This window comes from Actinotignum sanguinis (genome assembly GCF_003957255.1).
GTDB classification, from domain to species: Bacteria; Actinomycetota; Actinomycetes; order Actinomycetales; family Actinomycetaceae; genus Actinotignum; species Actinotignum sanguinis.
Genome location: NZ_QDIE01000004.1, coordinates 1 through 57,671, shown reverse-complemented (window position 1 = coordinate 57,671; position 57,671 = coordinate 1). Strand labels below are relative to the sequence as shown.

Annotated in this window: 48 protein-coding genes and 1 other RNA gene (1 of these 49 running past the window's edge); 22 read left to right on the top strand and 27 right to left on the bottom strand. The window is 61.5% G+C overall.

Features of this window, described 5'->3' with window-relative positions:
• Positions 1–127 carry the beginning of a lipid II:glycine glycyltransferase FemX gene (locus tag DDD64_RS02130; protein ID WP_126134815.1) on the bottom strand. 953 nt of this gene lie to the left of the window's left edge, so only the first 127 of its 1,080 coding nucleotides appear in the window; its start codon is at positions 125–127; its stop codon lies beyond the left edge, outside the window.
• A 66-nt stretch (positions 128–193) separates the two neighbouring features.
• Here DDD64_RS02130 and DDD64_RS02125 point away from each other — a divergent pair, with 66 nt between their 5' ends.
• Positions 194–760, top strand: coding sequence for a DUF3000 domain-containing protein (locus tag DDD64_RS02125; protein ID WP_126134814.1), 567 nt, complete (start codon positions 194–196; stop codon positions 758–760).
• Between the two features lie 99 nt (positions 761–859).
• A complete protein-coding gene (locus DDD64_RS02120; protein ID WP_126134813.1) occupies positions 860–2,077 on the top strand; it encodes an HRDC domain-containing protein in 1,218 nt (405 codons plus the stop codon).
• Here DDD64_RS02120 and DDD64_RS02115 read toward each other — a convergent pair.
• Both DDD64_RS02115 and DDD64_RS02110 read right to left on the bottom strand, forming a co-directional pair.
• Positions 2,074–3,342 (bottom strand): class I SAM-dependent RNA methyltransferase, encoded by a 1,269-nt coding sequence (locus DDD64_RS02115; RefSeq protein ID WP_126134812.1) that lies wholly within the window; start codon positions 3,340–3,342, stop codon positions 2,074–2,076. The genes DDD64_RS02120 and DDD64_RS02115 overlap by 4 nt on opposite strands.
• The gene (locus DDD64_RS02110) at positions 3,339–5,123 is read right to left on the bottom strand and encodes a hypothetical protein (protein ID WP_126134811.1); all 1,785 of its coding nucleotides are present in this window, start codon (positions 5,121–5,123) and stop codon (positions 3,339–3,341) included. The genes DDD64_RS02115 and DDD64_RS02110 overlap by 4 nt, the downstream gene beginning before the upstream one ends.
• Positions 5,124–5,177: 54 nt before the next feature.
• Here DDD64_RS02110 and DDD64_RS02105 point away from each other — a divergent pair, with 54 nt between their 5' ends.
• Together DDD64_RS02105 and DDD64_RS02100 are read left to right on the top strand one after the other, a co-directional pair.
• Positions 5,178–5,825 carry a potassium channel family protein gene (locus tag DDD64_RS02105; protein WP_126134846.1) on the top strand — a complete coding sequence of 216 codons (648 nt, stop codon included), beginning with the start codon at positions 5,178–5,180 and terminating at the stop codon, positions 5,823–5,825.
• On the top strand, positions 5,822–6,544 hold the full coding sequence (locus DDD64_RS02100) for a potassium channel family protein (RefSeq protein WP_126134810.1): 723 nt from the start codon (positions 5,822–5,824) through the stop codon (positions 6,542–6,544). The genes DDD64_RS02105 and DDD64_RS02100 overlap by 4 nt, the downstream gene beginning before the upstream one ends.
• Here the strand turns inward: DDD64_RS02100 and DDD64_RS02095 are convergent.
• The 4 genes from DDD64_RS02095 to DDD64_RS02080 form a co-directional block, all read right to left on the bottom strand.
• The gene (locus DDD64_RS02095; protein ID WP_126134809.1) at positions 6,469–7,194 is read right to left on the bottom strand and encodes a DUF3159 domain-containing protein; all 726 of its coding nucleotides are present in this window, start codon (positions 7,192–7,194) and stop codon (positions 6,469–6,471) included. The two genes, DDD64_RS02100 and DDD64_RS02095, sit on opposite strands and share 76 nt — an antisense overlap.
• A 29-nt stretch (positions 7,195–7,223) precedes the next feature.
• Complete coding sequence (locus DDD64_RS02090) at positions 7,224–7,475, bottom strand: hypothetical protein (protein WP_126134808.1); 252 nt, start codon at positions 7,473–7,475, stop codon at positions 7,224–7,226.
• A gap of 6 nt (positions 7,476–7,481) precedes the next feature.
• On the bottom strand, positions 7,482–8,219 hold the full coding sequence (locus DDD64_RS02085) for a DUF3710 domain-containing protein (RefSeq protein WP_126134807.1): 738 nt from the start codon (positions 8,217–8,219) through the stop codon (positions 7,482–7,484).
• 123 nt (positions 8,220–8,342) lie between these two features.
• Positions 8,343–8,642 (bottom strand): DUF4193 domain-containing protein, encoded by a 300-nt coding sequence (locus DDD64_RS02080; protein WP_126134806.1) that lies wholly within the window; start codon positions 8,640–8,642, stop codon positions 8,343–8,345.
• Between the two features lie 225 nt (positions 8,643–8,867).
• On the opposite strand from DDD64_RS02080, the gene sepH reads away from it, so the two are divergent.
• On the top strand, positions 8,868–10,073 hold the full coding sequence (sepH, locus tag DDD64_RS02075; RefSeq protein ID WP_126134805.1) for a septation protein SepH: 1,206 nt from the start codon (positions 8,868–8,870) through the stop codon (positions 10,071–10,073).
• A gap of 92 nt (positions 10,074–10,165) precedes the next feature.
• Here sepH and DDD64_RS02070 read toward each other — a convergent pair whose 3' ends face one another.
• Complete coding sequence (locus DDD64_RS02070; RefSeq protein WP_126134804.1) at positions 10,166–11,317, bottom strand: alkaline phosphatase family protein; 1,152 nt, start codon at positions 11,315–11,317, stop codon at positions 10,166–10,168.
• Positions 11,318–11,396: 79 nt separating this feature from the next.
• Here DDD64_RS02070 and DDD64_RS02065 point away from each other — a divergent pair, with 79 nt between their 5' ends.
• Positions 11,397–13,829 (top strand): DNA gyrase/topoisomerase IV subunit A, encoded by a 2,433-nt coding sequence (locus DDD64_RS02065; protein ID WP_126134803.1) that lies wholly within the window; start codon positions 11,397–11,399, stop codon positions 13,827–13,829.
• Here DDD64_RS02065 and DDD64_RS02060 read toward each other — a convergent pair.
• The 5 genes from DDD64_RS02060 to DDD64_RS02045 form a co-directional block, all read right to left on the bottom strand.
• Positions 13,826–14,860 carry an N-acetyltransferase gene (locus DDD64_RS02060; RefSeq protein WP_126134802.1) on the bottom strand — a complete coding sequence of 345 codons (1,035 nt, stop codon included), beginning with the start codon at positions 14,858–14,860 and terminating at the stop codon, positions 13,826–13,828. The genes DDD64_RS02065 and DDD64_RS02060 overlap by 4 nt on opposite strands.
• A gap of 55 nt (positions 14,861–14,915) precedes the next feature.
• Entirely contained in the window at positions 14,916–17,039 is a 2,124-nt protein-coding gene (locus DDD64_RS02055) for a DNA gyrase/topoisomerase IV subunit B (protein ID WP_126134801.1), read from the bottom strand.
• A gap of 75 nt (positions 17,040–17,114) precedes the next feature.
• The gene (locus DDD64_RS09085; protein ID WP_276330021.1) at positions 17,115–21,128 is read right to left on the bottom strand and encodes a type ISP restriction/modification enzyme; all 4,014 of its coding nucleotides are present in this window, start codon (positions 21,126–21,128) and stop codon (positions 17,115–17,117) included.
• Between the two features lie 22 nt (positions 21,129–21,150).
• Complete coding sequence (locus tag DDD64_RS09080; RefSeq protein ID WP_276330020.1) at positions 21,151–22,248, bottom strand: restriction endonuclease; 1,098 nt, start codon at positions 22,246–22,248, stop codon at positions 21,151–21,153.
• 161 nt (positions 22,249–22,409) lie between these two features.
• Positions 22,410–22,604 carry a DUF7455 domain-containing protein gene (locus DDD64_RS02045; RefSeq protein ID WP_026428827.1) on the bottom strand — a complete coding sequence of 65 codons (195 nt, stop codon included), beginning with the start codon at positions 22,602–22,604 and terminating at the stop codon, positions 22,410–22,412.
• An 81-nt stretch (positions 22,605–22,685) separates the two neighbouring features.
• Between DDD64_RS02045 and DDD64_RS02040 the strand changes: the two genes are divergently transcribed.
• Positions 22,686–23,459 carry a 3'-5' exonuclease gene (locus DDD64_RS02040; protein WP_126134800.1) on the top strand — a complete coding sequence of 258 codons (774 nt, stop codon included), beginning with the start codon at positions 22,686–22,688 and terminating at the stop codon, positions 23,457–23,459.
• Here DDD64_RS02040 and DDD64_RS02035 read toward each other — a convergent pair.
• Positions 23,407–25,176, bottom strand: a complete 1,770-nt coding sequence (locus DDD64_RS02035) for an RNA polymerase sigma factor (RefSeq protein ID WP_126134799.1) — start codon at positions 25,174–25,176, stop codon at positions 23,407–23,409. The genes DDD64_RS02040 and DDD64_RS02035 overlap by 53 nt on opposite strands.
• 222 nt (positions 25,177–25,398) lie before the next feature.
• The gene (locus DDD64_RS02030) at positions 25,399–26,685 is read right to left on the bottom strand and encodes a DUF4192 family protein (RefSeq protein WP_126134798.1); all 1,287 of its coding nucleotides are present in this window, start codon (positions 26,683–26,685) and stop codon (positions 25,399–25,401) included.
• Between the two features lie 106 nt (positions 26,686–26,791).
• Between DDD64_RS02030 and DDD64_RS02025 the strand changes: the two genes are divergently transcribed.
• Positions 26,792–27,832: a polyprenyl synthetase family protein gene (locus DDD64_RS02025; protein WP_126134797.1), complete on the top strand. Its 1,041-nt coding sequence runs from the start codon at positions 26,792–26,794 to the stop codon at positions 27,830–27,832.
• 59 nt (positions 27,833–27,891) lie between these two features.
• On the opposite strand, the gene DDD64_RS02020 is transcribed toward DDD64_RS02025, so the two are convergent.
• Positions 27,892–28,254 carry an Rv2175c family DNA-binding protein gene (locus DDD64_RS02020; RefSeq protein ID WP_126134796.1) on the bottom strand — a complete coding sequence of 121 codons (363 nt, stop codon included), beginning with the start codon at positions 28,252–28,254 and terminating at the stop codon, positions 27,892–27,894.
• Between the two features lie 176 nt (positions 28,255–28,430).
• Between DDD64_RS02020 and DDD64_RS02015 the strand changes: the two genes are divergently transcribed.
• Together DDD64_RS02015 and DDD64_RS02010 are read left to right on the top strand one after the other, a co-directional pair.
• Entirely contained in the window at positions 28,431–28,928 is a 498-nt protein-coding gene (locus DDD64_RS02015; protein ID WP_126134795.1) for a lytic transglycosylase domain-containing protein, read from the top strand.
• A 36-nt stretch (positions 28,929–28,964) separates the two neighbouring features.
• Positions 28,965–30,593, top strand: a complete 1,629-nt coding sequence (locus DDD64_RS02010; RefSeq protein ID WP_126134794.1) for a protein kinase domain-containing protein — start codon at positions 28,965–28,967, stop codon at positions 30,591–30,593.
• Between the two features lie 33 nt (positions 30,594–30,626).
• On the opposite strand, the gene DDD64_RS02005 is transcribed toward DDD64_RS02010, so the two are convergent.
• Positions 30,627–31,985, bottom strand: coding sequence for a class II 3-deoxy-7-phosphoheptulonate synthase (locus tag DDD64_RS02005; protein WP_126134793.1), 1,359 nt, complete (start codon positions 31,983–31,985; stop codon positions 30,627–30,629).
• 232 nt (positions 31,986–32,217) lie between these two features.
• Entirely contained in the window at positions 32,218–33,432 is a 1,215-nt protein-coding gene (locus DDD64_RS02000) for a pyrophosphate--fructose-6-phosphate 1-phosphotransferase (RefSeq protein ID WP_126134792.1), read from the bottom strand.
• A 69-nt stretch (positions 33,433–33,501) separates the two neighbouring features.
• Here DDD64_RS02000 and DDD64_RS01995 point away from each other — a divergent pair, with 69 nt between their 5' ends.
• The 4 genes from DDD64_RS01995 to DDD64_RS01980 all read left to right on the top strand — a co-directional run bounded on the left by DDD64_RS01995 (position 33,502) and on the right by DDD64_RS01980 (position 37,499).
• Positions 33,502–34,011, top strand: coding sequence for an SdpI family protein (locus DDD64_RS01995; RefSeq protein WP_126134791.1), 510 nt, complete (start codon positions 33,502–33,504; stop codon positions 34,009–34,011).
• A gap of 285 nt (positions 34,012–34,296) precedes the next feature.
• A complete protein-coding gene (locus DDD64_RS01990) occupies positions 34,297–35,349 on the top strand; it encodes a hypothetical protein (RefSeq protein ID WP_126134790.1) in 1,053 nt (350 codons plus the stop codon).
• Positions 35,350–35,358: 9 nt separating this feature from the next.
• A complete protein-coding gene (locus tag DDD64_RS01985; RefSeq protein WP_126134789.1) occupies positions 35,359–37,149 on the top strand; it encodes a DEDD exonuclease domain-containing protein in 1,791 nt (596 codons plus the stop codon).
• A 134-nt stretch (positions 37,150–37,283) separates the two neighbouring features.
• Positions 37,284–37,499: a Fe-Mn family superoxide dismutase gene (locus DDD64_RS01980; protein WP_126134845.1), complete on the top strand. Its 216-nt coding sequence runs from the start codon at positions 37,284–37,286 to the stop codon at positions 37,497–37,499.
• A 164-nt stretch (positions 37,500–37,663) separates the two neighbouring features.
• On the opposite strand, the gene DDD64_RS01975 is transcribed toward DDD64_RS01980, so the two are convergent.
• Both DDD64_RS01975 and DDD64_RS01970 read right to left on the bottom strand, forming a co-directional pair.
• A complete protein-coding gene (locus tag DDD64_RS01975; protein WP_126134788.1) occupies positions 37,664–38,665 on the bottom strand; it encodes an FKBP-type peptidyl-prolyl cis-trans isomerase in 1,002 nt (333 codons plus the stop codon).
• Positions 38,666–38,729: 64 nt separating this feature from the next.
• Entirely contained in the window at positions 38,730–40,085 is a 1,356-nt protein-coding gene (locus tag DDD64_RS01970) for a dipeptidase (protein ID WP_126134787.1), read from the bottom strand.
• A gap of 192 nt (positions 40,086–40,277) precedes the next feature.
• Between DDD64_RS01970 and DDD64_RS01965 the strand changes: the two genes are divergently transcribed.
• On the top strand, positions 40,278–40,973 hold the full coding sequence (locus DDD64_RS01965) for a DUF3043 domain-containing protein (RefSeq protein ID WP_126134786.1): 696 nt from the start codon (positions 40,278–40,280) through the stop codon (positions 40,971–40,973).
• 93 nt (positions 40,974–41,066) lie between these two features.
• Here the strand turns inward: DDD64_RS01965 and DDD64_RS01960 are convergent, their stop codons facing one another.
• Together DDD64_RS01960 and DDD64_RS01955 are read right to left on the bottom strand one after the other, a co-directional pair.
• Complete coding sequence (locus tag DDD64_RS01960) at positions 41,067–41,492, bottom strand: hypothetical protein (RefSeq protein ID WP_126134785.1); 426 nt, start codon at positions 41,490–41,492, stop codon at positions 41,067–41,069.
• 81 nt (positions 41,493–41,573) lie between these two features.
• On the bottom strand, positions 41,574–41,888 hold the full coding sequence (locus tag DDD64_RS01955; protein WP_126134784.1) for a P-loop NTPase family protein: 315 nt from the start codon (positions 41,886–41,888) through the stop codon (positions 41,574–41,576).
• A gap of 125 nt (positions 41,889–42,013) precedes the next feature.
• On the opposite strand from DDD64_RS01955, the gene lpdA reads away from it, so the two are divergent.
• Together lpdA and sucB are read left to right on the top strand one after the other, a co-directional pair.
• Positions 42,014–43,387: a dihydrolipoyl dehydrogenase gene (gene lpdA, locus DDD64_RS01950; RefSeq protein WP_126134783.1), complete on the top strand. Its 1,374-nt coding sequence runs from the start codon at positions 42,014–42,016 to the stop codon at positions 43,385–43,387.
• Positions 43,388–43,405: 18 nt separating this feature from the next.
• Entirely contained in the window at positions 43,406–45,175 is a 1,770-nt protein-coding gene (gene sucB / locus DDD64_RS01945; RefSeq protein WP_126134782.1) for a 2-oxoglutarate dehydrogenase, E2 component, dihydrolipoamide succinyltransferase, read from the top strand.
• A gap of 1,042 nt (positions 45,176–46,217) precedes the next feature.
• Here the strand turns inward: sucB and DDD64_RS01940 are convergent.
• Positions 46,218–46,733, bottom strand: coding sequence for a hypothetical protein (locus DDD64_RS01940; RefSeq protein ID WP_126134781.1), 516 nt, complete (start codon positions 46,731–46,733; stop codon positions 46,218–46,220).
• A 204-nt stretch (positions 46,734–46,937) separates the two neighbouring features.
• On the opposite strand from DDD64_RS01940, the gene DDD64_RS01935 reads away from it, so the two are divergent.
• Both DDD64_RS01935 and glnA read left to right on the top strand, forming a co-directional pair.
• A complete protein-coding gene (locus tag DDD64_RS01935) occupies positions 46,938–47,639 on the top strand; it encodes a DUF4191 domain-containing protein (RefSeq protein WP_126134780.1) in 702 nt (233 codons plus the stop codon).
• Positions 47,640–47,812: 173 nt separating this feature from the next.
• Complete coding sequence (glnA, locus tag DDD64_RS01930) at positions 47,813–49,237, top strand: type I glutamate--ammonia ligase (RefSeq protein ID WP_126134779.1); 1,425 nt, start codon at positions 47,813–47,815, stop codon at positions 49,235–49,237.
• 55 nt (positions 49,238–49,292) lie between these two features.
• Here glnA and DDD64_RS01925 read toward each other — a convergent pair whose 3' ends face one another.
• The 3 genes from DDD64_RS01925 to DDD64_RS01915 are packed head-to-tail and all read right to left on the bottom strand — an operon-like array spanning position 49,293 to position 54,841.
• Positions 49,293–52,235: a bifunctional [glutamine synthetase] adenylyltransferase/[glutamine synthetase]-adenylyl-L-tyrosine phosphorylase gene (locus DDD64_RS01925; protein WP_126134778.1), complete on the bottom strand. Its 2,943-nt coding sequence runs from the start codon at positions 52,233–52,235 to the stop codon at positions 49,293–49,295.
• A gap of 17 nt (positions 52,236–52,252) precedes the next feature.
• Positions 52,253–53,590 (bottom strand): glutamine synthetase family protein, encoded by a 1,338-nt coding sequence (locus tag DDD64_RS01920; RefSeq protein ID WP_126134777.1) that lies wholly within the window; start codon positions 53,588–53,590, stop codon positions 52,253–52,255.
• A gap of 51 nt (positions 53,591–53,641) precedes the next feature.
• Complete coding sequence (locus tag DDD64_RS01915) at positions 53,642–54,841, bottom strand: DUF2207 family protein (RefSeq protein WP_126134776.1); 1,200 nt, start codon at positions 54,839–54,841, stop codon at positions 53,642–53,644.
• A gap of 90 nt (positions 54,842–54,931) precedes the next feature.
• Between DDD64_RS01915 and panB the strand changes: the two genes are divergently transcribed.
• Both panB and map read left to right on the top strand, forming a co-directional pair.
• Entirely contained in the window at positions 54,932–55,738 is an 807-nt protein-coding gene (gene panB, locus DDD64_RS01910) for a 3-methyl-2-oxobutanoate hydroxymethyltransferase (RefSeq protein ID WP_126134775.1), read from the top strand.
• A 9-nt stretch (positions 55,739–55,747) separates the two neighbouring features.
• Positions 55,748–56,659, top strand: a complete 912-nt coding sequence (gene map, locus DDD64_RS01905) for a type I methionyl aminopeptidase (protein WP_126134774.1) — start codon at positions 55,748–55,750, stop codon at positions 56,657–56,659.
• Positions 56,660–56,718: 59 nt separating this feature from the next.
• Here the strand turns inward: map and rnpB are convergent.
• Positions 56,719–57,063: RNase P RNA component class A (rnpB, locus tag DDD64_RS01900), an RNA gene on the bottom strand.
• Positions 57,064–57,439: 376 nt separating this feature from the next.
• Here rnpB and DDD64_RS08890 point away from each other — a divergent pair.
• Positions 57,440–57,671: IS1/IS1595 family N-terminal zinc-binding domain-containing protein (locus tag DDD64_RS08890; protein ID WP_206435364.1), on the top strand; the 232-nt coding region annotated here is incomplete at its 3' end.

Here is a 57,671-nt window from a genome sequence, read left to right as displayed (position 1 = left end):
GTGCGTGGCCGGGCAGGGCATCCTCATAGCGATCCCAGGCGGGCAGCTGCTCAAGGGGCAGCCCGTGGCCGGCAGCCAGGTCCAGGTAGGTGGTGTCATCGATCCGCGACAGCGAGAGTGTAGACATGCCGCCATCCTACCCGCGCGGCGCGCCTGGCTAAAACCCGCGCACTGGCGCATTACGGTAACTAGCGTGTCTCAGATTCATGCACCCGAGGACTTCCTCACCGCGCTCGATAGCCTGCGCGGGCACGAGTTTCGTCCCGAGCTGCACATCGTGCAGATACCTCCGCCCAAGCGCATCGCCCCGTGGGCGGTTGCGCTTCAGGCTGAGATTAACGATTCGCGGGCGATGGATCCGGATAACTATCGCGGCGGGGCCCGCTTCGTGGTGCTCCACGACCCGGCCGGCCAGGAAGCCTGGCACGGAACTTTCCGAATCGTGTGCCATATGGGTGCGCCGATGGATACCGCAATGGCCGGTGATCCGCTACTCGGCGAAGTTGCCTGGGCGTGGCTGGCCGATACCCTGGATGCGCACGGCGCTGACTACCACCACCTGGTCGGCACCGTGACTCGCATGTATAACGAAACTTTCGGTGGGCTGGAGCTTTCCTCCTCCCTGACCGAGCTGGAATTACGGGCCTCCTGGACGCCGAGCAGCCCCGATCTTTATCACCACGTGCGCGCCTGGGCGGATTTTATTGCGCTGGCCTGCGGCCTCGCACCGGAAGGAACGACGGCGCTGCCAGCCCGCTAGGTGCGCCCCCGGGAGGTAGCATCCTGCGCGTGGCGACCCCGGGCGTGCGCAAGCCCGCTAGTATTAATCGCGGCCCCTAGTCTGTGCAGTTGTGAGGTTATGACGTCTTCTTCTATTCGCTGGAGCGAAGATCCCACCCTGATCCATGTAGATACCCCGCGCGAAGGTATCCCGCCGCTCACCACCGGTCCCGCCTATCGCCCCGCTCTCACACGGTTGCGGCGCGGCAGCGGCCCCGTCGCGGTGGATGTGGAGCGCGCCATGGGGATCCGCTATTCGGCCCGGGCCTACCTGATTCAGCTGCGCCGCGAGGGTTCGGGAACGCTGCTGTGCGATCCGGTGGGAAATGAGGAATATTACCCGGAGCTGGCAACGATTCTTGGCGATGCCGTGTGGATTTTGCACGCCGCCGACCAGGATCTGCCTTCCCTGGGAGACCTGGGTTTACGCCCGGGGCCAGGCAAGCTTTTTGATACCGAGGTAGCGGCATTGCTCTTGGGCGATGAGCGTATTTCTCTCCAGGCGCAGCTCGCGGAAAATTTAGGGTTGCTCCTCGCCAAAGAACATTCCCAAGCGGATTGGTCCGAGCGCCCGCTCGCGGATGAGCTGCGTTCCTATGCCGCGCTCGACGTGGAATTGCTCGCTCCCCTGCGCCAGGTGCAGCTCGAGCGCCTGGAGCGGGCCGGGCGCCTGGAGTGGGCGGCCCAAGAATTTGAAGAGATCCGCACCCGGCCTCCCAAAGCGGCTCCCGCAGAACCGTGGCGGCGCGCCACCCACCGCCAGGATTTTTCCTCCCGGCGCGATCTCGCCCTGGTGCGAGCCCTGTGGCAGGCTCGGGATCGCATCGCCCAGACCACTGATACCGCCCCGGATCTGGTACTTTCCCGCGCCGATATCGCGGCCCTGGCGCGGCGCCGCCCGCGCTCCCTGGCCGATGTGCGCACCGCCCGGCCCTTGCGTACCGGAGGCAAACAGTATTTGGCGCCGGCGCTGTGGCAGGCGGTGGCCCAGGCCTGGGCACTGCCGAGCTCCGAACTTCCCGAACCCGCCCCGGCCCGTCCCGCCCGGCGCGCCGAACGTGGAATCCCGCACCTCCTTGACCACGTGCGCGGCGCCGTTCAGGAACGCGCAACGGAGCTGGGAATCCGCCACGATGTGCTTCTCAAGCCGGCCGTGCAGCGCGAGCTGGCGCGCCTTTTGCGCCGCCGGGTGGCGCGTACCGCCCCCGCCATTGGTGATGCACTGGCCGAGCTGGGGGCACGCCCCTGGCAGGTGGAGAATACCGCCACCTGGATCGCCGCAGCGGTGCGCTCTTAGCGCAGCGCTGTCACCACTTCAAAGTGGTGGGTATTGGGGAAGAGATCGGCACCACGCATGAATTCCACGCTCCGCCCGGCCTCCACCATCGCGGTCACATCACGGGCCAACGCCGCCGGATCGCAAGAAACGAGGACTATCCGGCGGGCCTTGCTCGCTGCGGCCGCCCGGGCCGCCGCGATTCCCAAACCGCTCCGGGGAGGATCGGCGAGGAGAATATCTGCGTCGTCGATATCACGCGCGGAAATAGCAGCGGTACGGGCACGCGCCCACGGGTAGGGGCGCAGATTCGCCCGGGCGTCTTCCACCGCGGTGCGCGCACCTTCCAGGCTTTCCACCCGGCCGGTTGCCCCGACCGCGCGGGCCAGCGGCACGGTCAGCAGCCCGGCCCCCGCGTAGAGTTCGAGAATATGATCGCCGGGTTCAACACCGGCGGCACGGGTCACCAGATTGATAAGAGTGGCCGGTGCCTCGCGGTGCACCTGCCAAAAACCGGAGGCCCGCACCCGGTAGCGGTAGGTTTCCTCCCCCACGTGTACCTCTTCGCGCGCGAAGGGTGAGCATTCCGCAGCGGTCGCGTCGAAGGTGCGCCCGCCGATACTCACCGCCGCTGGGCTGGCCGAGGGCGCGAGGACACGAACCCGCTGGCCATCGCGCAGTGGGCCGAGGCTGCGGGCGAGGCGGGTGAGGTAGCTTCCATCCCACAGCCCCAGCTCCGCGATCTCCTTGACGGCGAGCGGCATAGAAGTGATGGGGAGAACCTCGCGGCTACCTTCGCGAAACATTCCGAAACGCCCCGCGGTCACGGTCACGTCAATGCGGGTGCGGCTCGCCCAGCCTCCGTTAGCACGATCAGATTCCAGAGCGGTGACCGCAGGAACAATCCCCTGCGTTTCCAGGTGGTCACTGAGAGCTTGGCCACCGATCCTGCGGAGAGTTGAGGTAAGTACCCGAGTTTTCCACTCGTGCTGGTAGTCAAATACAACGTGCCCCAGGTCCGCACCGCCCACGCCCCCGGGTCCGGCTTCCGGCCAGGGATGAGCCTGGCGGTACGGTGAGGGCTCTCCGAGCACCTCGATCACGTCCCCGCGGGCAAAGCGGGCGCGTTCTTCGGTCAGTGCCACCCGCACGCGTTCCCCGGGCAGCCCGAAGCGAGCCAGAATCGCTTTGCCCTCGGCACGGCCGATGGCAATACCGCCGTGGCCGATATCTTCCAGGGTGATATCGACGGTTGAATGGTGAGCTTGAGCAGCAGAGGTGGTCACAGGTCTTCTCCCGAATGGATTTGGTAGGGAACTTGCACCAGCATGAGGCGCGAGTCATAGGACAGGTCAGCGAAAAGCGCGGGTACGGATCGGCGCAGGTACACCCGGTGCCACAGGGTCGTGGAAACCACTTTCGGCGCGATCACCAGCACAATATCTTGCGGGTGGGTGTCCAGAAGGAAACGAATATAGTCGACGAGCGGCCCGCGCGCCCCGCTCGTGGGGCTGCCCAGCACGGTCAGGCCCACCGGCAATTGGGATTGGCTCCAGGCGGCGCGCAACGCGGCGGTACGGCTTTCGCTCAGGTCCACGGTGAGCGCGGTCAGGGTGGAGGGCCGCAGCGCTCGCGCGTAGGTAACCGCCCGCAAGGTTGGCAAATTGAGTTCTTGCACCAGTACCACCGCGTGGGTGCGCACCGGCAGGCGCCGCCCGGCCCCCACATCCAAAGGTTTGAGGTGGGCGCTCATCTTTCCGCGCCCGCGCTGGGCGATGAACATCCCCGCCGTGGGCACCGCCACCGCCGCCAGCGAGGTGAGGGTCCAGGCGGGCTGCATGGCCACCGTGACGAGGAGGACAGCGAATCCCGCCAGCGCGAAGAAAGCGAAACCCCAGCGGGAAGCATGCGCGGCCCGGCGTTCCTCCCGCCGCTCCGAAGTTTTAAGGATCTGCCCGCCGCGCAGGGAGAGCGCCGCGCAATGCAGCGTAAAGATGAGGAAACATACAAAGACAAGGGCGACGACGCCGGCGTGCGTCGTCGACAAAAAGACCCCGAGGGCGCCGGCGAGAACCGCGACCAGCAGCACAACGCCGCTGCGGGCCCGGGAAGCTTCCGGGGCGGCGAGACGGGCGGGAAGGGCGCCGTCGAAAGCAAGTTCCCGCAATAGGCGCGGCAGACGTTCGTACACCACGAAAACGCACACGAGGCCGAGGAAACCGAAGGCGATCGCGGTGATGATACGCCCGGTGCTTCCCCAAAATGCCGTACCCATGACGATACTGGGGAGGCCCACCGGGACCGTGAGGATATCCAGGCGCATTTCCAGATAGAACGTGCCCGAAAGCACCACCGCGGCGATGCCGGCGATGGTGCTCAGGGCGCGCGGCCCTAAGAAACGTTCGCGCCCCGTACCGATGCGCCCGCCGACCAGCAGTACCACCGCCGCCAGGAAGCACATGATGACGAAGGTATTTCCGAGCGGGTGGATGGCTTGGGAGCCGGGTAGTTCTTCGGCGCGGTTGGTGATGAGATCCGCGAGGGAGACGGTGCCGCGGGCTTCGCGCACCAGCCCGGTGATGAGAGTTGCGATAATCACGCCGCTCGCCGCGAGCACGGCGAGGAGGGCGCCCGCCAGCGGTAGGCGCCAGTGCAGTAACGCGGGCAGGGCGCAGACCACGACCAGCGGGATCTGGATGAGCCGCCCGTCCACCGCCAGCGGGGTGAGCGCATTTACCGCCATGCCCACGAGGCCTGCGGCCAGTACCAGGAGCAGCGCGAAAGCCGCGAAGCGTGCGGCAGCGGCAACCGTCCCGAAAGCTGGGGCGATATAGCGGGAAACGACCTGGTGGGCAGCTTTTCCGGGCACCACGCGGGACGCGGCGATGGTGGCCGCCACCACGAGCGCGAGCACGGCGACTCCCGCCAGCGCCATCGCGCCCACGAGGGTGGGGTTGGCAAACGGTGCCCCGCGTTGAATACTGCGCGGCAGCAGCACCACCGCCAGGCACACGCAGGTGGCCGCGCCCACGTACTGGGACATCCCCAGGAACGATAATTTTCTCATCACTAGGATACGGTACCCGCTTTGCGGTAGCGTAATGTAGTGCACTTCGTAATTATGGGATGCGGGCGCGTGGGTGCCGCGCTGGCGCTCTCGCTTTCCGCCATTGGCCATTCGGTGGCCATTATCGACCAGGACGCCGAAGCTTTCCGCAAGCTCCCCGAAGATTTCCCGGGGCAGCAGATCACCGGCGTGGGTTTTGATCGCGATGTTTTAGCGCGCGCGAATATCGACGACGCCGCCGGCTTCGCCGCCGTGTCCTCGGGCGATAACTCGAATATCATCGCCGCCCGGGTAGCGCGCGAAACTTTTGGGCTAACCAACGTGGTGGCGCGCGTCTATGACCCCACCCGCGCGATTATCTACGAACGCTTGGGGATCGCCACGGTGGCCCCGGTGCGCTGGACGGCGGACCGGGTGCTGCGCGAGCTCATTCCGCTGGGCCCCCACCACGAATTCCGCGATCCCCTCGCCCGGATTTCCCTCATTGAAGTGGCGGTGGATCGGCGCTGGTTCGGGCGCACCGTGGCGGATGTGGAAGAGGAAACCGGGGCGCGAGTCGCCTATATTATCCGTAGCCTGGCCGGGCTCCTCCCCCATAGCGACACCGTTATCCAGGACGGGGACACCCTCAAAGTGCTCGTGGCTTCCGAGGACGCCTCCGGCGTGCAACATATGCTGCTCAAATCGGAAGGGGCACAGTGAATATTCTCATTATTGGGGCCGGTGCGGTCGGGGTGTCGGTGGCCCGCGAACTTCTCAAATCCGAGCATTCCATTTCCATTGTGGACAAGAAGCCTTCCGCTATGCGCATTTCGAGTGCCTCGGATGCGGATTGGCATCTGGCCGATGCCTGTGAAGTTCCCGCGCTACGCGAAGCAGGCGCGGCAGAGGCCGATATTATCGTGTGCGCCACCGGGGATGACAAGGTGAATCTGGTGGTGTCCTTGCTGGCGAAAACCGAGTTCGGGATCGCCCGCACTATTGCGCGTGTCAATAACCCGCGTAATGAATGGCTGTTCACCGATGCCTGGGGTGTGGACGTCACGGTGTCCACCCCGCGGATTATGGCCTCCCTGGTGGAAGATGCGGTCTCGGATGGGTCGCTCACCCAGATTATGCGTTTCCATCGCAGCGGGGCGAGCCTATGGCAGGTTTCGGTATCCGCCGATGCCCCGGTGGTCGGAAGCGCCATTAGCGATATTGAGCTGCCCTCCGGAGTCGCCATTAACGCGATTATTCGCGATGGTGTGCCCCTGACCGCTGATGCCGATTTAATCGTGGATGTGGATGATCAGGTGCTCCTCATTGATGGCGGGGACGATGTGGATATGTCCGCCCTCAAGAGCTATTTCCGGCCTCGCCCGGCCTCCGTGCAAGATTCGGAAGGAGAATCCGCCGCGGATGCGGAGGGCTCCAGGTAGGTGCTGGCCGGCGGCAGACTCCGCACCAGGAGCCAGGTGGCCCACAGGATAAGGCAGAAAAGCACCGGCCCGGCAATAATTTTGATAACGCCGAGCGCCGCGGTATTGCCGCTGATAAAGAAGGGCAGTTGCACGACGACGCGGCCCGCGAACATGGCGAGCCACAGCCACGTAATGCGGGTGTAGCGCCGGTAGGTGAGCCGAGCGGCCGGGTGGGTGGCGCTGCGCCACGCGGCAATATCCCCGCGCAGCATCCCGATCACATAGCCCATGATGGGCCGGCGGATGAGCAAGGAAATAGTCACTCCCACCGCGTAAGCGGCATTGGTGAGGAAACCGGGAAGGAAATAGGTTTCCGCGCGCCCGGAGCGCCAGGCGAAAAAGGCCGAGATTCCCACTACAAATAGCCCGCCGAGCGCCGGCATCACGTCAATACGTTGAATGAACCGCACCAGGATGGCCACAATAGCCATGCCCAGGGGAACGAGAACCGCCAGGGGAATATTGCGGGTAGCTAAATAAATAATGACAAAAACAAGGGCGGGAACATTCGCTTCGATAACGCCGCGCACCCCGCCTATCGCTTTCCAGGCGTCAAATTCTTCCCCGAGAACCGCGCGTAAACCGCCGCCGGGTGTGGTGGTATCCATGGGGCCCTCCCGGTTGCTCGGGGTGCTCGCTAAAGCACGATATATTCCGGGTTATATGCTACCAGCACGCCCCGGCGCCGCAATGGCACCACCCGGGCGCGAATCCGGTCCCCGACCCGCACGCAGTCGATGGTGCGCCGCCCCTGGAAAATGAGGGTGAGGAGCCCCGCGGTAGTTTCCACGGCGATGCGTACCTCCGGGGTATGCGCCCCGCGGCCGCCGGGGGCGCCCGGGTACGTGATGGCGATAATATCCCCCGTCACCCACACCGGCGTAGCCATAGGTATTTAGTGAATCTCTTGGATTTCCGGGCCGCGCTTGGGAAGCTCGATGCCGGTATCGGGAGTTTCTGGTTCGGGCTCGCCCTGCTGGGGAAGCGCCAGGGGAAGAAGTTCACGCGGCGGGATCGCTTGGGAGCCGCGCACCACCACCAGGTCATCGAGGACCCGGTGGAGCACTTCGGTACCGCGTTCCGGATCGACCGCCCCGCGCCCGGTCACGGCTACTCGCAGCAGCCAGCGCGGGCCGTCAATACCGATAAAGCGCACCGGTACCCGGCCGTTCTCCGCGGGCATCTGGGCCTGGATTTCCGGACCGTACTCCCCTTCAGCTTCCTGGAAACGCCCGCCCTGGTTGGCGATGGAGGAAATCACTTCCACCCGGATGTCCTCCCACAGGCTAGCGGATTTCGGGGCGGCGAATACCTGCAATTGCACCGCGGAATCCCCCATCACGTAGACCACGCCGAGCACGACCTGGCGTTCGCGATCCACGGAGAATTGCATGGTGGCATCGGGAAGGATGGGCAAGCGCAGCGCACCGCCGTCAATAAGGGCGGGGTTCTCCGGCGCCTCGGATTCATCGTAGGGGCCGCGCTGGGGAGCTCCGGTAGCATCCGGCTCACCGCCCGGGCGGGCCGCCGGACCACCAGCGGCTTCCCCCGCGAGGTTCTGGCCGGCTTCCTCACGTTCTTCCGGCTGCGATGCCGACGTCTCGTTTTTCTTCCGCCGTGAGAACCATGCCATGCTTTATACTCCTCGTCCCGATTCCTTCATTCCCTCTAGTCTAATGAGGGACGTCGCACCGTGTTGAGATGCGCTGCGGTGCGATACCGCGGCCCGTGGGCCGCGGCGTCGTCGTACTTCTAGTTAGCTCGCGCAATCCACGCAGACGGGCAGGCCGTCTTCCACGTGATCCAATTGGGAGCGGTGGTGAACCAGGAAGCACTGCGAGCAGGTGAATTCATCATCCTGGGCCGGAATCACATTGACGGATAGCTCAACATTGGACAGGTCCGCGCCGGGGAGCTCAAAGCCCTCGGCCGCTTCGACCTCATCCTCGTCAACCGCGCCGGATTGCTGATCCGAGCGCCGCCCGGCGAGCTGCTCGAAAGAATCCTCGCGGAGCTCCTCATCTTGCTTGCGCGGAGCGTCGTAATCTGTTGCCATAAAGTCACTCTCCAAAAGTGCCGGGGCCCATGCGGTGGATTCCGCACGAACCGGCGTCCACCCGCGAGAAACGGATCTTTCCGCCCTCGCGTATGGTCCTGACGGGTGGTACTGCGCGCTTAGTGTAACAGCACGTGCGGCACTTGGAAACACACCCGCGCCCAATGCCTGCTTTTCGGGCTCGGAGGTGGCACCCTAAGAGTGGTACCAAGAGTAAGGGAAGAGATGAAAAAGCTGGAGCTGCTCGGCTTGCAACCCGACGGTCACAACCTCACGCTCAACGATGAGGAGGGTAATCGCTATCTGCTGCCCGTCACCGATGATCTGCGTGCGGCCCTGCGCAAGGATCCCCATCCCAGTACTCCCGCGGAGGAGATCACGCCGATGGGGCCGCGTGAAATCCAAGCTCTCGTGCGTGCCGGCCACAGTGTTGATGAGATTTCTGAGATGGCCGCGCTACCTCCCTCGCGTATTTCAGCCCTGGCGTACCCCATTATTGCTGAACGTAACTACACCGCCGCGCAGGCCCGTAACTACACTCTCGGGCGCGATGTGGGAGGTTTCACAGTTGAAGAACTCGTCACATCCCGCCTCGTTGCCCGCGATGTGGATACCACCTCGATCACCTGGGATGCGGTGCGCGAAGCGGGGCAACCCTGGGCGCTGATCGTCCGTTTTGTATCTGCCGGGCGTGAGCACGAAGCCCGCTGGTTCATCGACACGGATCGCCATACTCTCCAGGCCCGCAATGATGAGGCCTCCTGGCTCTCGGAAACGTCGCTCACGGCCGATGCAGGCCCGTGGCGCCCGGATCATACGCCCGCGGTGGTACCGGGAACTGCGGATACTGTTTTTTCTGGTACAACGACGCCCGCGGCGGTTCCCGCCGCGGTGCCGGCCTCCCCCTCCACTCTCCCGAGCGCGGCGGATACTCCTCCGGCCCGTGCCTCTATTGATGAGGTGCTGGCCTCGCTGGATTCCCAGCGCGGTAAGTCACGCCCCATGCCAGATGCCGATCATGATATCGATCCCGACGAATGGGACGGGGCGCATCGCGCTCCCGAGGATGAAGAGGAGCTGCGGGCTCCGGCCACCATTGTTTCCCTGCCCTCGCGTGAAGGGCAACTGCCCGGCCAGCGCGCCTTGCTGGAGCCGGAAGAACTCGCGCAGACCCCGGCGCTCCGCCCGACTTCCGCGCCGGATGCGGATGCGGATTCCGATGCCGGTGGCGGACTGTCCGAGGCCGCCGCGGAGCCGAACGGCGGGCCTGAGGCCGCTCCGGCTAGCGCGCCGGCTCCCGAAAAAGCTACTCCGGCTAGCGCGCCGGAGAAAACCGCTCCGGCTACCGGCGAACCGCGCCGCGGCCGTAAGCGCACGGATCGGCCCACCATGCCGTCCTGGGATGAGATCGTCTTCGGTAAAAAGGACTAGGTCAGGCGTGCTAGGTGTTAGGTGTTAGGCGCTACTAGATGCTCGCACCACGCGGGTCCCGCGGCGCGCAGTACCGCGCGCTTTCCGGAGCGCTAGTTCAGCTCCACAAGGAGGGGAATAAGCATCTCTGTGGGGGTGAGCGAACCGTGGACCCCACGCATAAAGGTGGCGCCCGGCTGCATGTGCCCGGTGTGAATCACGCTCAGGGTGCCGCGTTGGAAAGCGAGCACATCCCCCATCGCTTCGCGCGCCTGCGCGGTAACCTGCCCGAACATTCCGGTCGCGATGGCTTCCTCTTTGGTGTACACCCAGGAACGCTCCCCCAGGTAGTCCCGCCAGCGGGCCGCTACCTTTTCCGGTTCCCGGGTGTAAAGATGCACGGCGCGTTCCTCCCCCGAATACAGATCCACGCCTTCGCGCAACACAGGCGCGGCGGCCACATCAATGCGTTCGCTCGGATCAATCATGCCGTGATCCGCGGTGAGCACCAGCAGAGTGTCCGGGGGTAGCACCCGGGTGAGCAGGCGAATACCGGCGTCCAGATCCTCGAGCGCCATGGTCCATTCCTCGCTGGTAGCACCCCAGCGGTGCCCACGGTGATCAACCTCCCCCCAGTACAGGTAGGCAAAACGCCCACCCTCACGCAGGAAACGAGCGGCCAGCTGGACCCGGTCATCGAGGGCGGGCCCCCCGAGAGCGGTAAAACCGCGCCAGGCAGCCCGCGTTAGACCCGAGCCGATATGGTCAGGATCTTGGATGGCACCCAGCGGCGTGGCCGTGCCGGGGCGGGCAGCCTCCAGGCGCTGCGCCCAGGTTGGCACCGGCTGCCATTCTTCCGGATCGAGCCCGCTATCTTCCCAGCTAATCAGGGAGAAATTACGGCCGGTACGCGGAGAACGCAGGGAGTAGGAGAGCATCGAGGTGCGCCCGGGAAGCGCCCCGGTACCCAGGGTGGTGAGCGCTGCGGCGGTGGTGGACGGCGCCGTGGAGGTGAGTGGTTCGCGCGCGGTCAAGGCGCGCAGGGTGGGCGCGTGGCCGATACGTGCCGCCAGGTTTTCCGCCCCCAGTCCATCCACGAGCACGAGGCACACCCGGCTGGCACGCGGCAAATCCAGCACGCCCGCCGCCCGCTCTGTTTCAGCCGCTGCGTATTCCGCTGCGGGCAGCACCCCGCAGGCGGCTAAACATTCACCCAGGACGGCGCGCAGAGAGCGCTCCGCGGGCAGCACAGGAAGCTCAGTCATGCCTCCCAGTCTACGTTCCACCTCGACACACTCCTGCCCCGGCGCCCCGCGCGCGCCCAAAAAGCGGGATAATTGAGCAATGCCCAAGAATACGAGCCCCGCGGAACATATCGTCGATATTAACGTGTCGGAGGAGATGCGCACCTCCTTCCTCGAGTACTCCTACTCGGTGATTTACGCGCGTGCCCTGCCCGATGCGCGCGACGGTCTCAAGCCGGTGCAGCGCCGTATCCTTTTCCAGATGGGGCAGATGGGCCTGCGCCCCGACCGCGCCCACGTGAAGTCCTCGCGCGTGGTGGGTGACGTTATGGGGCGCCTCCACCCCCACGGTGATACCGCTATTTATGACGCGATGGTGCGCCTCGCCCAGCCTTTCACCATGCGGCTACCGCTGGTGGACGGGCACGGTAATTTCGGTTCGCTCGACGACGGGCCCGCTGCCTCGCGCTATACCGAGGCACGCCTGGCAGCCCCGGCCATGGCGATGATTTCCTCGCTCGACGAGGACGTCGTCGATATGGTCCCCAATTATGACAACACTCTCCAGCAGCCTGAGGTGCTCCCGGCCGCGATCCCGAATCTGCTGGTTAACGGTTCGTCCGGCATCGCGGTGGGGATGGCCACGAATATTCCTCCACATAATCTTATTGAGGTTATTAACGGGGCGAAGTATCTGCTGCGCCATCCGGATGCGAGCCTGGAGGATATTATGCGCTTTATCCCCGGCCCGGATCTGCCCGAAGGCGGCAAAATTATTGGTCTGGACGGCATCCGGGAAGCATACGAAACCGGGCGTGGTATTTTCCGTACCCGGGCGACGGCGCGGATCGAAAAAATCAGTGCCCGTAAGCGCGGCATTGTTATTACGGAATTGCCCTATCTTGTGGGCCCGGAAAAGATCATTGACAAGCTCAAGGACGCCGTTAACTCCAAGAAAATCCAGGGAGTTTCCGGGGTCCAAAACCTGACTGATCGGCACCACGGGATGCGGCTCGTCGTCGAAGTAAAAAACGGGTTCCACCCCGAAGCGGTACTCGCCCAGCTGTACCAGCACACTCCGCTTGAAGATTCATTCGGCATTAATAATGTGGCGTTGGTCGATGGCCAGCCGCAAACTTTAGGGTTGCTAGCGCTGCTGCGCGTGTGGATTAAGCACCGCATCACGGTGACACGCCGGCGCAGTGAGCACCGTTTACGGGCTGCGCAATCTGATTTGCACCTGGTGGAGGGTCTCCTTATTGCCGTCCTCAATATTGATGAGGTCATCGCGGTTATTCGTTCCTCGGAGGATACCGCGGCGGCCCGCGAGCGGCTCATGGCTGTTTTTGACCTCTCCGAGGCGCAGGCCGATTATATTTTGGAACTGCGGCTGCGCCGCCTCACGAAGTATTCCCAACTTGAGTTGGAAGGGCGGCGCGAGGAGCTAGAACGCACCATTGCGGAGCTGGAGGAAATACTTGGTTCTCCCGAGCGTTTACGGAAAGTGGTGGCCGCCGAGATGACGGAGGTGGCCCAGCAATTCGGCACCCCGCGGCGCACCGTGCTCCTGGAATCGGACGGGGCGGCCAGCGCGGCAGCTCCGCAAGCACTCCCCCTGGAAGTTTCCGATGATCCGACCTGGGTGCTGCTTTCGGGTACCGGGCTGGTGGCGCGCACCGCGGGCAGCGATGCACCAGAACGCAGCGGTCCGCGCCGCGCCCACGATGCCGTCATATCGCGGGTACCGGCCACGGCCCGCGGGCATATCGGGGTGGTAACAAGCCACGGGCGGATGATCGACCTGGATGTGCTCACCGTTCCCACTCTTCCCGATACCGCGGGGGCGCCCTCGCTGGCCGGAGGTACCCCGGTGGCGGATCTTATTTCCCTGGACTCTGGAGAACGTGTGGTCGGACTGGCCCCGCTCACTGCTGGTGAGAGCGATCCGGTGCTCACCCTGGCCACCGCGCACGGGCGTATTAAGCGGGTGAACGGCGCTTACCCGAATAAGGAGAGCTGGGAGGTTATTACCCTTGCTGAGGGTGACAGCGTGGTGGGCTGCGCACTGGCCCGCGATACCGACCAGGTGGTTCTTATCACGAGCGATGCGCAATTACTGCGTTTTGAGGCATCCGCGGTACGCCCGCAGGGCCGGGCCGGCCAGGGCATTGCCGGGATTCGCTGCGCGGAAGGTGCCCGGGTCATTGCCCTCGGAGTGGTGCCGGGCGATGATCTTGCCGGTTCCCTGGTGGTCACGATTGCTTCTAATGAGCAGGCGCTCCCGGGCACCGAACCGGGCAGCGCCAAGGTCACTCCCCTGGATCGTTTCCCGGCCAAGGGCCGCGGTACAGGCGGGGTGCGGGCCCAGCGTTTCCTGCGCGGGGAAAATGTTTTAGCACTTGCTGCTCTCGGCCCGGAGCCGCTGCGCGCCGTCACCGCCTCCGGCCAGCCGGTTGAGCTACCCGAGGTTGAGGAGAAGCGGGATGCTTCGGGCAGTGCGCTAACGGTCCCGGTTGCGGCTATCGGAAGCTAGTCACGCTCCGGCATATCCGGGAGCGGGTGGTGAACTACCCGGGTACGTTCGGTAACCTCGAATCCGAAGCTTTCGTAAAGGCTCAGGCGCGCCGCGCTTTCGGGAGTCAGGCAGGTGCCGTCCGGTTCGTAGTGAACGGTGAGATCCAGGGTGGTGGCATCCATACCGCTCTCCGCCTGCGCCGCGATGCTGGCTGCCAGCAGCCGGGCGTTGACCCCGTCCGGGCTTTCGGCCCGCACCGCGAGCTCATCAACATAGCCCTCCCGTAATCCCAAGCCCGGCCAATCCTGTTCATAAGCGGCGGTCATGATACATCCGAGTACCCGGGGCCGATCCCCGCGGGTATCCACCGCCAGGAAGCTCCATTCCCGGCGCATAAACGCGCATTCGATACGCCACTGTTCCCGGGTGTAAATCGGGTAATTCAATTTATCTGCGTAAAAAGAATTGTGGGCGAGCAGCGCGGCGTCGTCCCAATCGGGGGTGAGAGGAACCAGCTCCACACTGTTATTCTCCGGGTGCGCGGAAGGCGGCAGGGGCAGCGGCCCGCGCGCGAGCGGCCGGCGCATCTGCAGGTAGGAGAGCCGGTCGGTGAAGCCGGCAGCGGCCAGGGCCTTCCCCCGTTCGGGATCCCAGCTTTCCACATTCGCCACGGCCACGGGGTGGAGGGTGCCGGCCGCCAGGGCAGGAGCCCGGCGCAATTGTTCGGCGAGCACGCCGCGAGCGGCCCGTTCGCGCAGCTCCGGGCTGAGCTCGGGGTGCACACTGGCCGAGAGCGTGACGGTGGGATGCGCGGTGCGCGCATCGTAGAGGCGCACGATACCGAAAGCGAGGAGGCGCCGGACCGGTGCTGCGTCGTCGTACCACCCGAAAACACTGTGCGGAACCGAAGGCTCAAACATCAGAGCGATTTCTTCACGCGAGGTGCGGAAACTGGAGTTGACGGCGCTTTGGTGGGTATCGAGCAGCGTGAAAATCGCGCGGGCATCCGCCGCCGTGAGATCGCTCCACCGCATCGCACCGTCACCCATGAGCCCTCCTTTACGGGTATGACTCTCAAGTGTAGCGAAGCGCGGCCCGGGAATCTTAGGCATCGATCTTGTCGTAGGAGATATCGCTGGCACCTTCGACAATAAATTCGCGGCGCGGAGCCACCTCGTTACCCATCAATACCTCGAAAACGGACTCGGCTTCCCGCAGCGCGGCTTCGTCCTCGATTCGGATGCGCCGCAGGGTACGGTGGGCCGGATCCATGGTGGTTTCCGCGAGCTGGTGCGCGTCCATCTCCCCCAGGCCCTTATAGCGCTGGATGGGTTCCTTATAGGTTTTCCCGGCGCGTTCGAGCTTCTTGAGTTCCCGATGCAATTCCTCTTCGGAATAGGTATAAATATACGACCCTTTTTTCCCGCCGCGCCCGGCCACCTCAATACGATGCAGCGGCGGCACCGCCGCGAAAACCCGCCCGGCTTCCACGAGCGGACGCATATAGCGGAAGAAAAGTGTGAGCAGCAGGGTGCGGATATGGGCGCCGTCCACGTCCGCATCCGTCATCATAATAATTTTCCCGTACCGCGCTGCCGCGAGGTCAAAAGTGCGCCCGGAACCGGCCCCCACCACCTGAATAATGGAGGAGACTTCCTGGTTGCGCAGAATATCCGCGGGCGAGGCACGCTGCACATTGAGGATCTTGCCGCGGATGGGCAGCAAGGCCTGGAATTCCGAAGAACGCGCCAGTTTCGCGGTGCCGAGCGCCGAATCCCCCTCGACGATAAACAACTCGGTGTGCTCAATATCATCGCTGCGGCAATCGGCCAGCTTGGCGGGGAGCGTGGAATTTTCGAGGGCGTTTTTCCGCCGCGAGATTTCCTTGTGGACGCGCGCAGCCACCCGAGCCCGCATTTCCGCCACGATTTTTTCAAGGAGCCGTGAAGTTTCGGTTTTTTGGTCGCGTTTCGTGGACGCCAAGATACTGTGAAGCTGCGCGGCGACGACGCGCGCCACAATCGGGCGCACTGCCGCAGTCCCGAGGATCTCCTTCGTCTGCCCCTCAAATTGGGGTTCGGCTAGCCGCACCGTAACAACCGCGGTCATCCCGGCCAAAATATCGTCTTTTTCGATTTTGGCATCTTTGGCGGTGATTTTGAGGCGGCGCGCATTGGTATCGATAAGGGCCCGCAGGGTTTTCACCACGCCCTGTTCGAAGCCAGTCTGGTGCGCCCCTCCCCCGGGTGTGCGAATAATATTCACGAAGGATTCGGTGGTGGTGTCATATCCGGTCCCCCAGCGCAGGGCCACATCGACCTCGCAGGTTCGTTCGACTTCCTGGGCACGCAAATGCCCACTTTCCGGATCCAGGACCTGCACGTTTTCGGTGAAGGTTTCGCTGCCCGTGAGGTGCATAGTGGCAGTGAGAGCAGGATCGGTGGCCAGGTAGTCCACGAAATCGACGACGCCCCCCTCGTAATGGAACACTTCCTCATGGGGGCCGTTTTCTCCGGGGGTGCCCGCCAGGCCGCGTTCATCACGGATGATGATGGTCAGGCCAGGAACCAGAAACGCGGATTGACGTACCCGCTCGGTGAGCAGGTCATAGGAGAATTCTGCTTCGGCCAGGAAAATCTGGGGGTCAGCCCAGTAGCGCACGGATGTGCCGGTATTCTTCTTCGCTACTTTCCCGACGGTATCAAGCTCGCTACCGTGCGTGAAGGCTTCAAAAGGGGCCTCCGGGGAGGGCTGGGTGCCGTCCTGGAAACGCCCCGGTTCGCCGCGCTTGAATTGCATCTGGTATACCTTGCCGCCGCGCCGGACTTTCACATCCATGCGCGCGGAGAGGGCATTGACCACCGAAGCGCCCACCCCGTGAAGGCCGCCGGAAGCGGAATAGGATCCGCCCCCGAATTTCCCTCCGGCATGCAGGCGAGTGTACACAACTTCCACTCCGGAAAGCCCCACCCCGGGGACGGTATCCACGGGCACCCCGCGACCGTCGTCGGTTACCTCAACCGAGCCATCAGCATAGAGGGTGACGGTGATATGGGTGGCGAATCCTTCCAGAGCTTCGTCGATGCCGTTGTCGATGATTTCCCAAAGGCAGTGCATGAGTCCGCGTGAATCCGTGGAGCCGATGTACATGCCGGGGCGTTTGCGCACGGCTTCCAGGCCTTCGAGGACTTGGAGGTGACGAGCTGAGTATTCTTCGGAAGTTGACACACCGGTAGTTTACGCGAACGGCTGTTCGCGAGCCGCAGCGGCGCGCGTGAGAGTGTTAGGTGTTATCTATGAGCGTTACTGCGCCTCCTCTTCGATGATGAATTCGGGCAGGCTGCGGGTGAGTGAGATGGTTCGCATCGATACTGTCACTAATTTGCCTACAAGCTTCGCGATGTAGGCGGGGTCGCCAATCTCCCGGCAATAGTCATTCGGGTCGTTAACGATGCCGGTCTTTTTATCGGTTGTGACCTGGTAGCGGTCAATCATCCATTCCAGGGGGCTGCGCCCGCCGATCTTATAGGTATTGGCTTCTTCCGGGATACCGGTGATCTTGAGGTAATCGTTGTAGATCAGGCAGGTCATGTCCTTGCTGCCGCCGGGGCCCTTACCCCACGCAAGTTTCGTGACACGGTATTTGGTCCAGTCATCAATCGTGGGACTCATGCCTTCTACTTCCTGGATGCTGGGGTATGCATCCAGGTGTTCGTAATTGACGTGCAGGTCAGCAAGCTCACGGCCGATATTGCTGTAGGACCAGAAATCCGTGACTTTGGGGATACGAGGCAGCATCTTCTTGAGATCAGCCGCATAGCGTTCCCGATAGTCCTCATGATGGAGGAGTGCGTAGACGTAGAAGAAGATATCCTCCTTCTCGATCTGCGCATCCTTGTAATGTTCGCGATAGGCATTGAGAGTGCCATCTGTGATGTTATCGCGGCGGCGGTAGTCCCCGCTCCGCCGCGATACTTGCTCGGAAATGGACCGTGAGAAATCGAAGGTTCCGGAGAATTCTTCCGGAGTTCCGGCGCTTTCCAGCATCTCAAGAAGTGAACCTTGCGGGTCATTATCAGTGACGTGTTCCCAGGTGTAGAGCGGGAAGAACTGATTCCCACCATTCGGAGTAAGCGCAGGAAGCATCTCATACATGATAGGCATGAAATACTCAGCCGACGGTCCCGCAGGAATCGATATTCCCAGATTGGGCTGCTGCGGAGTCGGGAAGATCTGCGGAAGCTGGTTCACATATTCATTCATTGCACTGTTGAAATAAACCGATTGCGTGCAGAATGGACGATAAACCCCGGCACGGATATAGAAAGCATCGAAAGTGTGCTCAATACGACGATCTAATTCTCTTTTAAGTTTCCTCGTCCATGCGACATAAGAATCATCCATATTAGCGGTTTTCGAGGTCTTCCCAGCATCAATTTGCTTGTTATAGTTCGTGATCATGCGCTGCATATTCTCAGCAACGGAGGTCTTTGAGAAGTTGTAGCACCACGAATCTCGAGATGTTTCCAATCCACGCGAATACTGGATAAACGTAGCTGGCGTGTCGCTTTTCCCTTTGGTTTTCTTGTCCCCGATTGATTGGTACGTTAGGTACTTCTCGTCACGCTGGTTAACCCAATCTCCATGATTATTTGGGGTAATGACTTCAAAATCAGTACCAGCAATCGATTCCTGGGAAATCAGGATATCGAGTTTTTCCTGACGTGCAAGATAGTCAGCAATCTCGGCGTAATGAATCTTGCACGGGCCAACCCTGTCACTTGTTTTAACAAGAACCGTGACAGCCACTCCCGTCATAATATCGAAGACATTACCGCCTTCTCTGGCCGCAGCTTCTCCCATCTTGCCGCGAATACCACCACGCAAGTTGTAGACGTAAATATCAGAGAACTCTTCAGCCAAACTTAGACGTACTCCATCAGCGGTATTGCCGTCAATAAAGCTAGAGTTCGAAACAAATGCGATGACGCCCTCGGGGCCGATACGGTCAGTTGCCCACCGCAAAGCCCGGTAGTAGGAGTCATAGAGACTGTTTTTATTAGTTCCCGTTGATCTAGCGGCATACGAGCTTTCGATCTGCTTATCCAAGAATGCATATTTCAGATTTTGGTTGTTATCGTTCGCACTCTTCTGCCCGGCAGAGTAAGGAGGGTTCATCACTACGACGCGTATTTTCGCTTCTTTTTGGCGCTCGACACGCTCCATATTGGCAGCGAAGTCCCCCACCTCGTCAAATCGGTTTTCTTCTTCGTGGATCTGGAACGTGTCCGTCAAGCTGAGACCGGGGAATTCCACATACTCATCCCCCACACCTTGCTCAATCCGAATCTGGCGATAAACCTCTTCGATATTGATAGAAGCAATATAGTAGCTAAGCAGCACGATTTCATTAGCGAAAATTTCCCGCAAGTACTTACGTTCCAACTGATCAGGTTTAATGAGGCCAGATTGCAGGAGCCTGGTTATGAAGGTCCCCGTACCCAGGAAGGGTTCGATAATGGAGATCCCCTCATCCCCTAAACTTTTCCCTAGATGACGGCGTAGTGCCACGTCAGCCGAGCGCAGGATATAGTCCACCACCGGGACAGGCGTGAAGACGATACCCAGGCGGTCTTGCATAGACGGGAATGCTCTCGCGAAGAACTTGTCATAGAGGGTACGCATGATCTCCTGCTTGCCGTCAAGCGTTGTGATAGCACGGATCTTTTGCGTCATTGCCTCATAGAACTTAGCCAGCGGCTCACGCTCGGTCTCGAACACCTTATTGGTGGCAAGCCGGTCCAAAATCTTCTGCATGGCCTGGCTCACCGGGTTCTGGGAAGTGAATTCCTGAGAGGGGAACATCGCGTCGAACAAAGGCTTCGTGATCAAGTGCTGGGCTAGCATCTCGACCGCCTGAGCCCCGTCGACTGCTGGATTGAGCGTTTTCTGTAGGGCTGTGACGAAAGACGTGAAGTAATCCTGATTGATCGGGTCTTCCAGAAGCTGTTCGATCAGGTTAATATAGCGGCTTGCAATATCACCGATATCCTTGCTCCAGTCGTCCCAGTACAGCCGGTCCCCAACCTTCTTTACGATTTTCGAGTAGACAGCATCCTTCCATTCACTGGCCTGGAGGAAAAGCTCCAACTGCATTTGACGACTATCAGATTCGCCCCCAGGCCCGGAGCCCGAACCACCATCAATAACTTCAGTGTCATCGCCTCCCGCACTTCCAGAGAACGGATCAGCCGGCGCAGTGGGTTTGAGGTCAACGTAGTCAACGATGATATTTTCCGGGAGTGTGCCGTTATATTGACTGGCGTTCAGCTTGGCTTCGAAATCTTCATCATGCGCGCGGATAGCTTGGAGCACCTGCCACACAACCGCATAACGCTGGTTATCGCTGAGGGAATCTTCCGGGGTTGTCCCAGCGGGCACCGCAACGGGCAGAATAATATACCCGAATTCTTTTCCTTCAGCCTTGCGCATGACCCGGCCAACGGCCTGGATCACATCCACTTGAGAGCGACGCGGATTCAAGAACAACACCGCATCCAAGGTCGGCACGTCTACTCCCTCGGAAAGGCAGCGCGCATTCGTAAGGATTCGGCAGACCGGATGTTCACTCTCCACATCTGTTTTCAGCCAGTCAAGGGCTTCCCCGCGCTCAATGGCGTTCATCGTGCCATCAACATGACGGCACTGAACACCCAGGTCATCACTGACCTCGCTATTCATGAGGTTTCGCAAATGCTTATTGACGAGCTCCGGGAACTCAGATGCGATCTGCTTGGAGGTTTTAATATCCTTCGCGAAGGCAACCGCCCGGTGCATCGGCGTCGTATCACTTCCGTACTGCACATCAGTGAAACCGCTCTTACGTTTAGCAAGCGCGTTCCAACATCCCACCAGTTTCGCTGTCTCAGGTAGCGGAAGCTCCCCGTAGATCGCGCCCTGTTGGTAGATCGGGGTGACTTGGTCTTCTGGGATCGCCAGAACAACAACTTTGTAGTCGGTGAGCAGACCCAAGCTCACCGCAGTTCCGAACCCAAGGCGGTGGAAGACTGGGCCGAACAACGCGGCATCGTCCATGGAGGTGAGGACCGCATCTTTTTCTTTCGCCGCGTCTTTAACCTTCGGATTAAAAATCTTCGGGGTGGCGGTCATATACAAGCGTTTATCAGCCCGCAGGTAGTCGTTATTGTGAACGCGGGTGAAATAGGATTCGTCTTCCCCGGTGAGGGTGACACCGGTGGTGCGGTGGGCTTCATCGCAAATAATCAGATCGAAATCACGCCAATCATTACCGGCCAACTCTTGGGCCTGGTGAACGATATCAATGCTCTGATAGGTCGCGAAGATTACCTGGAGTCCACCCCCCCCCCGCGTGCTTAATCAAGGATGCGGCAAGGGTGGCCGGCTTGGTTGTTGGCGGTGTTTTCAAGTCCACCATCGCGATATCCGCCACGTCCTGGCGCTCCTGGCGTTTCCGGTTCACTTTCGTATCTGAGCACACACTCCAGGCGGAAAACGGGACTTGAACTTCAGCAGCCCACTCATTCAAGGTCTGGCTCATCAGCGCGAGGGAGGGAACCATGAACATGATCCGGGCACTCCCGCCCAAATCATCGGTGAGCCGTTCGGCTATTTTCAGAGCCGTAAATGTTTTACCCGTTCCACAAGCCATAACCAAAGTTCCGCGATCATGATCTTGGAAGCCGGTAAACACATCACGAATCGCGTTGACCTGGTGGTCACGTAGCGTTTTACGCGGCTTGAGCTGCGGAGTTTCGGAAGGTTTCGCGAAGGAATATGTGCTCCAGTCAATATCGGAGTTACGCAGATCGGTAAGGCCGATACGAGTGACGGGTTTGCTCTGGCCCCGGATCGCATCTTCTGCATTAGCTCCCCAGGGCACACCCGTGGTTTCCACGAAAATCCGACGCTTGAAGGGTTCTTTACCCGAGTCCGCGAGGAAAGAATCAAGCTGGGCCTTACTGATGGTGCGGCCCTGCTCGTAGAACTTGCATTGGATAGCTACGGCCGGTGTATGCGCGTCTGGTTCGCTGCCATCTTCGGGCATGTCTTCGATATCAATTGCAACCAGATCAATCCCGGTATCAGGCCGTCCAGCCCGCCCGGGCCAGTCACGCCACAGATACACCGCACCGAATTGGCGGCTCATCTGCGAGTCCTTGAGAAGATAGGAGCGGATGAGTTGTTCAAATAGGTTGCCTTGCGCACGCACCGAATCGGATAAATCCCGGTATTCAGCGAGCAACTCATCGAAAGCGTTTACGCTGCGCGTTGATTCTCGCTGAGCATCCAACGCATTCGATTCCACCCGAATATCCTGGCCAGATACCTGGACTTTGCTCTCCACGCTCTTCTGAGCGGTAGTGAGATTATCGTTTGGGTGCATCTGAGTGCTCATCACATTCCCTTTCCGGGTATCTCGCCAGCAACGATCAACTTCCCTAAGCCTACTGGCAGAACGGAAAACTCACCCACTATTAACACGTGAATACCGTGGGTTTCGGCTTGGCCACGAAAAAGCGGCCCGGATGGGCCGCTCGTGTTGAGATCGAAGCGAGGTTAGGCGATATTTTCGCGTTCGTCTTGAATCTCAAGGGCATCTTCACGCAGCTTATCGAGGTGCTGGGAAGCATGATGGCCGCAGAAGAAAAGTTCTCCATAGGGCAGGCGTACCCGAACGTAGGCCTGGGCTCCGCAGGCATCGCAACGATCCTGCGCGGTCAAGGGAGCTAATTCAGTCAATGTAGTACTCACATACCTATCAAAGCATAAAAGGGCGCGCTTATTCCTGAGGAGAAGATCACCTCAGGCCCGTGCTCTCGGTAAGCTGAACGCATGGCTCTCTCTCACGCGCACGGTAGTTTTTTGGGCTATGCCGCCCTCGATCTGGAAACCACCGGTTTAGATGCGCGCACCGACCGAATTGTGGAGATCGGGGTGGTACTTCTGGATGATCAGGGCAGCCCCGAACGCGAATGGGAGAGCCTGGTGAACCCATTGCGGCCCATGGGAGCCACGGAAATTCACGGGGTGCACGGCGCGGAAGTGGCGCAGGCGCCGTCGTTTTCCGAACTTCTCCCCCAGGTAGAACGGCTGCTGCGCGGGCGTATCCTCGCGGCGCACAATGTCCGTTTCGATCTTGCTTTTCTCAACGAGGCTTTTCGCCGGGCCGGAAGCCCGTTACGTATCCCCCGTAACGCCGCGGTATGCACAATGGATCTCTCGCGTATTTACCTTCCCGAGGGGCGCCACTCCCTCATGGCCGTGGCCCAGCGGGCCGGGATTGCGATAGAAGAACACCACCGCGCCATCACGGATGCGCGCATGTGCGGGCGGCTTCTGGCTGAGTATCTGCGCCGGGAGGCACGTGGGCAGCGCTACGCCACCCGCGCACATAGTAAAGATGGACGGGAAATAACAGCAGCGGCGTGGAACGATGCTCGCCGCCACGCCGCTGAGATTATATGGCCCACCCCGTTATTCGACGTGGAGTTCCGCAGCGTGCGCTGCAAACGCCGCGCCCCGCGGGGCCACGCGGAACCTGCCGCGCCTGGCTTTACTCCAGGTAGTCACGCAGCACCTGCGAACGGCTCGGGTGGCGCAGCTTAGACATGGTCTTGGATTCGATCTGGCGAATGCGCTCGCGGGTGACCCCGTAGACCTTACCAATTTCATCCAGGGTTTTCGGCTGGCCGTCGGTGAGGCCAAAGCGCATGGAAACCACCCCGGCTTCGCGTTCGGATAGGGTATCGAGAACGCGATGGAGCTGTTCTTGGAGCAGGGTGAAGCCAACGGCATCAGCCGGGACCACCGCTTCGGAATCCTCAATGAGGTCACCGAATTCGGAATCGCCATCTTCACCCAGCGGGGTGTGCAAAGAAATCGGTTCGCGCCCGTACTTTTGAACTTCGACGACCTTTTCTTCGGTCATATCCAGTTCTTTCGCCAGTTCCTCGGTGGTTGGTTCCCGCCCGAGTTCCTGGAGCATCTGGCGCTGGACCCGCGCGAGCTTGTTGATAACTTCGACCATATGCACCGGGATGCGGATAGTGCGAGCCTGGTCCGCCATCGCGCGGGTAATAGCCTGGCGAATCCACCAGGTGGCGTAGGTAGAGAACTTGTAGCCCTTGGCGTAGTCAAACTTTTCGACGGCGCGCACCAGCCCCAAATTCCCTTCCTGGATAAGATCAAGGAAGAGCATGCCCCGGCCTGTGTAGCGCTTAGCCAAAGAAACTACCAGGCGAAGATTAGCTTCCAGGAGGTGGTTCTTGGCGTGCTTACCATCACGGGAAATAATCCGCAGTTCACGGATATAGGCGTGATCCTTCTCCTTATCGAGATTTCCCTGATCTAGCAGGTGCTGAGCATAGAGCCCCGCCTCGATTCGCTTGGCGAGTTCCACTTCTTCCGCGGCGTTGAGCAGGGGAACTTTACCGATCTGCTTGAGGTAATCCTTGACCGGATCCGCGGTGGCACCGGCAACATGAACACGCACCGCCGGTTCATCGGAATCATCAGAGTCCTTAACGGTGAAACCACCCCGGGAGTTACGCCCGGTTGTTTCCGTTTTAGCGGCGCTATCCGTTTCCTTATCGGCTTCGTCCTCTTCTTCCTCGGGCTCTTCTTCAGCGTCCTCGGAATCGTGGTCGGTGTCTTCGTCATCCTCGAGATCGTCGTCAAGATCCTCGGCATCAACATCTTCAGCGTCGACGTCGAAATCTTCATCCTCGAGATCCTCATGTTCTTCGGGATCTTCGGGTTCTTCCTGCTTAGCGGTAGCACGCTTCGAGGTGGATTTCTTCGAGGCAGCAGCTGTCTTGGATTCGGCCGCCTTCGAGCTTGCCTTCTTCGCGGAAGACTTGCGGGTGGCAGGCTTCTTAGCCGCCGGTTTATCTTCCGTGGTTTCCGCGCCTGCCGCGGTAGCCTCCGCAGCGGCGGATGCGGTTTCCGGAGCTTCGCTTTCAGCCGCTGCCTTCTTCGCGGAAGTCTTCTTTGCCGCGGTGGACTTTGAGGCGGTGGACTTCGCGGTGGTTTTCGCCGTGGTGGCCTTCTTGGTGGAAGAAGATGCCTTGGATTCGGCCGCCTTCGATTCGCTTGCCTTGGTGGCAGCCTTCTTGGTAGTGGTGGCCTTGGTAGCACTGGCTTTCTTAGCGGCTGGTTTCTTCGCAGCCGTGGTGCTTTCAGAAGCGGTAGCTGCCGAGGTGGCCGATGCCGTGCGACTGGAGGAGCGGGCCGCCTTCTTCTTCGTACCCGAAGCGGATGCGGAGACCGCGGTGTCCTTTTCCACGGCAGCGGTTTCTTGTGCACTGGCAGACTTTGTGGCCACGTGAGACCTTTCCCTAGTGTTATCAACGAATGCCGAGAACCGGCACGGGGTATCCACCCCAAAGAGCTACTTAGCGGAACGCGCCCGCCCCGCCTTTTGTTCCCCAGCCTCCCTAACGTGCCGATCCTCACATAGCATTCTTATGCCTGGCGACTATAGTTCTCCCACCTGCTGCCGGTGCGAACTTCCCGCCGGTGCACATGCTGCCGTGCACGCAGCTACTTAGGCCGCTTGGCTGCCCCGTCCATATCGGTCCACGGCTTCGGAATCGATATCTGCCAGAGAGCAAGGCGTGGACTCGTCACCAGTGCCGTTACTATCCGCCTCCTCTTGATCGCCACTATCAGCTTCGGCGCGAGAGCTCCTCCCGCCTTCATTCGGGCCGATCAACCAGGGCGGCAGCGCGTTCCATGCGGCAGCATCTTTGAGCATGCGTGCCAGGCGCGAGCCGGGGTTGATCTCCAGGGCTTCCTGAGCACGCAGCGCGGTCATGGAATTTTGCCCCACCCACCAGGCTAAATACGCTGAGCACACATAAGGAACCTCTATCCCATCCGGAGCTAGGCGGGCTAATTCATCCAGAAGTGCCATCATCCCCAAAGCTCGCACAATATTGGGGCGCTCCCCTATCCCGGTAGCAAAACCCGAAGCGGGATCCACCGAAGACATAGGCAACAGCGGATCATGTTCGAGGGACACCTGCAAAATTTTGTCCCGAATGGGAATATGCACGAGCCCGGCCAGGGCCCGCCCCGCTTCGCGGGTGGTGAGGCGCGGTGGGCCCGCCTGGCGGCGGCGCACCACCCGAGCGAGGAGCATATCCCAATGCTCTTCTAGTGCGGTGAGCGGCTCCCCGCGCGCTTCTTCCAGCGCCACGGCGGTATTGCGCATCCGGGTGGGACTGGCTTTGACGATATCGCGGCGCGGTTCTTCCTCCAGCGGTGCCGAGCCTTTATACACGAGAGTAGCCGCAGCCTCGGTAGATTCGAGTTCTTCCCAGCGGCAAAATGTTTCTTCTCCCATATCCATAAACCCTTCGTTATCGGCAATAAAAAAATCAAGACTCCACGCATCGCGAGTGCCAGGGTTGCTATCCCAGAGCCGGGAAAGCGCGGCGCACAGCAGTTCGAGGAGGGCCAGCACCGAGGCAAATTCGCGGGTATGTGCGAAGCGAACAAAATCTGGGCAGTAGACCACCGCCACGCAGCTGAACATGCGGCAGGCAGTTACCGTGTCAGATATCTGCCGGGCAACATAGGGTGAGATAGGGCCGGCACGCAGATCCAGGCGGATAAGTGGCGTTTCACCCCCGGCCACAGCAACTTCTGGCCGCTTAGAAGATTCCAGCGAGCCGAACCATTGCGGTAGTGCCTCACCCTCCGGGCCCACGGCCCGATGTAATTCCGGGCTTCCCCCGAAGAGTACGAAGTGGTGGCGCGGGTGGAAGCCCAGCAGATGGGGAATAACAGCGAGGGCATCGCGCGGATGATGAAGTGTGATCGTGTCCATAGGGCTAGATAACCAGCTTCAGCCGGCACGTGCTGGCGAGTGCCGGTACCCTGTGGATGGGGCGCGCACCTCACGAATCTGTGGATAAAGAAGCGGAGCAGGAGCAATGGAGTGGAGCACTCGCGATTTCACCAACGGGGTCGATAGCCGTATCGAGGCGCGTTTGGATTCGTTGCGGCGCTGGGATCAGCCTGAGGTGGAGGATTTCATCGATACGGTTACCGCCCTTGCAGCCGGCGGTAAACGCACCCGGGCCCGGCTTGTGCGCGCGGGAATGCTCGCCGCTCTGCCCGAACCCAGCTGTGCGGATATGGTGGCGGCGGTGCGTTTGGGAGCTGCCGTCGAGCTTTTCCAGCTCGCGGCGCTTATTCACGACGATATTATTGACGCTTCTGCCACCCGCCGCGGGGTACCCACGGTGCACGCCGAGCTGGAGAATTATCACCGCGCGTCCGGGTGGGATGGTTCCCCCGAGCGCTACGGTTTGCGGGCCGGCCTTATTGTGGGTGATGCTGTGCTGGCGCTGGCTTCCCAGGAGGCGGTGAGTGCCGGGCGCACCGCTCCCCTTGAGCCTTTCTTCACCATGTGTGAGGACGTGGGCATCGGTCAGTTCCTCGATATCCGCTGCGAATATACCCGCGCGGCTACCCGGGAGGATATTAGCGCGATCATTACCCATAAAACGGTGTCGTATTCCGCACTGTTCCCGCTGCTCATCGGAGCCGCGCTCACCGGGCAGCCCGCGCCGGAAACGATCGCAGATTTACGAGCTTTTGCCACGCCTTTCGGTGAGGCTTTCCAATTGCGCGACGACATCCTCGGCATTTTCGGGGATCCGGCCGTTACCGGTAAACCCGCCGGCGATGACCTCACCGAAGGGAAAAACACGTTCCTCTTCCTCGAAACGCTGGAGCGGGTAACCGAGGCGGATGCCCGGTGGCTGCGGTCCTTGCGTGGGAAGCCCTTGGAGGGCGACGACGTCGTTCGTGCCCAAAATCTTATGGAAAGCTCGGGAGCGCGTGCTCACGTGGAAAGCATGATCCGCCAGCGTGAGGATAGTGCTCGTGCTATCTTGCCGCGTCTGAATGAGGCCGCCCGCGAGAGCCTGGGCGAACTCTTGCAGCGGCTGCGCTCGCGCACCCACTAGTCCACGAGGCGCATCGGCCCGCACGAACGTGGCCCGCACCGAAGCGGGCCAGCGAGGAACTAAAAAGCCAGGCCGGCGATGACGCGGCGGACCGCGTGGGTGTGCCCGGCAAGGAGTGCGCTCAGCGGGGTATCCCGCAATTCCGCATCGAAGCGCCGCAGCCATTCCTGCGCTTCGTCGTCGCTATATCCGGCATCGCGCAGGGAAATGATGGTGCCGCGCAGCGAGGGCAGGGGCACGCGTTTGCCGTCTTTCATCACGAATTGTCCCGCGTCGGCGTAGAGCGCGTTATTGTCCCCGCGCCGCACCGCCAGGAAACGGGCGTCGCGCAGTTGGGAGCGGACCGTGCGCAGATCAGTCTCGAGGCGCTCCGCTAGCTCCGGGAGGCTCAACCAGGTCACATTCGTTATCTCTTTTTCCACAGTTCCATCTTAATGCCGGCGCCGCTCAAGCGCGCCGGTGGGCACGGGCGCGGCGTCGTCGCCATTACAAAATCGTCACAATCTGGTGACATTTTCACAACAGTGCACTATTGTCACAAGTGGAACAACGGCCGGGACGCTATCGAATGTCCCCCGCCCCGGCCAGGAAGTGAGAAATGGTGGGATCGAAGGCGAATCTTGCGCGTTTACGGGCGCAGGCACCTGCCCCGCGCTACGAACTATCGCACGCGGAAATCGCGGCGCGTTTGAATGCGATTATCGCCCCGAGTCGGGCCGATACGCAGAAGATGGTGCGTGATACGGCGGCGCTCATGGGCGTCAATCCTCGGCTTGCAATGGCGCATGCCTATATCGAATCCGGTTTTAATTCCCGCGCGCTCTCCCCGGCAGGCGCGGCAGGTGTGATGCAGCTAATTCCCGCTGCCTCGCGGTGGGCGGGGCGGATGGTCGGCCGGGATCTGGATTGGCTCATTCCCGCGGATAATATCACCGCAGGTATCGCCATTATTCGGTATTTGCAGCGCCACACCACCAGCACACATGAGGCGATTGCCGCCTACTACCAGGGTCTGGCGCGCCTGCGGGAGGCGGGGCCCTATCCCTCCACCCAAAAATATGTGCTGCGGGTCTTGCGTGCAGCAAAGAGTTTCTAAACACGGCTTTTCCCAGCAGCACGCTACCCTAGGTGTGTGACTATTCCTTCCCTGCCGACCGGGTGGCTTGAGGGCCGCTACCGTCTCGACGCCCCGGTGGCGCGCGGCGGAATGGCCGCGGTGTACCGCGGCTACGATACGAAGCTTGATCGCGTGGTCGCCATCAAAATTATGCACCCCGATTTGGCGGCGCTTGATGATTTCACTCGGCTCTTCCAGCGGGAAGCCCGGGCTGTTGCCGCACTCAGCAGCCCGCATATCGTCACTATTTACGACCGTGGGGTGTGGAACGACGGCGCAACCGAGCGCGCCTACCTTGTCATGGAATACGTACCCGGGCCCACGCTACGCCACGAGCTGGAGCGCCTGGGTTCCTTCCAGCTCGGCACCGCCCTGGAGATTTGCGCTCAGGTTCTTCAGGGCCTGGCAGCTGCCCACCGGGCCGGAATTATTCACCGGGATATCAAACCGGAAAATATTTTATTCGACGACGCCTGCCCGCCACCCTCCCCCGTGCGCCTTCCACAGCTCGCCGTCACGGTAACCGATTTTGGACTCGCCCATGCGGTGAGTTCATCCTCGGGGGCCCTGCCGCGCTGGGGAACCCTGGCCTATACCGCACCGGAGATTCTGGAGCAGCGCGCCGCGAGCCCGGCTAGCGATATTTACGCCACCGGCCTGGTGCTCTTTGAGCTACTTGCCGGCCGGCTCCCCTGGGCCGGGTATTCGGCCGCCCAGCTCGCGGCGGCGCAGGCACGCGAGGATCTGCCGCGTCTAGCAGGGGATAATTCGTGGTTGCCGGCGGAGGTTGATTCTTTTATCGGGGTGCTCACCGCGAAAAATCCGGCGGATCGCCCGGCGAGCGCCGCGCAGGCCCGCGAGTTGCTACGGGGACTTCGGAATCGGGTATCTGAGGAGGCCGAGCTGCGGCGCATCCCGGTTACGCCGCGCCGCCCCCAACCACTTCTCCCTACCGCGGCAGCTGAGCCCCGGGAGGAAAGCAGCCCGGCCGGTGATATCGCTCCGGCTCGGAGCACCGTGGATGTTACCAGGGCGGCCGCAACTACCGGAATTACAGGTGCGGATACCGCCACCGCGATCTCTACCGGGGTAAGCGTGCAGGCCACTGTTCCCGCACACCGCCCAGCGCGCCACGGGGTGCACCCGCGGCGCGGCCGCGCGTGGAAGATTGCCGCCTGGGTATGCGCACTGGCGCTCCTAGCCGGTGCGGGAGGAGCCACGTGGGCACTTCAGGCCGGCCCGTGGGCACGGATAACAGTGCCCGAGCTTGCCACCGGTCTTACCCAAGCCCGCGGTCAACTGGAGGCGCTCGGGCTCACGGTGGAGACGGAGGTGGGTGTTGGAAACGGGGCGCTACCGAGCACCGTGCTGGGTAGCGACCCCGAGGCAGGTAGCCGAGTACGGCCGGGGAGCACAGTTGAACTCCTTATCGCCGGCGAAGCCCGCGCTGCAACTGTTCCAGATGTGGCGGATACATTGGAGGCGGAGGCGCGCGCCACGCTCGAAAACGCAGGGTTCCAGGTGCAGGTGCGCTACCAGGAGACCCGGGCTGCGCGGCCGGGCACCGTGCTGCGCCAGGATCCCGGCCCCGGCGTGAGCGCCGCAGCCGGCGAGAAGGTCACGCTCATTATCGCGGCGCGCTAGCCGGGCCAGGCCAGGCCTGGCTAGGCCCCTGTTTTACAGGTGGACGTCGCGCAACATTTCGGCCAGCTGGTAGGCCAGCTCCAAAGACTGCTGATGGTTGAGGCGCGGATCGACCAGCGATTCGTAGCGTTCGGTGAGGGTTTCTTCGAAAATCTCTTCCGAGCCCCCCAGCACCTCCGTTACGTCGTCCCCGGTTAGTTCCACGTGGATACCGCCCGGGTGGCTACCCAAGGCTTCGTGAACTGCGAAGAACCCGCGGATTTCCGCCATAATATCGCTCAGGCGGCGGGTCTTAATGCCATTGGACGCTTTGATGGTATTTCCGTGCATGGGGTCGGAAACCCACGTTACCGGGCGCCCGTCGCGCTGCACGGCTTCCACCAGGGGTGGGAGGGCTTCTTCTACGCGGCCGGCCCCCATGCGGGTAATGAACGTGAGGCGGCCCGCCTCACCTTCCGGATTAAGCTTATCGATCAGGGCGAGGGCGGTATCTGGCGTCGTCGTCGGCCCTAATTTCACCCCGATCGGGTTACGGGCATGGGAGAACATCTCCACGTGGGCACCGTTAACGTCACGGGTGCGTTCCCCAATCCACAGGAAGTGTGCGGAGGTGAGATAAGGATCGTGGGTGCGCGAATCGATGCGCATCATAATTTCCTCGAAGGGCAGCACAAGGCCTTCGTGGGAGGAATAAATTTGCGTTTCCGCCAGCTGGGCGCCGTCGACCCCGGCCGCGGTCACAAAACGCATGGCACGATCAATCTCGCTCGCCGTTTTTTCGTACCGCACGTATGCCGGGTTGGCAATAAAACCGCGGTTCCAATCGTGGACCGAACGCAAGTCTGCGAAACCGCCGCGCGTAAAAGCGCGCATGAGGTTGAGGGTGGCCACCGAGTACAGGTACGCCTCCTCCAAGCGGTGCGGATCGTGGCGGCGCGCCGCGGCGGTGAATTCGTGCCCGTTAATGGAATCACCCAGGTAGGAGGGCAGAGTGGTGTCGCCAATTGTTTCGGTGGCCTGGGAGCGCGGCTTGGAGTACTGGCCGGCCATCCGCCCAATTTTCACCACCGGCACCGATGCCCCGTAGGTCAAAATAACCGACATTTGCAGGAGGGTGCGGACCTTGGCACGGATACGATCCGCGGTGATTTGTTCAAAAGATTCCGCGCAATCCCCACCCATGAGGACGAAAGCTTCTCCGCGTTGCGCGGCCGCGATGCTCTCCCGGAGGCGATCACATTCACCCGCAAAAACGAGAGGTGGCATTTTCGCCAAACGCTGCATGACGGCAGCGAGCTCTGCTTCGTCCTCGTAATGAGGCTGGTGCAGCGCGGGCTTATCGCGCCAGGTGTGGGCCAGCGCGGCGATTTTATGCGTATCGTCCTCAAACATAAACGAAATCTTAGCCCGGAACGGGGGCGCGGGCAGAATTGCGTCACTGCCATGAGACACACCCGGTACTCAACGGCGCCTACCGCACTCACCATGAATCCCGCACACAAGCTCGCCCCGCACCATATAAGCGGTACGGGGCGAGCCTTTACGTGTGGATGCGGGGCAACCGAAACACCATATCTGCCGGGGCAGCACGATCTGCGCGGCCGCGGCCAGCGGCGCAGCTGTTTTAGGCGTGCGGGCGCACGTCCTGGCCGATGGCCTGCATGGTCTCCACGAACCAATCCTGGGTGATATCGAAAGCCTTGTGGCCCTGCACCCGCGGGAAAGCGATATTGGTCAGGACGTTACCGTTCTCCTCATCGTGGCCGATGAGGCCGGGCTTGCCTTCCAGCGCGCACTGCACGGCCAGATCCACCATGCCCTTAATGAGGCGCAGATCCTCGGCATTGGCGTGCCAGGCGCGGGAGAAGTACCCGGACTTTTGCACCATAACCTTTTCCGCGCCGAGCTTCTGCGCGAACTGCTCCGCGAACCAGCGGCCCGGGTTGACCTTATCGAGCTGGACGTGCCCGAAGGGGTCACGCGGCACTTCCTGGCCGGCGGCTTCCATTTCCGCCACAATTTCATCCACGCCCGCGCCTTCGGAGAGGAAGATATTGACGTTGCCGATCTCATCCATAATCTTCTTGAGGCGTTCGGCTTCTCCGCTGATATCCAAAGCCATTTCAGGCAGGAAGACGGCGTGCACATCCCAGCGTTCCTTGGTTAGCCCCAGCGCCGGAGCCCATTCCTGCTCCTGGACCCAATCGTGGTAGTACTTGGAGGCCTGCGCGGTGAGGTAGCCGCAATTGCGGCCCATGACTTCGTGAACGATGAGCATGCGCGGGTTGGAGCGATGTTCGCCAATAATATGCTGGGCGTAGAGCGATGCTTCTTCCGCGGCGGTCCAGGCACCCAGGGACTGACGCACCGGAATAATGTCATTATCGATGGTCTTGGGCAGGCCCACCACCACGAGGTGATGCCCGTTTTCTTCCAGGTAGGCGGCCAGATCAGCGGCGGTGGTATTCGTATCATCACCGCCGATGGTGTGGAGCACATCCACGCCATCTTCCACGAGGCGCTGGGCGGCGAATTCCAGCGGATTCACGCCTTCTTCCACGAGGCCCCGCTTGACCAGATCCGCGGTATTGGTCAGCTTGACGCGGGAGTTGCCGATGGGCGAACCGCCGAAACGGTGCAGGATATGGGCTTGTTCACGCCCCTCTTTATCGATGGTGATGTAATTTCCGGTAAGCAACCCGTGGTAGCCATGCTGGTAGGCGATAATTTCCACATCGGGCGCAATTTCCGTATAGCGCTCAATGAGGCCACCCACGGCCGAGGACAAACACGGGGCGAAACCTCCGGCGGTCAAGAGCGCAACGCGGCGGACAGTCATCGTTAACCTTCCGTTTCTGATTGGGGGATTATTCCGCTGTCGATTATACCCGCAGCTATAGTGTCTTTCATGGGAGAAAGACCTACAGGCAAGCACTCGGATAATAGCTTCGATGCGCAATGGGACAAGATCGCGCGCGAGCTAGAAGCCGAGGGTGTGGGAGCGAATATCGATAGCGTCCAGGATGGTGGTACCGCACTGCCACCGGTGGACGTTTCCCCGCGCTATACCGATGCCGCGTGGGCGCTGGGTGGCGGGCGCGCAACCGGTCCGCGCGATTGGTCCCCAGCCCCGGATGATTCAGATTTTTCCAACGACGACGCCACTTTCGACCCGGCCTCGCGCGAAGAATACTACGTTCCCCAGGCCCCCGCGCACCGCTACGCGAGCCTCGCCTGGGTGGCCACCGGGGTGCTGGTTCTCATCAGCGCCCTCATGTTTATCGGCCTGCTGCCCGCGCCGCGCCTGACCGCGTGGCTCCTGGCCGGTGGCGCACTGGTGGGCGTGGTGGTCGCTATTATTTTGACGGCCCCGGCTCGCGAAGATACCGATCCGTACGACGACGGCGCCCGCCTCTAGCGCGCTACTTCGCTACATCACGACCACCGACAGCACCACTGATTTTTATGCACAATATGTACTACGATGGTTTCGGGTAATCCACGCCACTTTCTTTTGTTTTAGAAATAGGAGTGATCCACATATGAATTCAGAAGCACAAACACCGCCCCCGCCCTCGGCCGGTACTCCGGCAGAGCCTTCCTATGTACCTGTAAGTACGACTACCCCCCCCCCGACGGCGCTCGTAAAAGGCACGTAGGTTTATGGGCCAGCCTCATCATCACACTTCTTGTCATTATTGGTGTGATCATCACCTTTGTGGTTATGAAAGGCCGTTACACCCCGGAAAAGAAAGCCGAGGAATACCTGGCCGCGGTGGTGGATGGCAAGATTAGCGAGGCGCTGGAGATATATTCCCCGAATGTCAATTCGGCTAATCGCGCACTCCTCACCGATGAGGTCTACGCGCAAGCGACCAACCGCCCCACCGGATATGAGATCCTCGAAACAACCCAACGTGGCGATATGGAGAGCGACCGCATCGATTATATCGTCCATGCGGAATGGGTTATCGATTCCAGGCGCTATCCAGTGGAGGTCATCCTCAACAAAGACGGGAAGACACTCCTCTTCTTCGATAATTGGAAAGTCCGAGAGGCTCCCGTCGGTTCACTTCCTATCACAACCACCGCTTCGCAAATTACGGTGAATGGTACAACCATCGACCTCCCTGGTAAAGAAAATACTTCTACGTCCGGCAGTGCCAGGGAACGCAAAGATATTGACGGAGGATCGTTCGATAGGTACCGTTATCCCGCTTTCCCAGGTGCGTACACGGTCGCAGTGCCACCGGTGAGTTCCTTCATCACTTTCGGAGAACAACAGGTAGTAACAGTGATTGATTTCTCTGAGGAAACCGGCCACGATACTTACGTGAGCTTCAGCCCCAGCTTCACACCCGAGGTGAGCCAAAAGGTAGAAGAACAAATTACCGCACAGTACGCAAAATGCATGGAATCCACCGAAGTTGAGGTACCTGAATGCCCGCGGTTCAACCTCGACATGGGACTCCTCGATCAACGGAGTGATGCACGGCGTTCGTGGTCAAAGGATCCAAAGTTCACTCTCGATGAGAAGTACATCGCCCGTGAAGGAGACTCCTGGATCGGCCGTATGCAGGTAGAAGGCGAAATATCTATCGCCTACAAGCAACGCTATCGAGATAGCCAGCCCTGGGAAGAAAGATCTCCTCAAATCAAATACATCAACCAAACATTCGAATTCGCGGTAAAGGGGGACCAGGTTACGCTGGATCCTAAACCAGTACAAGACCGTGAACGTCGAGGGTGGTTCTAAGCTAGTGATGTGACACAATCCCGTTGGATACCCGGCGGCCGGATCGATACCGAACCTATTGAGGTGTATCGATCCGGCCGCATCTTGGCTCCCCGCCAGTTGGAATTTGCGGATCTGGGGACTCCTCTGGATGAGGTTACTTTCGTGGTGGTAGATGTGGAAACCACCGGAGGGCGGCCCGGGGCACATGCGCTCACCGAAATTGGAGCGGTGAAAGTCTGCGGCGGGGAGGTGGTGCAGGAGTTTTCCTCACTCGTCAATCCCGGGGTCCCCATCCCGGCCCAGATCACCGTGCTCACCGGGATCACCACCGCGATGACGGTGAGCGCTCCCCCGCTGCATGAAGTTCTCCCCGCTTTTCTCAATTTCCTTGGCCCCACCGCACCGGTGCTCGTGGCTCATAATGCCCGCTTCGATATGTCCCATTTGCGCGGGGCATGCGAAGCGATAGATGTGGCGTGGCCGCGCCTGCGGGTCCTCGATACCCTCGGGCTGGCGCGGCGTATTTTCACTCGCGATGAAGTCCCCAATCACAAATTAAGCACCCTCGCTGGCTACTGCCGGGCCGCGGTACAGCCAAGCCATCGTGCTCTCGATGATGCGCGGGCTACCGTGGATGTGCTCCACGCGATGATCGGGCGGCTCGGCCCGCTCGGCGTCACCCATATTGAGGATCTGCTCACCGCCTCCAACCCGGTTCCGGCCCGCCGGCGCCGCCGCGCCGTGCTCGCCGATCAGGTACCGCACAGCCCGGGCAGCTACCGTTTTATCGGCCCGAATAACGAAGTACTGTACGTGGGTAGCTCCGGGAATATGTACCGGCGGGTGCGCCAGTATTTCACCGCCGCGGAAAAACGCCGCCGCATGGCGGACATGGTGGACCTGGCCACCCGGGTAGAAACCACCCCCACCGCCACTCTCCTGGAAGCACGGGTGGTGGAGCTGCGCGATATTACTCGCTTCGATCCGCCCTATAATCGCCGCTCGCGCCGCCCGCACACTCGCACCTGGATCAGCCTGGATACCACGCCTGTGGCGCGCCTGAAAACTACGCGCAGCTGTTCGGCAACGGAGGTGGCAAACTCACTGGGGCCTTTCGGCTCCCGCAAAGCTGCCCGGCGCGCCGCAGAGCTCATCGGAGATGAAGCCGGGCTCAATCCCGCCGGCCTCAACGTGCCACGCCAGGCCGATCTGAGCGATTGCCCGTGCCACTTCGCTTCCCACGCACCTTGCGCGTTGGCCCCGCGGGGCACCGTCAATACCGGAGCAGTGGCCCTCTCGCGCGCCCGGCGGCTGTTAGCTGGTTCCCTTGCCGAAGTATGGGATCACCAGATGGATCGCATTGCCCGCCTGGCCGCCCAGGAGCATTTCGAAGAAGCGATGGTGGAACGCGACCGGCTTTCGGCGCTCCTCACCGCAGCCCAGCGGCGGGATTTGCTGGTTCCGCTGTGGCGAGCAAGCTGCGTCGTCGCCGCGTCTAAGCGAGAGGATCATTGGGAAATTATCCTCACGAGTTACGGCAGACTGCTTGGTACCGCAACTGTCACCGAAGCCCGCGAGGTTCCCCAGCAGGCCGCAGCGCTCCGCAGCGCGACTCCCCTCCTCCCGGCTCCCGCCCGCGCGTCTGAGCACGCGCATCCGGAGGAAACCCTGCTCCTTGCCGCCTGGCTTTCCGATCCCCGCTCGCGAGTACTCGCCATCGAGGGCGAGATTCCCCTCGCGGTACCCCTCACCTCAGCCCACCGTTTCCCAGCTTTCTTCCCGGAATCGGAAGAATCACCCGGCTTGACTGAGCACTAAACTTCCCCATTTCCACCACGTATGTGACGAGCATCCCACACACTGGGCCGTATTCGCATTCAATTACTATTCGGAGATTCCGAATGTATCTAAGCGGGCTGCACCGCGATGCCACCCAGAATTGGAGTATGAGAATGGCAAGCTACACCCTCCCCGATCTTCCCTACGATTACGCGGCACTCGAACCACATATTTCCGGAAAGATCATGGAGCTCCACTTCTACCTTGACTACCTCAATGTCAAGGCCGATTACGTCAAAGCCATCTGGAATATCGTCAATTGGGAAGAAGTCGGAGCGCGTTTGGCAATCGCACAGGAGCAGTCCACCGGCCTTCTCATCCGCACATAAGTCAGGAGCAAACCGCGCCGCCGCTATTCATGGATAGCGGCGGCTAACGCGGCATCATTTCTGGATAGCACAAGGGCGAGGCTCCTCTTCAGAGGCACCTCGCCCTTCGTGACTATCAGGTGTATTTTCGGTCCTCTCAGACCCAACCGGTAGCTACCCGGCAACTACACCGCAGAAAGAATATCCACCACCACGGCAATAGCCTGGGCCGGATTATCCTTATTCGGCACGCTCAGCAGAACTCGCGAGCCAACCGGCACCCCGGCCAGAGGTGCGAAAATCTGCTGGGTGGAAGGAACCGAGCGCGGCCCGGCCGGGTAGTTCGCAGTTGTGGGAACCCAGGTATTTTCCGCGTGGGCGTTATCCCATTGTGCGGCCGCGAACTGGAGCACATAGGTGCCCTTCTCCGGGAGCGGAGCCCCGCTACCCCGAGCAATAACCGTGGCCTTGAGCTCAGCGGGAGCTTCTGCCCCTTCTTTCACCCGGATCTCGGTAATGGGCTGGCCCAGCTCACCCGTGTATTCCACCGGGAGCGCATCTGCGGGTGTTTCCACCGTGGCACCGGCCTCGCCCGTGCTCTTAGCATTCCAGGCATCCAGAATTTCCACGTAGAAAGCAATGGTATCGGTTGCTCCGATGGACCCATCCTGGGTACCGCCCGAGGGGCCGTACCCCCACTTGGCCGGGATGGATAAAATCAGCTTGTCCCCCACGTGGGCCTTGGCCAGAGTGTGACTCCAGCCCGGGATCACCTGGGCGAGCGGGAAGGTAGCCGGGGCGTTACGCGAGTAGGAAGAATCAAAAGGTTCGTTCTTCCCCCACACTTGGCCCACGTAATTGACCTTGGCTACCGCATCAGCGCCTAGTTCCGCACCGCTACCCTGTTCCAGCACCCGCACCCGCACATCCGCGGGAGCTTCCCCCTTCGGGAACTCCAGCAGCGGTGCCTGCGCCGTACCACCCAGGGACGGCATGCCCTCCTCCGAGTACACAATTTCAGGTGTTTCCCCGGGGGCGGGGCTTTCTACCGTACCGCTTGCCTCAGCGCTCGCGGATTCCGAAGCAGCCGGTGTTGAGCTAGCTGCGCCGTCGTTCCCACCCGAACATGCCGTAAGGCCGCACGCGAGCAAGGCTGCCGTGCATCCCGCAAGAATTTTCTTTCCCATCAATGTCACTTTCTTCGTCCCGTCCGCGCCGTTCGAGCACGCCACGGCCTTCGCGTACCCGCGCTTAGCGGCTTTCGCCCTGACCCAGCTTTTCCAGGAGCAGCGCCTCCGCCAGAATAGCGTTGCGCCAATCGCCCAGGTGCAGGGATTCGTTATGAGCGTGAGCGCGCGCGTCCGGATCTTCCACGCCGGTCACCAAAATCTCCGCCTCCGGGAATACCTCCGCGAGGTCAGAAATGAAGGGAATGGATCCACCCGTTCCGATATCCACCGATTCGTGACCGAAGGCTTCGCTGAGCGCTTCGCGGGCCAGATGCATGATGGGGGTATCCTCCCCGGCCTTGAAACCGGAACCTGCTTCCGCAACTTCGGTGACCACGGTGGCCCCGAAGGGTGCCTGCGCTTCGATGTACTCGGCCAGCAGTTCGCCGGCGCGCTGCGGATCTTGACCGGGGGCCACGCGCATGGACAGGAAGGCCCGCGCGGAGGGAATCACGGTATTGGAGGCTTCTGCGGTGGAGGTAACATCCATGCCAATCACGGCGATGGAGGGTTTCGTCCACATGCGCGAATTGAAGGATCCGGTTCCTAGCAGCTGCATGCCGGGCAGAATCGCGGCATCGCGGCGCAGGTGCTCTTCTTCGTAATCGACGTCGGCGTCGTCCCAGGCATCCAAACCGGGAACCGCAACGTCACCGTTCTCGTCGTGCAAGGTCGCGATAATCCGCGCGAGGGCGGTCACCGCATCGAGGGTGGGCCCGCCGTACTGGCCCGAATGCACGCCGTGGGTAAGGGTGGACACTTCCACGCCCAGACGCACAACGCCACGCAAGGAGGTGGTCAGGGAGGGCACCCCCACCTTCCAGTTACCCGAATCGGCCACCACAATGGCATCGGCCTGGAGGCGATCCCGGTAGGTTTCCAGGAAAGCGTGGAAGGTAGGCGAACCGATTTCTTCTTCGCCTTCAATAAAGAGGGTAACGTTCACGGCCAGGTCATCACCGAGGGCCGAGATCGCCGCCATGTGGACAAGCACACCCGCTTTGTCGTCAGCGGTGCCTCGCCCGTACAGCCGCCCGTTCTTTTCTACCGGCTCAAAGGGATCGGATTCCCATCCTTCCAAGGTTCCCTGCGGCTGCACATCGTGGTGCGCGTAGAGAAGAATGGTGGGCTTATCATCCCCAACATGCTTATGGGCGAGAATTGCCGGACGGCCCTTCCCCTGGGGCGTTTCCAATTCAATAATATCGACGTCGAAGCCGCGTTCGCGGGCCATGCGTGCCACGAATTCCGCAGATTCACGCACTTTAGCCTGGTCAAAAGCATCAGCGGAGACGGAGGGGATACGGACAAGGTCCTCAAGCAAAGCGCGATGGACGGGCAGAGCCTCATCCACGCGCGCAACAAGATCACTACTCATACGTCCTAGGGTACCGGGTTCGCGCCCGCGCCCGCGCGGGCGGGTGCTGAACGACGACGGCGCCGGCCGTGCGCACGCGGCAAACGGAGCGGCCGCGGGCCGTGCACGCGCGAGTAATGGACAGGGCGGTCGCGCGCGAACGGTTAGACTATTCTCGTTCAAGGCATAGTTGGCGACGACGCAGGAGTTGAGATGGCATTCGGCCGCAAGAAAGAGGCATTAGAACAGGCGCAAGAACAGGCAGCGCCCGCCCCTACTCATCCCAAGGGATACACACCGGGCAAGGGGGTTCCCACCCCGAAGCGCAAGGACGTGGAGGCACGCCACCGCCGGCCGATTATTTCTGACAAGTCCTCCATGACACGGGAGGAAAAGAAGGCCCGCAAGGCCGAGGAACGCGCCCGCTCGTCCGAGCGCTGGGAACGCGAACAAACCGCGATGAAAACGGGGGATATTCGGAATATGCCCCTCGCCCACGCGGGTGTGCAGCGAGCTTTCGCGCGCGATGCGCTTGATTCGCGTTTCCAGTTCTCCTCGCTCATGCTCGGCCTCGCCATCATTATGATCGTGGGCGTGTTCACCCTCACCCGCTATCCGCTGGTCTTCAATGTATTTGTTATTACCTGCTACGCGGTCCTGGTGCTCATGGCCTTGGAGGCGTGGTGGCGCGCCCGCCAGGTTCGCACCCTGGTGGAATACAAATTCGGGGAAGATAAAACTCCGGATCGTCTGGTCGGGCAGATGATGTCACGCGGCTTCACCCCGCGGCGTTGGCGTATGCCCCGCCCCATGGTGAAATTCGGTGAGTACCCCGAGGGCGGCACTCCCGCTGATCTGAAGAAGGCGCGGGAAGCGAAGAAAGAAACCAAGCGCGCCGCTAAGGGCTAGGCCCGTAACTCAAAAATTAGACCTCGGTGCCGGGGCCCAGGGGTGCCGGGGCGCAGGGGTGCGGGCGAAAATCTAAAGATTGCAACGAAAGCTCTAAAGATTGCGCTGGGCGATGCTGGCTGGCCGCGACCACATGATCCAGGCCAGCCCGGCAATGGCCCCGAGGGTAGGAAGGTAATAATAGGTGGCTCCGGCCTGGTACCAGGGGCTCACCTGGTGGAAAAGATCGGGAATCACTACGCCCACCACAGCCATCACGATATTGGCGCTCCAGCAGGCGGTGGCCACCCAGCGCATCCGCCGCCCGTTGTGGAGTGAGCCGGCGCAGGCAAGCACCCAGACGAGCGCTGCCACCAGCGTGGTAGCCATGCGCCCGGGATAGCCCAGTTGAAAATCCTCGGTGCCCGCGACGATGGCACGCCACACGAAAATAGCGGCCCCCAGGCTCAGCGCAATGAGGAGGAAGAGAGGCCAGCCCACGGCGGTGCGCCTCTCGTCTCGAATCATTTCACTAGTCACCTGGCTCCTCCCAGAATCCTGCACTGGCTGTGCGTCTCCTTCGCGGCACTGACCGCGGAGACGACGTACCATCATAAACCTTTAAGCGCGCCGGTGCTCCGCATTCCAACGACGTACCGACTCGGGGTATCCGGTGCGGTTAATTTCGTAGAAAGGTATGCCCAGTTCCCGAGCAAGTTGTGCTCCTGCCGCCAGATCGGGCACCCGCCGGCGGGTCCACTCCCCCGTGCGAGCAACGAGAAGAAGAGCTGCTGGCTCACGCGGAGTTTCCACCTCAAAATAGGCTTCCACCCCCGCGCGAGTCTCGATGAAATCGGCGAAGTGTTTCGCCGTCGTCGAACGGCGAGCACCGCCGTGAGCAGCACGGGAACGGGAGCGACGCGAAAAAAGACCCATACGGTGATTTTAGCGACCCTCGCTGGGAGCGTGATGCGTTCCAGATAACACCTCGGCATGGCAGAATATAGGTATAGCGGCTCTTGTACCGCATTCCAAAATGTTGTATTGCGAAGGGAAATCCTGTGGCAGAAACGAAAGAGTACGACGTCGTCATCCTCGGTGGCGGCAGCGGCGGCTACGCGGCCGCGCTTCGTGCCGGTCAGCTGGGCCTGACCGTTGCTCTCATTGAGGCTGACAAACTCGGCGGTACCTGTTTGCACCGCGGGTGCATCCCCACCAAAGCACTGCTGCACGCCGCTGATGTTGCCGATGAAATGCGCGAAGGCCCCTCCATCGGTGTGAAGGGCTCTTTTGAGGGTATCGATATGCCTACCTTGCAGGCTTACAAGAATGGCGTTATCGAAAAGATGTTCAAGGGCTTGACCGGCCTGGTCTCCTCGCGCGGAGTTGAGATTGTGCAGGGCTGGGGCAGGCTTGTTGCGAAAGACACCATCGCCGTTGATGGCGTGCACTACCGCGGCAAGCACGTGGTGCTTGCCTCTGGCTCCTATTCGAAGACCATCGGCCAGGAGATCACCGGCCGTGTGCTCACCTCCACCGAAGCGCTGGAGCTAGGTGAAGCCCCCGGGTCCGTGATCGTGCTGGGCGGCGGAGTCATCGGGGTGGAATTCGCCTCCGCGTGGCGCTCCTACGGGGCAGAAGTCCAGATTATTGAGGGCCTGCCGCGCCTGGTCCCCAATGAGGATCCGGAAGTTTCCAAGAATCTGGAACGCCAGTTCCGCAAGCGCGGAATTAAATTCGCCACCGGAACCATGTTTGATCACCTCGAACAGACCGATCATTCCGTCAAGGTTTTCACCCAGGACGGCAAGGAATTCGAGGCGGATTATCTACTCATCGCTATCGGGCGCGGTCCGGCCACCGCGAACCTCGGCTACGAAGAAGTCGGGGTAAAGATGGATCGTGGTTTCGTCCTCACTGATGAGCGGCTGCGCACCAACATTGATGGAATCTACGCGGTGGGCGATATTGTGCCCGGCCTCCAGCTGGCACACCGCGGTTTCCTCCAGGGGATTTTCGTTGCGGAAGATATCGCGGGTCTCAACCCCAAGGTGATTGACGAAACGAAGATTCCGCGCGTGACTTTCTGCACCCCGGAAATCGCCTCGGTCGGCCTCAATCAGGACAAGGCCGAGGAACAATACGGCAAGGAAAATATCACCACCGCCACCTTCAACCTCACCGGTAATGGCAAGTCCCAGATGCTGGGTGCGGCCGGTTTCGTTAAGCTGGTCGCGGTCAAGGACGGTCCCATCGTGGGCTTCCACGCCATCGGGGCACGTATGTCCGAACAGATCGGTGAAGGTGAACTCATGGTGGCCTGGGAAGCTTACGCGCAGGACTTCGATGGTCTTATCCACGCCCACCCCACCCAGAACGAAGCAATCGGCGAAGCGGCACTGGTCCTCGCGGGCAAGCCGCTCCACAACCACTAAATCGAGGGAGAAAACTCTATGTCTGAACCGTTGAAGATGCCCGCCCTGGGCGAATCCGTCACCACCGGTACCGTGACCGCCTGGCTTAAGCAGGTGGGCGATACCGTGTCGCTCGATGAGCCGATTGTCGAAGTGTCCACAGACAAGGTCGATTCGGAAGTTCCTTCTCCCGCGGAAGGTGTTATCGAACAGATCCTCGTCCAGGAAGACGAAGAAGTTGAAGTAGGTGCCATCCTCGCCTATATCGGTGATGGCTCCGGCGTGGCTGCTCCGGCGGCTCCCGCCAGCAACGCTGCCCACGCGGAAGAAGCGGCCCCGGCTGCTGCTCCGGCAGCACCGGCCCCCGCTCCGAGTTCTCCTGCACCAGCAGCTCCCGCCCCGCAGCAGGGCGGCCCGGCTACCGGTGTGGAAGTGAAAATGCCGGCCCTGGGTGAATCGGTTAGTGAAGGAACCGTCACCTCGTGGCTGGTGGCCGAAGGTGAGGAGGTCGAAGCCGGCCAGCCCATCGTGGAAGTATCCACGGATAAGGTCGATTCGGAAGTTCCCGCCCCGGCCGCTGGCACTATCCAGAAGATTGTGGTCCAGGAAGATGAAACGGTTGCGGTGGGTACCGTGATTGCTTATATCGGCGACGGCGCAGCCGCGCCCGCTCCCGCGGCTCCCGCCGCCGGTGCGGCCCCGGCTGAGGCACCGGCCAGTGTGGCAGCGGTCCAAGAACCGGCTTCCGGTACCCCGCAGCACGGCACCCCGGCCCAGCAGGAAAACCAGGCGCATACGCCGGATCTGGATTCGGCTGCTGCCGGTACCGGATTCTCCGAACCCGATGCTTATATCACCCCGATCGTGCGGAAGCTGGCCAAGGAGTTGGATGTGGATCTCTCCGCGGTCAAGGGCTCCGGCGTGGGTGGGCGTATTCGCCGCCAGGATGTTGAAGAGGCAGCCGCTGCCGCGCAGAAGGCCGTGGAAGAAGCCGCGCGTGCCCAGGCTGCCGCTTCTCAGCCGGCCCCGGCCGCAGCTGCGGCACCCACCCCGGCAAAGAAGGCCGCGCCGAGTGCGCCTTCCGCTGAGGCGGCTCAGCTGCGCGGCACCACCGCGAAGATGACGCGCCTGCGCCAGACCATCGCCAAGCGCATGGTGGAATCCCTCCAGATTTCGGCGCAGCTGACCACCGTCATCAAGGTGGATGTCACGAAGATCGTCAAGCTTCGGGAAGCCAATAAGGCTGCTTTCGCAGAACGTGAAGGTACCAAGCTGACCTACCTGCCTTTCTTCGTCAAGGCTGCTATCGATACCCTGAAGAACCACCCGAAGCTCAACGCCACCATCAAGGACAACGAGGTGGAGTACTTCGATTACGAGAACATCGGCATCGCGGTGGATACCCCCAAGGGCCTGTTCGTCCCGGTGATCAAGAACGCCGGGGATCTCAATATCGCGGGCCTGGCACGCGCCATTAACACCGGTGCCGCCAAGGTACGCAATGGCGAAGCCGCGGTTGATGACCTCACCGGCGGTACCTTCACCATTACAAATACCGGTTCTAACGGCGTCATGTTTGACACCCCGGTCATCAACCAGCCGGAGGTAGCCATTCTGGGGATCGGTGCGATTATGCGCGAACCTGGCATCGTCAAGGATGCGGACGGCAACGAATCCATCGGTATTCGTTCCTACCTCTACCCCGCCATCACGTACGATCACCGTTTGGTCGACGGCGCAGATGCGGGCCGCTTCCTCAAGGAGTTCAAGGCTCGCCTGGAAGAAGCCGATTTCGAGGGTGCGTTCTAAGGAATTCGGTTAGTGGGTTACTCAGCACCTGAGTAGCTAAATAACTCACTAACACAACCTCGGCCGCACGCGTGACCGCGCGTGAAGATGCTCCCCGGTTCCGATAGTGCTCATGGGCATTATCGGGACCGGGGAGCTTTCGGGTTAATAGACGGGTTAATAGACAGTCGGGGGTGCGGACGGAGCTGCACGAACCGTGCCCGGAAACAAAGTCCGAGGGAGAGCACCCTTTCGGGATGGTTTCGTGTCCCTTACGCGCATCCTGTGGGAGGCGATGTCCCGCACTCGCACTTTACCTAGCCGGGCTGCCTGACTGACCCGCGAATCTGGAGCACTGCACCGGACCACCGCGCCTGAGCATTGCGCTGTATCACCGCGCTGAAACGGCGATTGGGGCCTGTGCCACCCGCTGCCTTGCCTCGCCGCCCACCGCGCCGGCGGGGAGGGGGTGTTTTCCCGGGATGTACTTCGCATGTACGACAAGCGCAGTACAGTTATGAAAACAGATCCCCCTCCCCAAGGGCCGGTGTGACTATTGAAGTTCGTGAAACCCATGAGACTCTCGCGGGAAGGCCGCCACGTTTGCCCGAAATCAAAATGCAACTGCAGCTACATTAAGAAATTGTTTTGATGTCGTGGGGTTGCATCCTGTGGGTCTCGTCTGTCGTGGGGTTGCTTTTTGTGGGGCCTGCTGTCAGGGTGTTGCATTCTGAAGAGATGCCCGTCGAGATGTTGCAATTTATGGGCATCACCACTCGCATCGTCCACGCTTGCCCACGCGAGCGAGTGATCACGGCAGGGCCAACTAACAGCATGCACGTGGGTAACAGTTTTTCTGCGCTTCTATATCCGTGACGTACACTCTGCGTCCCAAACAGTCCACGGCGCGCTGGCCCTGTATGTGGCCAACCCGCCTGGTATCGCTACCGCAAACCCGTTGTTGCTAAGCCTGTACTGGGGGTCTCGTTTAATCTTACGAACACGCCTCGTGATGTTAGTAACCGGTCAATTGTCTCGGCGGTGATAAACACGGGCGGCCCGCTTACAAACACGGGTGAACCGCCACAATCCGCCACGGCTGCGGACTCAGCTGCCACCGCGCACACCGCTCCGGTTGCGGCCCGATAGTTTCCCCGTTGGCAAGCACGAGGCTCCGCTGCACGGTGATCACCTCAAGGAGATCCTCCCCCACCCACGATGCTTTCCGCACCTCAGTTTCCACCTTCGCAACCGGAGAGGCTTCCAACGCGCTGCGCAACTGTGCATCTGCTGCCGCCGCGGCGCCCTCCGGAACGCTCAAGCTACTCAAAGAAGCGGTATCACCAGCGGTGAGTGCAGCATCGCGGGCCGCTACCAACTGGTGGGCCACCGCCAGTGCTTCCGGCTCCCGACCGCCTTCAAGCTCCGCATTGGCCGCCTGCTGCGGGCCGGTGCGCGCCTCCTTTATACCGGGGACAAGGGCACCGAGAATCATTCCCGCGAGTATGCCTGCTACCATCCCGAAAACGCACAATCGCACCAGGAGAGCCACCCGCTTCGTTTTCCCTTCCCCCGACATGGGGACAGTTCACCACCACCGCCCCATCCCGTCCAGGGACCATCCACAGGCGAGCTTGCCGCGGCGTCGTTTTCCACAAGTCGCACGGATCAGCGGCGCTCCTCAAGCTGCCCGCAGGCGTGAGATTGGGCCCGGTGCTCAACAAAGCTGGCGCTATCGTCTAGAATCGACGGGGACTATCGAGAAGGATTTAAAAGGAATCAGATGGCACAGGATAAGAACAAGGGCGCGAAGAAGAAGCCGGGCTTTTTCAAGACTCTGCGTGACGCATTCACCATCGCAAAGCGTACCTACCGGCATCTAGGCTGGTGGCTTGCCCTGGCCGGGCTCGCGGGCCTGGGGATCGGCATTCTCCTCGGTTTCCTTACGAAGAGCTGGATCGCGTGGACCGTTTTCGGTATTCTCCTCATGCTCCTGCTCCCTATGCTGCTTCTCACCCGGGCGGTGCGGTCGGCCAGCTACGCGCAGCTGGATGGCATGCCGGGGGCCACCTCCGCGATTCTCGATTCGTTGCGCGGCTCGTGGGTCAAGCAAACCGAACCGGTGCGTTTCAACGCGCGCCACCAAGATTTTGTTTTCCGGCTCATCGGGCGGCCCGGCGTGGTTCTCGTCGCAGAAGGCCCCATCTCACGCACCCGCAAACTCATTGATGATGAGCGCCGCGCTATTCGCCGGGTAGCACCGAATGCCCCGGTGCACGCTATTTTCATGGGTAATGGCGAAGGTCAGGTTCCGCTCGCCAAGCTCGAGCGGGCCATTAAGAAGCTCAAGAAGGAAATTTCCGCCCAGGAAGTTTCGGCCCTGTCCCAGCGCCTCGACGCACTGGGGAATAAGGCGCTCAATATCCCCAAGGGCATTGATCCCACTAATATTCGCGCTAATCGGCGGGCCCTGCGCGGCCAGTAGGCCGCGCCGCCGTCGTACATATTCAACGCAAATTTCGCTATCCGCCCGGGGAATTCCACACGAGTTCCGCCGGGCGGAGGCGTGTCCGCAGGTTTTTGAGCAGGGAGTAGCGCGCTAAAATACATGGGGTAAACCGCACCGCTAGCCGAGCCGCGCGCCGGGAGGAGTCCACCATGTTCACAAGTGTCGCCGAAGCTGCCGAGTTTATCGCGGAGCACGAAATCCAATTCCTCGATATTCGTTTTTGCGACCTGCCCGGCGTTATGCAGCATTTCACGGTGCCCGCCACCCAGGCAACCGCGGAAAAAATGAACGAGGGCTATATGTTCGATGGCTCCTCTATCCGCGGATTCACCTCGATTCACGAATCGGATATGAAGCTGCTCCCGGATGTGTCCACTGCCTTCGTGGATCCTTTCCGCGCGGAGCCCACCCTCATCATGAATTTCAACGTGGTGGATCCCTATACGGATGAGCCCTTTGCGCGCGACCCGCGCAATGTTGCCGAACGCGCCGAAGCCTACCTGCGTTCCACGGGAATTGCGGACACGATTTCAGTGGGTGCGGAAGCAGAGTTTTATTTATTCGACGACGTACGCTATGACACCGCGGTCAATCATTCTATGTACGTCATCGATTCCAATGAGGGCTCGTGGAATTCGAGCCGGCCGGAACCGGGCGGGAATACCGGCTACAAGATTCCGCACCAGCAGGGTTATTTCCCGGTGGCACCGGTGGATGCCAATGAGGACGTACGCGATGTGATGTGCCAGTATCTGGCGCAGGTGGGCCTGGATGTGGAACGCGCCCATCACGAAGTGGGTGCGGGTGGCCAGCAGGAAATTAACTACCGTTTCAATTCCCTGCGCGCCGCGGCCGATGACCTCATGAAATTCAAGTACGTGATTCGCCGGGCTGCCGATGAATGCGGGAAAACTGCCACATTCATGCCCAAGCCGCTTTTTGATTCGGCCGGCTCGGGGATGCACTGCCATATGTCGCTCTGGAAGGATGGCCAGCCACTTTTCCATGATCCGCGTGGCTACGGCCAGCTTTCGGACCTGGCCCGCTGGTACGTGGGCGGCCTGCTGGCGCACGGGAAGGCACTCGCGGCTTTCACCAACCCCTCCGTGAACTCGTACCGGCGCCTGGTTCCCGGTTTCGAGGCTCCCATTAATTTGGTGTATTCGGCGCGCAACCGCTCAGCCGCGATCCGGATTCCGCTCAGCGGGAATTCCCCGGCCTCCAAGCGTATTGAATTCCGGGTTCCCGATCCCACCGCTAATCCCTATCTGGCTTTCTCCGCCGAGCTCATGGCGGGCCTGGACGGCATCCGTAACCGGATCGAGCCGCCCGCACCCATCGATAAGGATATTTACGAGCTACCTCCGGAAGAATACGCGGATATCGAGACGATCCCGGCCTCCCTCGATGAGGCTTTGGCCGAGCTGGAAGCCGATCACGATTTCCTTCTCGAAGGGGATGTCTTTACGGAAGATTTCATCGCCACCTGGATTAAGTACAAGATGGATGCGGAAGTCACGCCACTGCGTGCCCGCCCGCACCCTTACGAATTCGAGCTGTACTACACGCTCTAAAGAAGTACGTGGATGAGCTTTCCGCCCGCACCACGGGCTACCCGCGGTGCGTGGCCTAGTTCCGCCCGTAAAAAACATGTTCCACGGCGGCGCGGGCATGGCGTGCGGCCCGGGCGCGCCGGTCGAGGACATCTGCGGCGTGCTCGGCGCCCAGGATCGCGGCCATACGTTCGCGTTCGCGCGGATCACGCGGAATGACCTGGGCGGCACTCCCGGTCCGGCCGGTAGCCACAAAGGCGGCCTGGCGGAGGGCACTGGCGGCCCGCCAGCCTTCCAGCAGGGCATTTTCTTGCGCCGCGGTGATGAGCCCGGCGGCGCCCGCCGCCCGCAGCGCCTCCCCCGTTCCGGTCACCCGAAGCTGCGGATAAGCCGCCGCGTGCTCAAGCTGAAGGAGCTGCGCGGTCCACTCCACATCCGCACTTCCGCCCGGGCCGAGTTTGAGATGGGAAGCCGGGGCCACTCCCCCGGGGATTCGTTCCTTTTCCACCCGCACTTTCATGAGCCGGATAGCGGTACGCCGCGCCTCATCCCAGTGGGCCGGGTAGCGCAGCGGGGCGATCATCTCCACGAAACGTTCCCCGAGCGCGCGATCCCCACCCACCGGGCGGGCCCGCAGCAAAGCCTGGAATTCCCAGGGCTCAGCCCAGGCCCGGTAGTACTCCGCGTAGGAATCCAGGCGCCGGGCCAGCGGCCCACTCCGGCCCTCCGGGCGCATATCCGCGTCCACGGCTAACGGCGGTACCCCGCCCGTTTCCTGTTCCACGCGCATGAAGGCCCGGGCCAGCGCATCGGCATATCCCGCGGCCGCCTCGGGTCCATCCCAGACGAACATCACATCAGCATCGGAGGTATAGCCGCATTCGCGTCCGCCCAGGCTCCCCAAACCGATCACCGCAAAAGAAATCTCGGGCTGGCTAGCCGCCGCACTATTTTCTGCGACGACGGCGCACTTGGCCGCGCGCACCCCGGCTTCCACCGCGCATTCCACCGCGTTACTCACCGCGCCCGCCACCTCATCGGGCCCGAACAGCCCGAGAGCCTGGGCCATGGCGGTGCGCAGCACCTCGCGCCAGCGCAACCACCGGCCCGCCCCGGTGATCTCCTTAGGGCTGCTGCGCCGCTCAAGCAGCGCGTCCAGCTCCCCGCGCAGCGCATCCGCGCTGCGCGGGGCCAGTTCGGCGTCGTCGCCCAACCACGCGATGGATTCAGGAAGCTCGGGGATATCGCGGGCGAGGAAACGCGAACGGGCCAGGATAAGGGCGAGGCGGTGCGCGACGGGCCCGCCGTCGCGCAGGGTGCGCATATACCAGGAGGTATCCCCCATTTTTTCCGAGAGCACCCGGAAGGCGAGGAGCCCTGCATCCGGTTCGGGACCTTCCGCAAACCAGCCGAGCATAACGGGGAGGAGCTGGCGGGCGATCGCTGCGCGCCTGCTGCTTCCCGCGGTCAGGGCGGCGATATGGCGCAAAGCCCCGGCAGGGTCGCGGTAGCCGATACTGGCGAGGCGGCTGCGGGCGGCCTCGGGGGCGAGGGAAATATCATCCGCGGAGAGCTGGGCTGCGGCGGGCAGGAGAGGCCGATAGAAAATATCTTGGTGGAGTTCACGCACCTCCCGGCGTACCTGCGCGAAAGCTTCGAGAAGCGCGGCGGCATCGGGCAGGCCGAGGGAGCGGGCTAGGCGGCGCAGGTCATCTTCCCGGGTCGGAAGCACGGCGGCGCGGCGCAAGCGCACCATTTGGGCGCGGTGTTCCAGGCAGCGCAGCCACCGGTAGTGGTGGTCGAGGCGGGCGGCGTGCGGGCGAGAAATATATCCACCTTCGGACAGGCTCGCGAGCGCCGTGGTGGTGGTGGCCGAGCGGATGGTGGTATCTACTCGCCCGTGGACTAATTGGAGGAGCTGGACGGTGAATTCGACGTCGCGCAGGCCGCCCGCCCCTAATTTGATATGGCGTTCGCGTTGGGCGGTGGGGATATGGGATTCGACGCGGGTGCGCATGGCTCGGGCGTCGGTCACGAAATTCTCTCGGGAGGCGGCATTCCATACCAGCGGGCGGGTGGCGCGCACGTAGTTTTCGCCGAGTTCGCGGTTGCCTGCGGCTACCCGGGCTTTGAGGAGGGCTTGGAATTCCCAGCTTTGCGCCCAGGTAGCGTAGTAATCCAGGTGGGAGGCAAGGGTGCGGACAAGGGAGCCGGTGCCGCCTTCGGGCCGTAGCGCGGTGTCGATGGTCCACAGGGCACTTTCGGGACCGGGTGCGCTGATATATCCGGCGAGGGTGGTGGCCAGTGCGGTACCGATCTCTAGCGCTCGTTCTTCGCTCACGCCCGGGCGGGGTTCGGCGATATAAACAACGTCCACGTCGGAGGCGTAATTGAGTTCCCCTCCCCCGGTTTTCCCGAGCGCGATGATCGTGAAGTCAATATCCTGGGCATCGGGTACCCGGGTGCGGGCGAGCTGGAGGGCAACTTCCAGGGTGGCGCAGGCCAGGTTGGAGAGGGTGGCGGCTACCTCGGGCAGGCGGATAAGGGGATCGGGGAGGGTGAGATCCCAGCCGGCCAGGATGAGGATACGGGTGTAGTAGTGGGCTCGCAGCGCGGCAATAGCATCCTGAAGGTTACTCGCGGTGCCGGTGAGCCAGGGGGCGAGGGCGGCTCGCATGGCGGTGCGTTCCTCCGCCTCGCTCAGGAGCGCGCGCTTTTCTGCTTCCTCCGCGCTGCCGCACAGGTTACGGGCGGCTTCCGGGTGCCGGGCCAGGTGATCGGCCAGCGCGGTGGAAAGCCCGAGGACGGCGAGGAGGCGCGGCCGGGCGGCGGCGTCGCAGCCTACGCCCTCCCGGCGGGTTAAACCGAGTCGGGCACAGGCCGCAAGTGCCCGGTCCGGGTCCGCCACGTGCGTGAAATCCTCGGGCTGCCAGGCGCCGGCCTCCAGATCCGGAACGGCACGTTCGGGGGCCGTGAATCCAGAGCGCCGGGCCCGCTGGGCGAGGGTGAGACGACGCATACCCGTTCCCCGCTACCCTATCGATCCGCGCGGAAACGTGCGCGTTCCAGCGGGGTAACCTGGGCGCGGTATTCGGCCCATTCGGCGCGTTTATCACGCAGGAAGTAGTCGAAGGCATCTTCGCCCAGAATCTCGGCTACCAGATCGGAGCTCTCCATGAGCTTGAGTGCGGAGTCCAGGCTCCCGGGTAGGGATTCGATGCCGAGTACCGCGCGTTCCATATCGGTGAGGAGGAGAACGTCCGTATCAGCCGGATCGGAAAGATCGTATTTCCCTTCTATTCCGGCCAGGCCAGCGCCGAGTACCGCAGCAAAAGCTAGGTAGGGATTGGCGGCCGTATCCAGGGCGCGGTATTCCAGGCGCGCTGATTGCGGTTTCGTGGGTTTATATTCGGGTACCCGCACGAGGGCGGATTGATTGCGCGGCCCCCAGCACACATAGGGTGGGGCTTCCCCGCCACCCCACAGTCGCTTATAGGAATTGACGTGCTGGTTGGTGACAGCGGTAATTTCGCGGGCGTGGCGCATGAGGCCGGCGAGGAAACGCCGCGCCGTCACCGACATTCCGAACTGGCCGCGTTGATCGTGGAAGGCATTTGTTTCGCCTTCGAAAAGCGAGAAATGGGTGTGCATGGCCGATCCGGGCCAGTGCGCCAAGGGCTTGGGCATGAAGGATGCTTCCACCCCGTGACGCAGTGCCACTTCTTTAATGATGACGCGGGCGGCCATAATGCTATCGGCCATCGTTAGGCAATCGGCGTAGCGCAGATCTACTTCTTGCTGGCCCGGGCCAATTTCGTGGTGGGAAAATTCCACGCTGATGCCCACGTCCTCCAGGGAGAGAATCACATCCCTGCGGAAATTATGAGCCACCGAGCGGGTAACGTAATCAAAATAAGAGGCCGAATCAATGGGGGTGGGCTCTTCATCATCGCTTGCCCCGGGCTGGAACAGGTAGAACTCGACTTCCGGGTGGGCGTAGGCGGTGAAGCCCAGATCCTCGCAGCGCCGCAGGCTACGTTGCAGAATAGCCCGGGGGTCGGAGCGGGCTGGTTCACCTTCGCGGGTGAGGATATCGCAGAACATGAAAGCGGCGTCGTCGCTCCCATCCACGCCACGCAATACCGCAAAGGTAGAAGCATCCGGGCGCGCAATCATATCTGACTCATAAACGCGCGTGAGCCCTTGAATAGCCGAGCCGTCAAAACCGACGCCCTCCGCGAAAGCATTATCGAGCTCCACGGGGGCTACCGCCACGGATTTGAGGGTGCCGACGATATCGGTGAACCACAACCGCACGTAGCGGATGCCTCGGTCGGTTATGGTGCGAAGGACGTGTTCTTGTTGGTCATCCATGGCGCTTCATCTTTCCGTTCTGTATCCGTGGGGTGTTGCGGGCGTGGTCCATTAGGTGTGGGTGCGAATTGCGGCGGGTAGTAATCCGCGCATGAAGCGCCGCAGGTGGCGGCGCCGCGCGTGCGGGAGATCATGGGCGAGCGGGTGGGAACGGAAGCGGGTTTCCAATACGCTCAGGGCCTCGCGCAGCTGGTACCAATTTGTGATGTCTTCGCCGGCAAAATGCAGCCACGGGAGGGCCGCGCCGACGTCGCGCATATCCCGCGAGTTAATTCGCTCGAGGGAACGGACCCATTCATCCGCGCATTCCAGGGCATAAGCCCAGCCCACATAAGAAGCGAGGACGTCCGCGCTCACCCCGGCGAAACGGGGAGCCGCGGTGAGAAAACGCCGGAAACCTTCCACTTGGTCGCTGGCCACCACCCCGTTGGGAGTGAGAGAAGAAAAATTGAGGAGCCCCACGAATCCGCAGAACACCAGCCAGCCGCCCACGATGAGCCAATACCAGGACAGTTCAAAAGCCAGGGCCCCGATAAAGGCCAATCCCGTCAGGGCGATACCACCGAAGAAGAGTACGGCTGCCAGCGACCCCACTAATTCGCGCCCGTGGTGGTACCAGCCCCGCCGCGATACCACTTCCGCTTTGCTATCGCGCGCGATGGCGAGGGCGAGGCGGGTGGAGAAGCCCTGCACGCGTAGCACCGGGCGGGAGGCGGCGGGCAGCCCCGCGTTTTCCATCGCGGTGCGGTACGAGCGATCATCGAATGGCTCAGATTCACGGAATGCTGCCGATTCGGCGCTCTGCGGGGAGGCGAGGGCCGCCAGAACCCGCATCTCAAAAGGTTCGAGGGTGGAGGTATCCGCCTCGGTGAGCGAAATCGTGATCATCTGGCCACGTAAGGCCGGATCGCGGAAGAAGTCAATGGTGAGGAACCCGCGGGCGGCCAGGTCGAGGAGGGTGGTGATGGCGGCGTCGTCCGCGGCGTAGTGGCGGTGCATAAAAGCCCCGAGGGCGGCCGGCATCTCCGGAGGGATGGTGCGCACCGGCGGGCGGGTATGCCGGCGGCGGCGCCGGTAATTATGGCCGGTTACCCCGGCAGGTTCACGCGGATACACCCCGCGCGGCAGATCGGCATATTCCCTACTGGGGATAAGCGCCAGGCACATAATGACCAGGGCAGTCACCCCGATCCCTAAGGCTAACCAGAATTCCAGTGCGTTCATGGACACCAGCTCAAGCAAGGGTTCCACAGTCACCTCCTCGCACCTAGCGTACCGTGCCCGATGATGCACCGGCGCGCGTGACCTAGTACTCTAAGCCATAGATATCGGGAGGTAATCATGACGGAGTTCTCACCGGCACGAATTCGGGTGCAGCACCTGAATGAAATGGTCGCTAACGGAGAGGTGCTCACGGCACTGACCTGCTATGACGCTCTCACAGCGCGCATTTTGGACGCGGCCGGAATCGATATTTTGGTGGTGGGTGATTCCATCGGCAATACCGCCCTGGGATTCTCCTCCACAATCCAGGTCACCCTGGAAGATATTGAGCGCGCCACCAGCGCCGTTATGCGCGGCACCACCCGGGCTTTCATCATTGCCGATATGCCGATGGGTACCTATGAAGAAGGCCCTGCGCAAGCTATCCGCACCGCTATCCGCCTGGTGCGGGCGGGCGCCGATGCGGTGAAATTAGAAGGCGGGGAAGCTTTCGCACCCATCGTCGAAGCCCTCACCCACGCCGGGATCAACGTGGTGGCCCACGTCGGCTACCGGCCCCACGCCGACGCTGCCTTGGGTGGCCCCCGGGTGCAAGGCCGGGATGAAGAAGAAAGCGAGGCCATTATCGATGATGCGGTCTCGCTGGAGAAGGCGGGCGCTATTGCCGTCGTCGTCGAAATGGTGCCCGGGAAACTCGGAGCGAAAATTACCGAAATTCTCTCGGTTCCCACCCTCGGGATCGGGGCCGGCTACCGCACGTCCGGGCAGCTACTCGTCTGGCCGGATATGGCCGGAATGAATGAATGGCAACCTTCTTACGCCAAGCGCTTTGGTGAGGTGGGTAGCGCGCTCAGCAACGCGGTCACGGCTTTCCGCACGGCCGTCAAGAGCCGGGAATTCCCGGATAAGGAGCACAGTTTCTAAGCCACTACAATGGTGGCTATGAGTCTTGCAGCACGTGCGCCGCTCGGTTCGGCGCGTCCCGGAAAGATTTCGCCGCGCCGTAAAGTTCCGGCCCATATTGAACGCCCCGAATACATGTTTCATGACGGGCCGGAAGTGATCACCGCCTCGGATGTGAAAACTGAGGAAACGATTGAGCGGATTCGGGTGGCGGGAACCATTGCCGCGGATGCCATGTACGAGGCCGCCAAAGTGATCCGCCCGGGCGTGAGCACCGATGAACTAGACCGCATCGCTCACGAGTACATGATCGATAACGGCGCCTACCCCTCGTGTCTGGGATATATGGGTTTCCCCAAGTCGATCTGCACTTCCGTCAACGAAGTTATCTGCCACGGTATCCCTGATGACCAGGTGCTACGCGAAGGTGACATTATCAACCTGGACGTGACGGCCTATAAGGACGGCGTGCACGGGGATACCAATGCCACTTTCGGCGTAGGTGAGATCGACGAAGAATCCCGCCTGCTTATTGAACGCACCGCCACCGCCACCCTGCGCGGGATTAAGGCGGCGCGCCCCGGGCGCCAGGTCAACGTGATCGGCCGAGTGATTGAGTCGTATACCAAGCGTTTCGATTACGGGGACGTGCGTGATTTCACCGGGCACGGCGTGGGAGAGGCTTTCCATTCCGGCCTCATTATTCCGCATTACGACGCCGCACCTTTGCACGGGGAAACCATCGAAGAGAATATGGTCTTTACGGTGGAGCCCATGGTGACGCTGGGAACTATCGACTATGAGATCTGGGATGATGACTGGACGGTTGTGACCAAGGACCGCGGGCGCACCGCCCAATTCGAGCACACCATTGTGGTGCGGGAAAGCGGGCCAGAGATTTTGACGCTGCCCTCCGATCCGAATCTCGGGCTGCGGCTCTAGGCGGATATGCGCGCTGGGGCAGATATGCACGTGGGGGCGGATTCGAAAATCCGCCCCCACTGTCATCTTGGCCTATACGCCGGGTTCTGTACCGCTCGCGCGGCGGCGACCATCCATCTACGTGCGCCATTGCTGACGCACTCTAGCAATCCACCCGTGCCCTAGACGAGGAGCCTGACGGGGCACTGTCTGATCTTGCTCCCGGTGGGGCTTGCCGTGCCATGCCGGTCACCCGGCACGCGGTGGTCTCTTACACCACCCTTTCACCCTTACCTTGCGGCGGTTTACTTTCTGTTGCGCTTTCCCGCGGGTCACCCCGGGTGGGCGTTACCCACCACCGTCCTCTACGGAGCCCGGACGTTCCTCGAGGCGCATACGCACCGCGCGGCCGCCCGGCCAACATGACCCGTTTATGCTACCAGTCTGACGGGGGCACGGCAGCCAACCCCGCGATTATTACCCGGGTTCGGAATGCTACAAGAATGCCTTTTCTGAATGTATATACCGCATCGATTACCGCGAGTAATATTACCATATTGTTACTTTGCCCACATGCGTAAGCGCGAAAGGCTGGGAAAGTAAGGCAGGCCGTTCCTACTCGAAGCACCGGGGTAAATAGACAGAAATGGTTGCTAATACCCAGACTTTCCCTCGCTATACCAACACAAAGTCCGGGTCGTTGAGCTTTCCGGCCTCAATAGCCTTGCATACTTGACAAACACCGGGAGAGTGAAAACCCTGTCCCGACATGCCCGACGCTGCCCCGTATGCTCTACCCCAATGAAGAAAAACGGCCACCACCCAAACGGCCGTCAGCGTTGGTATTGCAAGGAATGCCACTACAGTTTCACCGCGCTAGACGACCGACAAAAACACGCTAAAGAATTCGCTGAATTCCTCACCTACCTCACCACAACCACACCCCGACGCCTCAGCGCCCGCGACACCCGAACCTGGGACCGGGCCCATGCCTGGTGTTGGCACACCCGCCCCATCTGGACGCCTACCGGGC

What these genes read in the sequence shown, in the direction of transcription:
- map (WP_126134774.1), top strand. Translation starts at nt 55,748, where the DNA reads ATGGTGGCTATGAGTCTTGCAGCACGTGCGCCGCTCGGTTCGGCGCGT.
- DDD64_RS02060 (WP_126134802.1), bottom strand. Translation starts at nt 14,860, where the DNA reads ATGGGTGACGGTGCGATGCGGTGGAGCGATCTCACGGCGGCGGATGCC.
- DDD64_RS02120 (WP_126134813.1), top strand. Translation starts at nt 860, where the DNA reads ATGACGTCTTCTTCTATTCGCTGGAGCGAAGATCCCACCCTGATCCAT.
- DDD64_RS01925 (WP_126134778.1), bottom strand. Translation starts at nt 52,235, where the DNA reads ATGCGTCGTCTCACCCTCGCCCAGCGGGCCCGGCGCTCTGGATTCACG.
- DDD64_RS02005 (WP_126134793.1), bottom strand. Translation starts at nt 31,985, where the DNA reads ATGTTTGAGGACGATACGCATAAAATCGCCGCGCTGGCCCACACCTGG.
- DDD64_RS01975 (WP_126134788.1), bottom strand. Translation starts at nt 38,665, where the DNA reads ATGGGAAAGAAAATTCTTGCGGGATGCACGGCAGCCTTGCTCGCGTGC.
- sepH (WP_126134805.1), top strand. Translation starts at nt 8,868, where the DNA reads ATGAAAAAGCTGGAGCTGCTCGGCTTGCAACCCGACGGTCACAACCTC.
- DDD64_RS02085 (WP_126134807.1), bottom strand. Translation starts at nt 8,219, where the DNA reads ATGGCATGGTTCTCACGGCGGAAGAAAAACGAGACGTCGGCATCGCAG.
- DDD64_RS01940 (WP_126134781.1), bottom strand. Translation starts at nt 46,733, where the DNA reads ATGTCGGGGGAAGGGAAAACGAAGCGGGTGGCTCTCCTGGTGCGATTG.
- DDD64_RS01955 (WP_126134784.1), bottom strand. Translation starts at nt 41,888, where the DNA reads ATGGGTCTTTTTTCGCGTCGCTCCCGTTCCCGTGCTGCTCACGGCGGT.
- DDD64_RS02070 (WP_126134804.1), bottom strand. Translation starts at nt 11,317, where the DNA reads ATGACTGAGCTTCCTGTGCTGCCCGCGGAGCGCTCTCTGCGCGCCGTC.
- DDD64_RS02015 (WP_126134795.1), top strand. Translation starts at nt 28,431, where the DNA reads ATGGTGGGATCGAAGGCGAATCTTGCGCGTTTACGGGCGCAGGCACCT.
- DDD64_RS02110 (WP_126134811.1), bottom strand. Translation starts at nt 5,123, where the DNA reads ATGAGAAAATTATCGTTCCTGGGGATGTCCCAGTACGTGGGCGCGGCC.
- DDD64_RS02040 (WP_126134800.1), top strand. Translation starts at nt 22,686, where the DNA reads ATGGCTCTCTCTCACGCGCACGGTAGTTTTTTGGGCTATGCCGCCCTC.
- panB (WP_126134775.1), top strand. Translation starts at nt 54,932, where the DNA reads ATGACGGAGTTCTCACCGGCACGAATTCGGGTGCAGCACCTGAATGAA.
- DDD64_RS01935 (WP_126134780.1), top strand. Translation starts at nt 46,938, where the DNA reads ATGGCACAGGATAAGAACAAGGGCGCGAAGAAGAAGCCGGGCTTTTTC.
- DDD64_RS01920 (WP_126134777.1), bottom strand. Translation starts at nt 53,590, where the DNA reads ATGGATGACCAACAAGAACACGTCCTTCGCACCATAACCGACCGAGGC.
- DDD64_RS01980 (WP_126134845.1), top strand. Translation starts at nt 37,284, where the DNA reads ATGGCAAGCTACACCCTCCCCGATCTTCCCTACGATTACGCGGCACTC.
- sucB (WP_126134782.1), top strand. Translation starts at nt 43,406, where the DNA reads ATGTCTGAACCGTTGAAGATGCCCGCCCTGGGCGAATCCGTCACCACC.
- DDD64_RS02105 (WP_126134846.1), top strand. Translation starts at nt 5,178, where the DNA reads ATGGGATGCGGGCGCGTGGGTGCCGCGCTGGCGCTCTCGCTTTCCGCC.
- DDD64_RS02000 (WP_126134792.1), bottom strand. Translation starts at nt 33,432, where the DNA reads ATGACTGTCCGCCGCGTTGCGCTCTTGACCGCCGGAGGTTTCGCCCCG.
- DDD64_RS01995 (WP_126134791.1), top strand. Translation starts at nt 33,502, where the DNA reads ATGGGAGAAAGACCTACAGGCAAGCACTCGGATAATAGCTTCGATGCG.
- glnA (WP_126134779.1), top strand. Translation starts at nt 47,813, where the DNA reads ATGTTCACAAGTGTCGCCGAAGCTGCCGAGTTTATCGCGGAGCACGAA.
- DDD64_RS02080 (WP_126134806.1), bottom strand. Translation starts at nt 8,642, where the DNA reads ATGGCAACAGATTACGACGCTCCGCGCAAGCAAGATGAGGAGCTCCGC.
- DDD64_RS02090 (WP_126134808.1), bottom strand. Translation starts at nt 7,475, where the DNA reads ATGGCTACGCCGGTGTGGGTGACGGGGGATATTATCGCCATCACGTAC.
- DDD64_RS02065 (WP_126134803.1), top strand. Translation starts at nt 11,397, where the DNA reads ATGCCCAAGAATACGAGCCCCGCGGAACATATCGTCGATATTAACGTG.
- DDD64_RS09080 (WP_276330020.1), bottom strand. Translation starts at nt 22,248, where the DNA reads ATGAGCACTCAGATGCACCCAAACGATAATCTCACTACCGCTCAGAAG.
- DDD64_RS01965 (WP_126134786.1), top strand. Translation starts at nt 40,278, where the DNA reads ATGGCATTCGGCCGCAAGAAAGAGGCATTAGAACAGGCGCAAGAACAG.
- DDD64_RS01970 (WP_126134787.1), bottom strand. Translation starts at nt 40,085, where the DNA reads ATGAGTAGTGATCTTGTTGCGCGCGTGGATGAGGCTCTGCCCGTCCAT.
- DDD64_RS02025 (WP_126134797.1), top strand. Translation starts at nt 26,792, where the DNA reads ATGGAGTGGAGCACTCGCGATTTCACCAACGGGGTCGATAGCCGTATC.
- DDD64_RS02095 (WP_126134809.1), bottom strand. Translation starts at nt 7,194, where the DNA reads ATGGATACCACCACACCCGGCGGCGGTTTACGCGCGGTTCTCGGGGAA.
- DDD64_RS02030 (WP_126134798.1), bottom strand. Translation starts at nt 26,685, where the DNA reads ATGGACACGATCACACTTCATCATCCGCGCGATGCCCTCGCTGTTATT.